The organism is SAR202 cluster bacterium (assembly GCA_016872285.1).
GTDB lineage: Bacteria > Chloroflexota > Dehalococcoidia > Lucifugimonadales.
Map to the genome: position 1 here is coordinate 1 of VGZZ01000007.1, position 55,913 is coordinate 55,913.

The 55,913-nt window shown below is 59.5% G+C and carries 56 protein-coding genes, 1 tRNA gene and 2 pseudogenes (1 of these 59 running past the window's edge); 27 read left to right on the top strand and 32 right to left on the bottom strand.

Features of this window, described 5'->3' with window-relative positions:
* The 15 genes from FJ320_03445 to FJ320_03515 all read right to left on the bottom strand — a co-directional run.
* The coding region (locus tag FJ320_03445) for a gamma-glutamyltransferase (protein MBM3925029.1) at positions 1 to 530 on the bottom strand (530 nt) is incomplete at its 3' end.
* A 96-nt stretch (positions 531 to 626) separates the two neighbouring features.
* A complete protein-coding gene (locus FJ320_03450) occupies positions 627 to 1,919 on the bottom strand; it encodes an MFS transporter (GenBank protein ID MBM3925030.1) in 1,293 nt (430 codons plus the stop codon).
* A 310-nt stretch (positions 1,920 to 2,229) separates the two neighbouring features.
* A complete protein-coding gene (locus FJ320_03455; GenBank protein ID MBM3925031.1) occupies positions 2,230 to 3,327 on the bottom strand; it encodes a DSD1 family PLP-dependent enzyme in 1,098 nt (365 codons plus the stop codon).
* 179 nt (positions 3,328 to 3,506) lie between these two features.
* Complete coding sequence (locus FJ320_03460) at positions 3,507 to 4,616, bottom strand: DSD1 family PLP-dependent enzyme (protein ID MBM3925032.1); 1,110 nt, start codon at positions 4,614 to 4,616, stop codon at positions 3,507 to 3,509.
* An 86-nt stretch (positions 4,617 to 4,702) separates the two neighbouring features.
* A complete protein-coding gene (locus FJ320_03465; protein ID MBM3925033.1) occupies positions 4,703 to 5,824 on the bottom strand; it encodes an amidohydrolase in 1,122 nt (373 codons plus the stop codon).
* Positions 5,825 to 5,910: 86 nt separating this feature from the next.
* Complete coding sequence (locus FJ320_03470; protein ID MBM3925034.1) at positions 5,911 to 6,462, bottom strand: hypothetical protein; 552 nt, start codon at positions 6,460 to 6,462, stop codon at positions 5,911 to 5,913.
* A gap of 227 nt (positions 6,463 to 6,689) precedes the next feature.
* Entirely contained in the window at positions 6,690 to 7,958 is a 1,269-nt protein-coding gene (locus FJ320_03475) for an exonuclease SbcCD subunit D (protein ID MBM3925035.1), read from the bottom strand.
* A gap of 751 nt (positions 7,959 to 8,709) precedes the next feature.
* On the bottom strand, positions 8,710 to 9,153 hold the full coding sequence (locus tag FJ320_03480; protein MBM3925036.1) for a hypothetical protein: 444 nt from the start codon (positions 9,151 to 9,153) through the stop codon (positions 8,710 to 8,712).
* A gap of 200 nt (positions 9,154 to 9,353) precedes the next feature.
* Positions 9,354 to 10,262, bottom strand: a complete 909-nt coding sequence (locus FJ320_03485) for an EVE domain-containing protein (GenBank protein MBM3925037.1) — start codon at positions 10,260 to 10,262, stop codon at positions 9,354 to 9,356.
* 593 nt (positions 10,263 to 10,855) lie between these two features.
* Positions 10,856 to 11,104, bottom strand: coding sequence for a hypothetical protein (locus FJ320_03490; GenBank protein MBM3925038.1), 249 nt, complete (start codon positions 11,102 to 11,104; stop codon positions 10,856 to 10,858).
* A gap of 175 nt (positions 11,105 to 11,279) precedes the next feature.
* Positions 11,280 to 11,486, bottom strand: coding sequence for a DUF2273 domain-containing protein (locus FJ320_03495; protein ID MBM3925039.1), 207 nt, complete (start codon positions 11,484 to 11,486; stop codon positions 11,280 to 11,282).
* A 395-nt stretch (positions 11,487 to 11,881) separates the two neighbouring features.
* Positions 11,882 to 12,496, bottom strand: a complete 615-nt coding sequence (locus FJ320_03500) for an Asp23/Gls24 family envelope stress response protein (GenBank protein MBM3925040.1) — start codon at positions 12,494 to 12,496, stop codon at positions 11,882 to 11,884.
* Positions 12,497 to 12,722: 226 nt separating this feature from the next.
* The gene (locus FJ320_03505) at positions 12,723 to 13,142 is read right to left on the bottom strand and encodes an Asp23/Gls24 family envelope stress response protein (protein ID MBM3925041.1); all 420 of its coding nucleotides are present in this window, start codon (positions 13,140 to 13,142) and stop codon (positions 12,723 to 12,725) included.
* Between the two features lie 40 nt (positions 13,143 to 13,182).
* Positions 13,183 to 13,722 carry an Asp23/Gls24 family envelope stress response protein gene (locus FJ320_03510; GenBank protein ID MBM3925042.1) on the bottom strand — a complete coding sequence of 180 codons (540 nt, stop codon included), beginning with the start codon at positions 13,720 to 13,722 and terminating at the stop codon, positions 13,183 to 13,185.
* Between the two features lie 405 nt (positions 13,723 to 14,127).
* Positions 14,128 to 14,475, bottom strand: coding sequence for a hypothetical protein (locus FJ320_03515; GenBank protein MBM3925043.1), 348 nt, complete (start codon positions 14,473 to 14,475; stop codon positions 14,128 to 14,130).
* A gap of 152 nt (positions 14,476 to 14,627) precedes the next feature.
* On the opposite strand from FJ320_03515, the gene FJ320_03520 reads away from it, so the two are divergent.
* Entirely contained in the window at positions 14,628 to 14,912 is a 285-nt protein-coding gene (locus tag FJ320_03520) for a hypothetical protein (protein MBM3925044.1), read from the top strand.
* A gap of 216 nt (positions 14,913 to 15,128) precedes the next feature.
* Here the strand turns inward: FJ320_03520 and FJ320_03525 are convergent, their stop codons facing one another.
* Complete coding sequence (locus FJ320_03525; protein ID MBM3925045.1) at positions 15,129 to 16,466, bottom strand: glycine--tRNA ligase; 1,338 nt, start codon at positions 16,464 to 16,466, stop codon at positions 15,129 to 15,131.
* A 148-nt stretch (positions 16,467 to 16,614) separates the two neighbouring features.
* Between FJ320_03525 and FJ320_03530 the strand changes: the two genes are divergently transcribed.
* Both FJ320_03530 and FJ320_03535 read left to right on the top strand, forming a co-directional pair.
* Positions 16,615 to 16,899 (top strand): type II toxin-antitoxin system Phd/YefM family antitoxin, encoded by a 285-nt coding sequence (locus FJ320_03530; GenBank protein ID MBM3925046.1) that lies wholly within the window; start codon positions 16,615 to 16,617, stop codon positions 16,897 to 16,899.
* Between the two features lies 1 nt (position 16,900).
* On the top strand, positions 16,901 to 17,320 hold the full coding sequence (locus FJ320_03535) for a PIN domain-containing protein (protein MBM3925047.1): 420 nt from the start codon (positions 16,901 to 16,903) through the stop codon (positions 17,318 to 17,320).
* Between the two features lie 7 nt (positions 17,321 to 17,327).
* Here FJ320_03535 and FJ320_03540 read toward each other — a convergent pair.
* Positions 17,328 to 17,402: transfer RNA gene (locus FJ320_03540), tRNA-Met, on the bottom strand.
* 124 nt (positions 17,403 to 17,526) lie between these two features.
* Here FJ320_03540 and FJ320_03545 point away from each other — a divergent pair.
* On the top strand, positions 17,527 to 17,769 hold the full coding sequence (locus tag FJ320_03545) for a type II toxin-antitoxin system HicB family antitoxin (GenBank protein MBM3925048.1): 243 nt from the start codon (positions 17,527 to 17,529) through the stop codon (positions 17,767 to 17,769).
* A pseudogene (locus FJ320_03550) lies at positions 17,769 to 17,924 on the top strand (type II toxin-antitoxin system HicA family toxin). The gene FJ320_03545 and the pseudogene FJ320_03550 overlap by 1 nt, the downstream one beginning before the upstream one ends.
* A 141-nt stretch (positions 17,925 to 18,065) precedes the next feature.
* On the opposite strand, the pseudogene FJ320_03555 reads toward FJ320_03550, so the two are convergent.
* The 5 genes and pseudogenes from FJ320_03555 to FJ320_03575 all read right to left on the bottom strand — a co-directional run bounded on the left by FJ320_03555 (position 18,066) and on the right by FJ320_03575 (position 23,718).
* Positions 18,066 to 18,633 (bottom strand): annotated as a pseudogene (locus FJ320_03555) (DUF4256 domain-containing protein).
* A gap of 242 nt (positions 18,634 to 18,875) precedes the next feature.
* Positions 18,876 to 20,297, bottom strand: coding sequence for an amidohydrolase family protein (locus FJ320_03560; protein ID MBM3925049.1), 1,422 nt, complete (start codon positions 20,295 to 20,297; stop codon positions 18,876 to 18,878).
* Between the two features lie 212 nt (positions 20,298 to 20,509).
* A complete protein-coding gene (locus tag FJ320_03565; protein ID MBM3925050.1) occupies positions 20,510 to 20,890 on the bottom strand; it encodes a hypothetical protein in 381 nt (126 codons plus the stop codon).
* A 630-nt stretch (positions 20,891 to 21,520) separates the two neighbouring features.
* Positions 21,521 to 22,471, bottom strand: a complete 951-nt coding sequence (locus tag FJ320_03570) for a hypothetical protein (GenBank protein MBM3925051.1) — start codon at positions 22,469 to 22,471, stop codon at positions 21,521 to 21,523.
* Between the two features lie 2 nt (positions 22,472 to 22,473).
* Positions 22,474 to 23,718 carry a hypothetical protein gene (locus tag FJ320_03575; GenBank protein ID MBM3925052.1) on the bottom strand — a complete coding sequence of 415 codons (1,245 nt, stop codon included), beginning with the start codon at positions 23,716 to 23,718 and terminating at the stop codon, positions 22,474 to 22,476.
* Here FJ320_03575 and FJ320_03580 point away from each other — a divergent pair.
* Positions 23,693 to 24,433 carry a hypothetical protein gene (locus FJ320_03580; protein ID MBM3925053.1) on the top strand — a complete coding sequence of 247 codons (741 nt, stop codon included), beginning with the start codon at positions 23,693 to 23,695 and terminating at the stop codon, positions 24,431 to 24,433. The genes FJ320_03575 and FJ320_03580 overlap by 26 nt on opposite strands.
* 197 nt (positions 24,434 to 24,630) lie before the next feature.
* Here the strand turns inward: FJ320_03580 and FJ320_03585 are convergent, their stop codons facing one another.
* Together FJ320_03585 and FJ320_03590 are read right to left on the bottom strand one after the other, a co-directional pair.
* Positions 24,631 to 25,095 (bottom strand): nuclear transport factor 2 family protein, encoded by a 465-nt coding sequence (locus tag FJ320_03585; protein MBM3925054.1) that lies wholly within the window; start codon positions 25,093 to 25,095, stop codon positions 24,631 to 24,633.
* Positions 25,096 to 25,333: 238 nt separating this feature from the next.
* Positions 25,334 to 25,708, bottom strand: a complete 375-nt coding sequence (locus FJ320_03590) for a 4a-hydroxytetrahydrobiopterin dehydratase (GenBank protein ID MBM3925055.1) — start codon at positions 25,706 to 25,708, stop codon at positions 25,334 to 25,336.
* 162 nt (positions 25,709 to 25,870) lie between these two features.
* Here FJ320_03590 and FJ320_03595 point away from each other — a divergent pair, with 162 nt between their 5' ends.
* From FJ320_03595 to FJ320_03605, 3 genes are read left to right on the top strand one after another with little or no spacing between them, the layout of a single operon-like run.
* Positions 25,871 to 26,518 carry a TetR/AcrR family transcriptional regulator gene (locus tag FJ320_03595; protein ID MBM3925056.1) on the top strand — a complete coding sequence of 216 codons (648 nt, stop codon included), beginning with the start codon at positions 25,871 to 25,873 and terminating at the stop codon, positions 26,516 to 26,518.
* A gap of 52 nt (positions 26,519 to 26,570) precedes the next feature.
* A complete protein-coding gene (locus FJ320_03600; protein ID MBM3925057.1) occupies positions 26,571 to 27,089 on the top strand; it encodes an MBL fold metallo-hydrolase in 519 nt (172 codons plus the stop codon).
* A gap of 28 nt (positions 27,090 to 27,117) precedes the next feature.
* On the top strand, positions 27,118 to 27,381 hold the full coding sequence (locus FJ320_03605; GenBank protein ID MBM3925058.1) for a hypothetical protein: 264 nt from the start codon (positions 27,118 to 27,120) through the stop codon (positions 27,379 to 27,381).
* A 415-nt stretch (positions 27,382 to 27,796) separates the two neighbouring features.
* Here FJ320_03605 and FJ320_03610 read toward each other — a convergent pair whose 3' ends face one another.
* From FJ320_03610 to FJ320_03620, 3 genes are all read right to left on the bottom strand, one after another.
* Positions 27,797 to 28,810: a hypothetical protein gene (locus tag FJ320_03610; protein MBM3925059.1), complete on the bottom strand. Its 1,014-nt coding sequence runs from the start codon at positions 28,808 to 28,810 to the stop codon at positions 27,797 to 27,799.
* A 219-nt stretch (positions 28,811 to 29,029) separates the two neighbouring features.
* On the bottom strand, positions 29,030 to 30,445 hold the full coding sequence (locus tag FJ320_03615) for a DUF1800 domain-containing protein (GenBank protein ID MBM3925060.1): 1,416 nt from the start codon (positions 30,443 to 30,445) through the stop codon (positions 29,030 to 29,032).
* A 718-nt stretch (positions 30,446 to 31,163) separates the two neighbouring features.
* Positions 31,164 to 32,054, bottom strand: coding sequence for a polysaccharide deacetylase (locus FJ320_03620; GenBank protein MBM3925061.1), 891 nt, complete (start codon positions 32,052 to 32,054; stop codon positions 31,164 to 31,166).
* 467 nt (positions 32,055 to 32,521) lie between these two features.
* On the opposite strand from FJ320_03620, the gene FJ320_03625 reads away from it, so the two are divergent.
* The 6 genes from FJ320_03625 to FJ320_03650 all read left to right on the top strand — a co-directional run bounded on the left by FJ320_03625 (position 32,522) and on the right by FJ320_03650 (position 38,666).
* Positions 32,522 to 32,743 carry a hypothetical protein gene (locus FJ320_03625; protein ID MBM3925062.1) on the top strand — a complete coding sequence of 74 codons (222 nt, stop codon included), beginning with the start codon at positions 32,522 to 32,524 and terminating at the stop codon, positions 32,741 to 32,743.
* Positions 32,744 to 32,767: 24 nt separating this feature from the next.
* Complete coding sequence (locus FJ320_03630; protein MBM3925063.1) at positions 32,768 to 33,061, top strand: hypothetical protein; 294 nt, start codon at positions 32,768 to 32,770, stop codon at positions 33,059 to 33,061.
* Positions 33,045 to 33,845, top strand: a complete 801-nt coding sequence (locus tag FJ320_03635) for an SDR family NAD(P)-dependent oxidoreductase (protein MBM3925064.1) — start codon at positions 33,045 to 33,047, stop codon at positions 33,843 to 33,845. Before FJ320_03630 ends, FJ320_03635 begins: the two co-directional genes overlap by 17 nt.
* 281 nt (positions 33,846 to 34,126) lie before the next feature.
* Positions 34,127 to 35,938 carry an ABC transporter ATP-binding protein gene (locus FJ320_03640; protein ID MBM3925065.1) on the top strand — a complete coding sequence of 604 codons (1,812 nt, stop codon included), beginning with the start codon at positions 34,127 to 34,129 and terminating at the stop codon, positions 35,936 to 35,938.
* 316 nt (positions 35,939 to 36,254) lie between these two features.
* A complete protein-coding gene (locus FJ320_03645; GenBank protein MBM3925066.1) occupies positions 36,255 to 38,081 on the top strand; it encodes an ABC transporter ATP-binding protein in 1,827 nt (608 codons plus the stop codon).
* Positions 38,082 to 38,249: 168 nt separating this feature from the next.
* On the top strand, positions 38,250 to 38,666 hold the full coding sequence (locus FJ320_03650) for an ester cyclase (protein MBM3925067.1): 417 nt from the start codon (positions 38,250 to 38,252) through the stop codon (positions 38,664 to 38,666).
* Positions 38,667 to 38,714: 48 nt separating this feature from the next.
* On the opposite strand, the gene FJ320_03655 is transcribed toward FJ320_03650, so the two are convergent.
* Positions 38,715 to 39,272: a PAS domain S-box protein gene (locus FJ320_03655; GenBank protein ID MBM3925068.1), complete on the bottom strand. Its 558-nt coding sequence runs from the start codon at positions 39,270 to 39,272 to the stop codon at positions 38,715 to 38,717.
* A gap of 258 nt (positions 39,273 to 39,530) precedes the next feature.
* Here FJ320_03655 and FJ320_03660 point away from each other — a divergent pair, with 258 nt between their 5' ends.
* On the top strand, positions 39,531 to 39,716 hold the full coding sequence (locus tag FJ320_03660; protein ID MBM3925069.1) for a Trm112 family protein: 186 nt from the start codon (positions 39,531 to 39,533) through the stop codon (positions 39,714 to 39,716).
* Here the strand turns inward: FJ320_03660 and folK are convergent.
* Together folK and folP are read right to left on the bottom strand one after the other, a co-directional pair.
* A complete protein-coding gene (gene folK / locus FJ320_03665) occupies positions 39,707 to 40,252 on the bottom strand; it encodes a 2-amino-4-hydroxy-6-hydroxymethyldihydropteridine diphosphokinase (protein ID MBM3925070.1) in 546 nt (181 codons plus the stop codon). The two genes, FJ320_03660 and folK, sit on opposite strands and share 10 nt — an antisense overlap.
* Positions 40,225 to 41,100 carry a dihydropteroate synthase gene (gene folP / locus FJ320_03670; GenBank protein MBM3925071.1) on the bottom strand — a complete coding sequence of 292 codons (876 nt, stop codon included), beginning with the start codon at positions 41,098 to 41,100 and terminating at the stop codon, positions 40,225 to 40,227. Before folP ends, folK begins: the two co-directional genes overlap by 28 nt.
* A 346-nt stretch (positions 41,101 to 41,446) precedes the next feature.
* Here folP and FJ320_03675 point away from each other — a divergent pair, with 346 nt between their 5' ends.
* From FJ320_03675 to FJ320_03710, 8 genes are all read left to right on the top strand, one after another.
* On the top strand, positions 41,447 to 43,009 hold the full coding sequence (locus tag FJ320_03675) for a methylmalonyl-CoA carboxyltransferase (GenBank protein ID MBM3925072.1): 1,563 nt from the start codon (positions 41,447 to 41,449) through the stop codon (positions 43,007 to 43,009).
* 461 nt (positions 43,010 to 43,470) lie between these two features.
* A complete protein-coding gene (locus tag FJ320_03680; protein ID MBM3925073.1) occupies positions 43,471 to 44,655 on the top strand; it encodes a thioredoxin family protein in 1,185 nt (394 codons plus the stop codon).
* 229 nt (positions 44,656 to 44,884) lie between these two features.
* Entirely contained in the window at positions 44,885 to 46,099 is a 1,215-nt protein-coding gene (locus FJ320_03685) for a hypothetical protein (protein MBM3925074.1), read from the top strand.
* Between the two features lie 195 nt (positions 46,100 to 46,294).
* Positions 46,295 to 47,314, top strand: a complete 1,020-nt coding sequence (locus FJ320_03690; protein MBM3925075.1) for a quinone-dependent dihydroorotate dehydrogenase — start codon at positions 46,295 to 46,297, stop codon at positions 47,312 to 47,314.
* An 80-nt stretch (positions 47,315 to 47,394) separates the two neighbouring features.
* Positions 47,395 to 47,763 carry a VOC family protein gene (locus FJ320_03695; GenBank protein MBM3925076.1) on the top strand — a complete coding sequence of 123 codons (369 nt, stop codon included), beginning with the start codon at positions 47,395 to 47,397 and terminating at the stop codon, positions 47,761 to 47,763.
* Positions 47,697 to 48,566: a class I SAM-dependent methyltransferase gene (locus FJ320_03700; GenBank protein MBM3925077.1), complete on the top strand. Its 870-nt coding sequence runs from the start codon at positions 47,697 to 47,699 to the stop codon at positions 48,564 to 48,566. Before FJ320_03695 ends, FJ320_03700 begins: the two co-directional genes overlap by 67 nt.
* A 63-nt stretch (positions 48,567 to 48,629) precedes the next feature.
* On the top strand, positions 48,630 to 49,145 hold the full coding sequence (locus FJ320_03705) for a VOC family protein (GenBank protein ID MBM3925078.1): 516 nt from the start codon (positions 48,630 to 48,632) through the stop codon (positions 49,143 to 49,145).
* A gap of 414 nt (positions 49,146 to 49,559) precedes the next feature.
* Positions 49,560 to 51,176, top strand: coding sequence for a glucose-6-phosphate isomerase (locus FJ320_03710; GenBank protein MBM3925079.1), 1,617 nt, complete (start codon positions 49,560 to 49,562; stop codon positions 51,174 to 51,176).
* 39 nt (positions 51,177 to 51,215) lie between these two features.
* Here the strand turns inward: FJ320_03710 and FJ320_03715 are convergent, their stop codons facing one another.
* The gene (locus FJ320_03715; protein MBM3925080.1) at positions 51,216 to 52,127 is read right to left on the bottom strand and encodes a hypothetical protein; all 912 of its coding nucleotides are present in this window, start codon (positions 52,125 to 52,127) and stop codon (positions 51,216 to 51,218) included.
* 280 nt (positions 52,128 to 52,407) lie between these two features.
* On the opposite strand from FJ320_03715, the gene FJ320_03720 reads away from it, so the two are divergent.
* From FJ320_03720 to FJ320_03730, 3 genes are all read left to right on the top strand, one after another.
* Complete coding sequence (locus tag FJ320_03720; GenBank protein MBM3925081.1) at positions 52,408 to 53,595, top strand: alanine--glyoxylate aminotransferase family protein; 1,188 nt, start codon at positions 52,408 to 52,410, stop codon at positions 53,593 to 53,595.
* A 72-nt stretch (positions 53,596 to 53,667) separates the two neighbouring features.
* On the top strand, positions 53,668 to 54,735 hold the full coding sequence (locus FJ320_03725) for a tartrate dehydrogenase (protein MBM3925082.1): 1,068 nt from the start codon (positions 53,668 to 53,670) through the stop codon (positions 54,733 to 54,735).
* 183 nt (positions 54,736 to 54,918) lie between these two features.
* Positions 54,919 to 55,668, top strand: coding sequence for a uracil-DNA glycosylase (locus tag FJ320_03730; protein MBM3925083.1), 750 nt, complete (start codon positions 54,919 to 54,921; stop codon positions 55,666 to 55,668).
* Between the two features lie 53 nt (positions 55,669 to 55,721).
* Here the strand turns inward: FJ320_03730 and FJ320_03735 are convergent, their stop codons facing one another.
* Positions 55,722 to 55,913 carry the final stretch of a hypothetical protein gene (locus FJ320_03735; GenBank protein ID MBM3925084.1) on the bottom strand. It continues 822 nt past the right edge of the window, so only the last 192 of its 1,014 coding nucleotides appear in the window; its start codon lies off the right edge, out of view; the stop codon is at positions 55,722 to 55,724.

Sequence of the window (55,913 nt, forward strand, 5' to 3'; positions counted from 1 at the left end):
TCCCTCTCGATGAATGACATGAAATATGGGCTGACCCTGTACCCCTCCTCTGCGTACCGAATCGCCGGCGCCATCACCTCCGCCAGCCCCATCGTCCCCCACCGCTTCAGCGCGGCGCACCACCCCTTCAGGTTCCCCGGCACCCCCACCGACAGGTACCCCACCTTGTTCGCCATCCCCACCGTCTCCATTGGCCCAGCCTTGTCGTCCGTCGTAAACATTCTGGACAACGCCTTCTTCGGCGACACCGCGTAATGGTCTATCGAGTACACCTGCTTCGACGATACCTGATAATAGACCGTAAATCCCGCCCCAAAAATCCCCGTCGACGACGGCTCCGTCACCGCCTGCGCAAAGGCCGTCGCCACCGCCGCATCCACCGCGTTCCCTCCCCTCGCTAGCACCTCCACCCCCGCCAGCGATGCCAGCGCGCTGTTAGACGCCACCACCCCCCGGCTCCCCACCACCTCCCTCTTCTGGCACTTGAACCCGAAGCCAGGTTTACTCCCTATCTCATCATGCTTCGCCATATTAGGTCTCCTCTATTACTTGTCCCCCGCGCCGCAAAGCCACCGACAGGGCCTATGCCGCCCCGATGTGTCGGGGCGGTAGGGTACTACATCCCATCATGTCACCGCCAAAGGATCCCTCTTGGCCTCCCCCCTCGGCGGCCTCACCGTCAAAATCAGCGCCCCGCACACCAGCACCATCACCCCCATCGCCAGGAACGGTATGGTGTACGACCCTCGCAAGTCATACATCAGTCCCGCCAAAAGCGGCATCGCGACGCTCCCCGCGTTCATCGGAATCATCGATATTCCCAAAATCGTCCCGAAGGACTTTCGCCCGAAATACTCCCCTCGAATCGTCGTCGCCGCCGGCGCCCGGCCCCCGTGCGCCGCCCCCTGCAGCACCGCAAATACCATCGCCATCATCAGGCTGTCCACCATCAGCAGGAACAGTACCGCCAGTCCCTGCATAATCATGAACCCGAATATCACGTACCGCTTATCGACTCGGTCTCCCAGCCACCCGCCCACCACCTGAAAACACGCCGCCACCGACGTCATCACCAGCACCACCATCCCCGCCAGCGGCAGCGACATCCCCTGGTCGTGCAAATGCGGCACCAGGTGCAGCGCCAGCGTCGTCACCATTATCCCCGTCCCCGCGTGCGACAGCGCGATGCCCCAGAACGCCCACGTACGCATCGCCTCCCGCGCCGTCATCTCCGGAGCTGATGACACCGCCATCACACTCGTATCCGTCTTCGGTGCCTCCGAGTCTCCATCCGGCCTCAGCCCCATCCGCTCCGGTCTGTCCCGCACCAGCATCGCCACCGGCAGCGCCAGCATCAGCACAAACACGCCGATTCCTCCCGCCACCCATCGCCACCCGTGAGTAACAATTCCCCACGCTATCAGCGGCACCAGCGCTCCTCCCACCGACCCTCCCAGCATTACTACCGCCATCGCTCTGCTTCGGTTCCTCGCGAACCAATGATTGATCATCGTGGCGATGGGCACGTACCCGCCCAGCCCCGCGCCGCTGGTAATGACAACGTAGACAAAATAAAACGGCACCGGATGGCTCACCGTCGTGAACAGCAAAAACCCGACGCCGCAAATCAGCAGCCCCGTCGTCAGCGTCCGCCGTGACCCCATCCGGTCCGCCAGCACGCCCTCGAAAGGCCCCATCAGCGCCCCTTCCGCCCGCGCTATGGAAAATGCCCCCGAAAGCAGCGTCCGGCTCCACCCAAAGTCCTCCTCCAGCGCCACCAGGAACGTCCCCGTCGACTGCCACGTCACCGCCGATATAAACGTCATGCTCAGCGCCCCGGCCGCCGCCACCCACCACCCATAAAACACCTTCCGCGACGTCTTGGCCCGTTTGCCTACCGCCGCCTCACTCCTAGCCATGTTTTCCTGTTTCGCTCATTAATACGCTCTAGTGCACTCGCAATTTGATATCGGCCAACGTGTTATATGCTGCCCATTTCGTCTAGCCGACTACATCTTACTGAAGCCTCCATATCTGGTTCCTCTCCCTTGACGGGAGAGGATTATTGAACACCTTAAGTCATATTAAATTTGAAATCCCGATGCTAATCGGGAAGGTGAGGGTGAAACCCTAGCTCCACGCTCCGTCCGCCAGGCTCAACTACACCTCTCATGGCTTCTCTTTCCTTCTCAAGCTTCCCGCGGAGAAAGCTAAATGATGGGGTCTTCCCTAACTGTGACACCCCCTCGCCGCTATATCCCACACCGCCTCCACCCTACCATCCCTCACCGCCACAAACCGATCCCATCGATTCACCATAATATCCTGCTGCCCCGGCACCAGCATAAACTTCTCCCCCACTCTCATCCTTGCACCCTCCGACAGCCTCAAAATCGTATGCTCCGCATGTAATGACTCTACCTCTACCCCTTTCCTTCCATCTACCGTCGGCAACCCGCGAGGCGTCCCCACCGCCTTTATCCCCACGTCCCCAATCGCGCGCCCCGGCCGGTTCGCGCTGATCACTGTCCCCAAAATCTTCGCCGCCGGCCTGAAGTCCGACATGTACCCGTAGTACCCCTCCATCAGCAGATACGTCCCTCCCTGCACCTCTGTCACACCTGGTATCTCCCCCGCTACGTCGTAGCTCCACGTCTCCCCCGTCGATACCACCTCCACCGGCAACCCATCCCTCTCTATCGCCGCCTTCAAATCCAAGACCTTGTGCATAATCCGACGCCCCCCCAGCACCCTCGTCTCCCGGTCAGAAGTCGGCGGTATGCTCTGATGGCTCATGATGCCCTTGAACCGAAGCCCCGGCAGCGACGCGATTTCCCTCGCCAGCCTCACTCCCTCCTCGATGCTCCTCACACCGCACCGTCCCATCTGCGTATCCACCTCCACTAGCACACCGACCTCCACCGCCTCCGACGCCATGGCCTCCGACAGCTCGCGAGCGTTCCGTTCGTCGTCGCACCCCACCGACATCTCCGCCACCCTCGCCAGCGCCGCCAGCCGCCGAATCTTGTCCTTCGACACCACCTGGTTCGCAATCAATATATCGTCGATGCCGCTGGCCACCATCACCTCCGCCTCCGACACCTTGGCGGCGCACACTCCGCCCACCGTGCCGCCCATCCTAATCTGCATGTGCGCCAGCACCGGCGTCTTATGGTTCTTCACATGCGGCCTCAGCTTCGCCTTCTTATCCGAGTAATACCGCGCCATCACCCCCATGTTATGCTCCACCGACTCCATGTCCAGCAGCAAACACGGCGTATCCAGATCCTCCACCGGCGTCCCCACCAACGGCCTCATCGCTTCCATTGCTACCTCTCCCTTACGTCATTTCGAGCGCAGTCGAGAAACCTCAGCGTCCCTGGGACTCCAACGCTACATGCAACTGGCTACGGTTCTTCGGCGTTACATGCCAACCCAACGCACTTCCAGATCTACCTCCCAACCATAACAAAGCTAGCAAAGCAAAAGGTGCAGGACACGTCCTGCTAGTCATATCGACCCCTTGCGCTCACCTCCCACACTCCCACCAACCGGCCATCCTCCACCACATTCACATAGTCATATAGATTCATACAGATCTCGCTGTCATGCGGCGTAAGCCACACCTTTCTCCCCAGGTCCAGCCTCCCGTCATCCCTGCCCTCGATTCCGATAATCCCATGCTCCGCGCTGCAACGCTTCACCGACGCCCCCTTTATTCCCTCCAGCATCGGCAGCCCCTCGTCCGCGCCGATCCCCTTCTGCCCCACATCCACCACCGACACCGACGGCTCCGGGTGGCTGATAACCGTCCCCAGCACCTTCAGCGCCATCTTCAACTGCGGTCGGTATGAGCGATAAAAATTGTCCATCAGCGCATACGATCCCGCCTGCACCTCCGTCACCCCCTCCATCGATCCCGCCACCTCATATCCATGCGTCCCTCCGACGCTCACTACCCCCACCTCCATACCCTCCCTCTCCACCATCTGCCGAGTGTCCAGAACCCGCTGTATGGCCGACCGCACCTCTTTCTCGGTATCCGCAAAGTCCTTATGCAGCACGCATCCTTCGTACCCCATCAGCCCCGCAAACCGCAGCCCCCGCGATTTAACCACCACCTTCGCCAGCGACACTGCCTCCTTCCCCGGCGGCACTCCGCACCTACCTAGACGGCAATCGATGTCCACCAGCACGTCCAGCGTCGCCCCCGCCGACACCGCCGCCTCCGACAGGTCCCTCACATTCTCTTCAGAGTCCACCGGCACGCTTATCTTTATCGTCTTCGCCAGCGCACACAGCCTCGCAATCTTCGACTTCATCACCACCTCGCTGGCGACCAAAATGTCCTTGAATCCGTGCTGGCTTAACACCTCCGCCTGTCCCACCTTCGCCACGCACACCCCTCCCATGGTGCCACCCGCCGCCAGCTGCATCAGCCCCAGCGACGGGCACAAATGCGCCTTCATGTGCGGCCTCAGCTTCGCCGGCCTCCCCATGAAAAACCCGTGTACTGTATGCAAGTTATGCCGCAGTGACGCCAGGTCTATCACCACCCCTGGCGTGTCCAGCTCCTCCGCCGCCGTCCCAATCGCCCTATATCCCGGCCTCTCCATGGACTATTCTCTCCTCGTCAGGTACTAAACGTATGGGCGAGTCACAGACCCGCCCTGTCACATCTCATTCTCTATCCCTGCCACACCTACCCCTTAACCCCGTAATATTTCGCGCAGTTGTCCCACAAAATCTTCCGCTTGCTCTTATCGCTGATGTCATTCTCCAGGAAGCTCTCCACCGCATGCGGGTACTTGGAGTCCGGGTGCGGCCAGTCCGTCGAGTACACGATGTTGTCGTCACCCATGTATTCGATGACCTGCTTCACAAACCTCTCGTCCGACTCCGCCGACACCACGCACTGCCGCTTGAAATACTCGCTGGGCTCCTCCGGCAGCTCCTCAGGCGTCACTCCAAACTGTATCTCGTAATGGTCGTCCATCCGCTCCATAATCCACGGCGCCCACCCGCAGTTGGCCTCCAAAAACGCCACCCGCAGCTTCGGGTGCCGATGCATCACACCACCGCCACACATCGACATCACCGCCAGCATCATCTCCATGGAATGACACGCGATGTGCCTCAGGAACGCGTTGTCCCCAAACCGGTCCCCCACCTGCGGCAGCAGCGACCCTATCCCCTCATGGAACCCCAGGGATACGTCCATCTCCTCCACCGCCGACCACAGCGGCTCGTAGTACGGCTCGTACCAGTTCCGACCGTGCACCGGGTTGGGCCTCAAAAACACTGCCTTGAAACCCAGTTCTTTCACGGCTCGACGCGCCTCGCTTACCGCCAGCTCCACGTCGTGGGGCGGCACCATGGCCGCCGCCAGCATCCGCTTTCTATCGACGGCGCAGTAGTCGTAAAGCCAGTTGTTGTACGCCTGGCACACCGCCAGCGCGAACTCCGGCTCCATCTCGTCCAGGGCCATGGAATACAGCCCTAGCGTCGGGTACGACACCGTCACGTCGATGCCCTCCGCGTCCATAGCCTCGATTTGCGTCTCCGGCGCCCACTTCCGCTGCGCGAAGGTCTTGTACTTCTGCGTGTACTTCTTCTGCTCCGGCGTCCTAAACTGCCGCTTGCCGATGCCGAGGGGCCACGGCATGTACTTCCCGTCCACGGAATACAGCCATCCCCCCACTCCCAGCACTCCACCCTTCGGGGCCCTGGACTTGTATTTGGGGTCGATGTAGCGCTCCCACAGGTCCAGCGGCTCCATCAGATGCATATCGCTGTCCAGTACCTTGAACCCCTGCTTAGCCATTACCGTTCACTCCTATTTCTAGCTTTTGGCGTCTTTCCAGCGAGGTCTCACTATATATCCACAGGCATGGCGACGTCACTATAGGCCTAGGGTTTGAGGGCGTCCTCGAAGAGGGCGGCGAGGATGTCCGCCAGGAAGAGGACGATGAGGCCGAGGACGACGACGGTGGTGGCGCTGGAGGCTATGGCGAGCCATCTGGATGGAGGGTTGGGGGAGTCGTGGGGGTAGGAGCGGGAGCGGAGGAATCGGACCAGGTAGAACATGTAGAGGGCGAGGGCGATTTTGACGGCGAGGACGACGGCGTAAGCGGGGCCGGCGAAGTTGGAGGTGAGCCGGTGGAAGGTGAGGATGACGCCGGTGACCAGGAGGACACCCATGGCGGTGTAGACCAAGGCGCGGAAGTCGGCGGCGATGGAGGAGGGGTTAGATTCTTCGGCTACGTCCGGGTACGGACTTCCCCGTTCGGCTTCGCTCAGGGCTAAAGGCTCACCAGGACTCGCCCCGATGGCATTGGGACTCGGCCCCCGCCTTTTAGGGCGGAGGATAAGGAGGTAGAAGAGGCCGCCGCCGACCCAGGCAACGGCGGAGATGTTGTGGAGCCATCTTATTAGGAGGAGGAGGATGTCGGTGGGGGACATTAGCCGCCGTCGTCCTGGGAATGGGAGATAACAGCACCCTCATCGAGCATAGAGATACCAGCGTCTTTTTAGTCGGGATACCATCCCCTGGCCCCTTTCCCGACTGCATCGGGACTGAGTACAGCCTGCTGGAAGGGGAAGAGAAAGTAGGATCACCTCATCATCCCCTAGCCCCTTCTTCTCCTTTGCAATAGGAGAAGAAGGGGGACCTGAGGAGAACCGCCCACCTAGCCACCGCTTCCAGGGGAGGAGGGAGCGCCAGAGGAAGCTTGGTCTTCTTCCAGGAGGCGGCGGGCGTAGGTTAACAGTTTTTCTTTGCGGGCGGGGTCTGTGTTTTTGGAGTCCAGGTAGAGGGCGAGGGCTTTGAGGGGAGGGAGGCCTTCCGCCACGTCTGGAGCGATGCGGGTGCGGCGCTCTTCTTCCACGTTTCGGTAGATGGCGGCGATGATGTGGGCGTCTTTCAGGGCGTCGCGGAGGGGAGCGTCGCGGAGGTGGAGGTTCTGGTCGGCGGTGAGGTTGACGCGGAGGCGGACGATGGCACCGGCGACATGATAGCGAGAGATGGCGTGGAGGACGTGGGTGGTGGGGTCGTCGCTGGCTTTGGGGATGTCGATTTCGATGGTGAGGAACTGGCGGGCGTTGACTTGCTTGAACTCGAAGGAGGTCATGCGCTGGCCCTGGGGGCGGGAGGGGTCGAGGTCGATGAGGCAGAAGCCCTTGGGCTGGGACTCTTCGCCGAAGTCGACGCGCTGGAGGCTGCCGGAGTAGGCCATGGTGGGGTTCTGCCGCAGCACCTGGTGCTTGTGGATGTGGCCGAGGGCGATGTAGTCAAAGCAGGGCAGGTGTAGGGCGCCGGGCATGAGCCAGTGGTCCTGGCCGAGCATCATGGCGCGCTCCGAGCCGATGGCGGCGCCCTGGACGGTGACGTGGGCAGCGAGGATGGCGGGAAGGCGCGGGTCCAGCTTGTCCGCCTGCTGCCGGATGCCCTGGGTGAACCGGTCCTGGATGAGCTGGTTGACCTGGTCGATGGTCAAGCCGGCCGTGTCATCGTGCGAAAGGAGGCGGGAGCGTCGGGGCCAGGGGAGGGCGACGATTTGGAGGGGGCCTTGGGCGGTGGTGAGTCGATAGGTAGTCAGGGTGTCCCCGACATGGACGTTGGGGACTTTGAGGGTGGGGAAGATCTCCACGGCGTTGGCGCGCCCGACGGAGTGGGGGAGGTCATGGTTGCCGACGAGGAGGAAGACGGGGATGCCGGCGGCGGAGAGCTTGGCGAGGCGGGCGGCCAGCTCTTTCTGCTGGGTCTGGGAAGGGTCTCGCGACTTGTAGGCGTCGCCGGCCAGGAGGACGAGGTGGACGCCGCTGCTCAGGGCGAAGTTTACGATTTCATCCAGGGCGGAGAGGAAGTCCTGGAGGCGGGAGGAGAGGCCGGTGGAGGGGTCGAGCCGGCCATAGTTCTCGACGCCGATGTGGAGGTCTGAGAAGTGGAGGATACGCATATGAGGTATTTTCTCATATCGTGGGGTTAGAGGGGAGGTCTGAGAAGTGGAGGATTCGAGCCGATGGGCATCGGCTTCCGCCAATCATATGAGTAGAATCAAGGTGGCGGACATGGGGATTTTCTCATATTTGGGAAGGGGGAGGGAGGGTTTTGGGTGAGGGGATTGCGGGGGAAGGTGGGAGCGGAGGGTAGTGGTGGGGGGTAGGCCCTACCGCACCTTGAAAGGTGCGGCATAGGCCTTGTTGGCGGCTGTGCAGCGCACCGCGGGCCTGGAATTTTTTTGAGATTTTGCGGCTAAGAAGTTTTTTCAAAACTACCTATGGGTTATTCGTCTCAGCTAAAAAATTTTTTGAGGGAACGAATGGGGATTTCAGGCGTGAGTCAGGCGTGGATTCGTTTCATTTGTTCTTATTCGTTTTCCGGACCTCCCGAGTAAAAGTCTTTTTTTCGAGAACGAATAAGGGCGCCAAGCGTGAATTAGGCACGGATTCGTTTTCTTTCCCAGGCGTGGAATTTGATAAATCTTAAGGAGCGGGATAGGGACTGGTGGAATAGTTGGGGGGGCAGGTCCGATTCCATCGGACTCCTCCGATTTTATGTTCAGGCTGTGCAAGGAGGTTGTTTCTCTAAAAATGGGGTGGTTTTGTGCCTAAAGTGGCTAAAAACAACCTAAACAACCTTCCCGATTGGTCCGCCAGAAGCGGAGGATTTCGCGATTGCACAGAGCTAAGGCACTGACCTGAATGCATTTAGCTTCTCATTTGGTTCTGGAGGTAGGTGAGGTAGGCGATGGCGCGGACGGTTTTGATGATGAGTTCTTCAGGGGGGTTGGGGCTGGCGAAGAGGTTATGGAGCTTGACTCGCATGAGGGTGATTTCTTCTTCCAGGTCGTTGTGGCTGATGAGCTGCATTTCGTTGAAGAGGGCCTGGTCTTTGGGAGGGAGGGACTTGGAGTAGTACCCGTGCTTCCGGGCGTTCTGGTTTCCAAGGGGCGCGCCGCCGCGGTTTTTAGGGGGGTCGGCGGAAGGGGCTTTGGCTTCTTGCGCATTTGCCCTGGCCTGGAATTCGGCGAAGGCCTGGGGTATGGAGTCGGCGTAGGCGCGGACTTCGTCCCGAAGCCTGTCGTGGTCGGAGATGTGGGAGCGGAGGGCGGGGTCCAGGGGTGGGGCGTAGCCGTTGGAGTTGGTGGACATGCTGGCTCCTTAGTCGAACATCAGTTCTTGTAAGGATAGGGGAAGGGAGGGGGTTGGGTCAAGGGGAGGATGGCAGGGGGAGGGGGGAGAAAACGAGGAGTAGGTGGTTGCCGGATGGCGAAGGCTAGGTTGCTGTCATAACAGATTCCCTTCGACCAGGCTCAGGACAGGCTTCGACTGTGTCGGACTACCGACTTCGCTCAGAATGACAAATGCACTTTCTCTATTGTCAGCATCAATCCTGAACTAGCATCGGGCGTCTTGAAGAACAGGAATAAAGCGATGCCGATCTCGGATTCGAGCGACTTTATCTGCTGTTTCAGTTCAAAGAGTTTCTCTACTTTCTTAATGTCGATAAACCGAAGTTGGTCGCGGATTTCATGGAAAGTGCCCGATAGAAGCTCCCCGGCCTTGGTGAAGTCCTTTGGGTTAGCAACCAGGAAAATACGGCTGTTCCAGAGGTCGTAGGCGTGTTTTAGTTTAGCGAGAGCCCGGTAAAGGTCACCACCTACCTGGACTTCAAAGACATAGGTTGGGACTGACCGTTCGACGCGGCGCCAGACGACGTCCAGTCGCGCGCCGTTCATTGAGTATTCTTTCTCAGTTATGAACTTCTGAAGGCTTCCTATCTGTAAGAGTTTAGAGATTAGCTGGCTATGGAGAGGAGTCATTTCTGATTCGTCTGGTCGGAGGCCAGCGTGTTCTTCGAAAGCGGCGGAAATTTCTGCTATGGATTCTTCATCAAGAGATTGAAAGCCGCCTCTCGATAGCGTGCGGATTCTCTCTGAGGAGTATTTCTGGGCTTTCCAATTTGCTGGTGGCATTAGGTAGTCAACATCGAATTCGAAGCGGAGGGGCCACAAGACTTTCTTCTCTTTAACCTCGTCCGGCCAAAGAGGCTTGTCCTGCTTAAATTTCGTTGTGACGGTGCCGAGGCCGACGATACCGCTGACGGGGATGCCTACATAAAAGACGAGCCTATCGCCTTGGGCGATGGATTCCCACATAATGGCTGGCCGTCCTTTGGCCTTGGTTCCCCAGATGTTTCCGAGTTTGAAAGTGCTTTCCCAGTTGCCTGGGGCACCGACGGCGAGCCACCATCGAGGCATTTCATCTCCCTACCAACTAAGATGGAGCATGATAGTGCCACCTTCCCAGGGGAGACTACCAATCCAATCTTGAATCTCCTTTGTGGATTCCTCTGACAATTTGTGGTTTTTGGCGTAACGCTTTGCCCGATTGATGATTCGACGCTTAGACCATTCGAATATGAAGTTGCTGTCCCAACCCCCACCCCATGTATTTGGATAAGGGTCTACAGCGAAATCTAGAAGGAAATCTTCCACAACTCCACGCGGATGGTAACCGTAATCGATCTTTACGATGCCAACGTCCATTCCCATGGCCTTGACCTCCTAAAATTTGGTCCAGGACCATATCGGACCAGGGAGGTGGAGTCAAGGGGTTGGGAAAGGAATGGGGTGAGATTAGATGTGGAGTGTGACGGTGGTCACGTCGATTAGATTCTTCGCTGGGCTCAGAATTACAAAGGGAGCGCGGCGACCTCGCCCCTACGGGCTGGGGGCGAGTATGGAGAGTTGCTGACGGACGGCGCGCTGAGATTTCTCCCGCCTGAGGCGGGTCGAAATGACGTTACACCCTTCCCTATTCCTGCCCCATCGGAGGCAGGGCGGAGCGACCTCTAATACCGCTCCCACCAGGGGGTGGGGGAGGGGTAGGCGGGGCCGATTTTGTTATGGGGCCGGGACTGGAGGGAGTCCAGGTAGGCGGTCTCCAGGGCTTTAAGGGCCTCGTTGGTGGAGAAGCCCATCCTGGCGCCGCATCGACGGCAGATGCGGGACTGCCATTCGGGTCGGAGGCCGCATTTAAGGCAGCCCCATCGGGGCAGCGGCGTGGCCGGCTTTTGAGTCCCGTCGTCAGGTTTATGCACTTGGTTGGAAGCTTAGCAGTCTTGTTGGCGGATAATACGGACGTTTGGACAGTAGTCGATAGGAATATTCGACTAGTCCCGGGCGGGACGGCAAAGGGAGGCAGGCCGCGTATGGGCGGCCTGATGGCGGGCTGACGGCGGGCCGATAAAATCGGCCCGCCGCGAATTTTGAAGCCTACCTGCCGCCGTTGTTGCGGCGGGTCTCGACGAAGCGTTCCAGGACGCCGTCCACCATACCGAACTCGCCGGCGACGTATTTGCCGATGAGCCAGCCGGTGAGGGCGAGGACGCCGACGACGATGGCTTCCCACCAGCCGAGCCAGACGAGGACTACGCCGAGGATGAGGCCGAAGACTAAGCCGGTGATTTTGGGATTGTTCATTTCAATCAACCATCCTTGTTGGGTTAATGGTTCATAGGAGAGGGACAGGCTATTAGAGCCTTCTTTAGCCTGACAGACGGGACGTAGTGCCAGTGTTTCACCCTCACCTTAATCCTCTCCCATCAAGGGAGAGGAGATTTTGCTAGGACTCAGTTAGAAAGCCGTCCTTGTTCTCAATCGGGATACCATCCCCTTTATCCCTTTCCCGACTGCATCGGGACTGAGTACAGCCTGCCGGAAGGGGAAGAAATTATTGATCACCTCATCATCCCCCTTCGACAAGCTCAGGGCAGGCTCTAACCCCTTCTTCTCCTTTGCAATAGGAGAAGAAGGGGAACCTGAGGGGAGGGAGACACTCCCAGCATACGCATGGAAAGATGGCGCACCGCGATGAATTAGTCGGGGACGAGGCGGGAGCCGTCGCCGCGCTGGTATCTGACACGGTCCACGGTGACGGAGGCCACGGTGAGGCCGGTGAGTTTTTCGACGGTATCTCGGATGCGAAACTGGAGGTCGTCGCGGACTTCCTGGAGGTTGGCGCCGAAGGCCACTTTGGGATAGCAGTCGATGGCGACCACGGTGGGGACATGGCCGCGACGGCCGTTGCCGTAGGAGCGGACGCGGCAGTCCATGAAAGAGACCTGTCGGTTGGCGGCGCCGGTCTTCTCCGCCAGGTAGCGGACGCTGTCCTCGTCGATGGTGAGGTCGCCGTCGGGGGAGTTGCTGATGGTGAGGGGGCGTCCGTGGCGCTCTTTGGGCTTGAGCTCGTTGTAAATGAGGTAGAGCATGACGGCACCCACGGCCAGGGATATCAGGAGGGTGGTGGCAAGGGCTCCGCCATCGAAATCGCGGATGCCTTGCAGCTGGGGTTGGAACCAGGCGTTGGGGAGGAAGTCAGGGTCGGCGGCCTCAATGGCGACGAGGACTATGACGACGGCGCCGGCCAGGGCCAGGAGGGCCGCCAGCACCACGATGAGGCGGTTGAGACGGTCCAAAATCGCGTCAGCCATAGTCAGTCACCTCATAAGTAGATTCGGGTCCTAAATTATTTAGTGGGGATCATCCCTACCCTGCCCAACGCCCTACCCATCCACCCCGACCCCCCTCTCTAACTCTCCCCCTCAAGGGGGGAGAGGACCAGACGGGAGGGCCAGGACGGGCGCCTTGACGTTCAGCCTATGGGGACGATCAGAGGAGGCGGAACGTCCTAGGGTAGGGCGGTGTCGGAGGGCCATCTTACTCGACGCGGCCGGGCATCTTGTCGGGGAACTCAATGCCCATGACGTTGATGTTGATCTCCTTGGTGACAAGGCCAAGGTGCTCCAGGACTCGCTGGGCCACGGCCTGCCGGACACCGATGACGACTTCCGGGATGCAGAAGCCGTACATGACCTTCATGTCCATGTCCAGGATGGCCTCGCGGGCGCCGGATTCCACCTGAACGCCCTGGGTCTTTTTGCCGCCGAAGGCGCTGCGGATGGTCTTCTTGCCGATGTCTGCGACGCCCTGGACCTCCTTGGCGGTCATGCTGGCGATGGAGGCGATGACGTCGTCATTGATGGTAGTCTTGCCGCCGACGTCGAGTTCATTCATGGATTTGACCTCCTCCATGCGGGGGGTCATTTCCTTTTCCAAAACGGTTATGTTGTTAGCCATAGTGTCCTCCTATTGATGTGCGGCGCGTTTCTAGACGGTCTTACTTAACTCTTCCGGGCATCTTGCTGGGGATGTTCAGACTTGCTACGTTCACGTTTATCTCTTTGGCATAGAGACCACATAGGTTTAGAAGCCTTTCCGCCACGTTCCGTCGAATATCCACAACGGTTTGGGGGACGGGGAAGCCGTAGGTGAGCTTCACGGTTATGTCTACAATGGCTTCTTTGCGTCCGGCTTCGACGCTGACCCCGCGGGCGCGGCGCTCTGCCCCGCGGAAGGTTTCCGCGAAGAGGCGGCGGAAGGAACTGACACCCACGTCAGCGACGCCTTCCACCTCCTTGGTGGCCTGGCAGGCGATGGCGCCGATGACCTCATCCTTGATGGCGGTGGAGCCTTCGACGACCATGGTGTCGATCCTGCTTAACTCTTCCAGCCTAGGGAGCATCTCCAACTCTCGGATGGTGAGGCCGGTCATAACGGCGGGATGGCTAAGGGCCGGCGGCTGGGCCTTGGATTCGATAACTTCGATATCGGGCTGAGACTCGACTTGAACATCAGTATCAGGCTTGAGTGTCGCCATTTCAGGACCTCCTTAGAATTCCATTGCTCTTTTATAAGGCCTGGCAAGGCTTGAAATTTTCAGGCCCGGATTGCTTATGATTTCCTGACCTGCCTATCCCCAAAACTTATTTTCCAGTCTGCGAAGGTCAGTTTGGGGCGCACCTACGGGGTGAACAATAGGCGAGGCGCCTTGCCGGATTGATAGGCTAGCGGGGAGCATTGGACCTGGGGTTAGGTTGAGCTTAGAGACCAGCCCGCCATACCTATTGTGAATATAGGCGCGGAAGATTAGGAAAAAGATGCCCTTTTGTGTAGTTGCCGGCAATCCATTTGGATAGTTCTTTGGGCAGAAGACCCCATTCTTTCAACCTTAGACTAGGCCCCAGAGGGTCTCCCTTATAACACAACGGGACAAGGCAGGGGGCTAGTCGTCCAGGGGGAGGAGGCGGCCCAGGGCGAGTTCTCGAATGGCTTTCTGGGTGACGCGGTAGAAGAGGTTGCCGGTGGCGGAGGCCCACATGTCCAGGTAGCCGGCGGAGATCTGGGAGCCTATCCAGTTGTGGGATAGCTGGAGGTCGTCCAGCATTTTGAAAAGGGCGCGCTGTTCGATGACGCCAATGCCATAGATCTGCTCCAAGAGCTGGGTGGAGGGGTCGGTGGGTTTGGCAATGGGGAGGCCGGAGGGTTCTTTGAGGATGGCCTCCAGGCGGTCCAGGTTCTGCCGGATGGTGCGAAGGAGCCGTCTGGCCTGGGAGTAGCGGGAGGTCTGCATGGGTGTGGGCCTCCGAGGAGGATGGGGAGCATTTTACTACAAGGGGGAATGATGGTGATTAGGTAATAAGGAGGTAGCTAAGCTGTCTTGCAGGACTGAAAATTTGCAGCGTAACCGTTGTGGGGTGTGAATTTGGTGGGGAGAGGTGGGGTATGGGTGTCACGCTTTTGCTGGCGGTGGGACTGGCGTATAACGTGGTGCTGCTGTTGTTCTGGCATGTGGCGCAATCGAATTCATGGCGGACGGTGGTGATTTGGGACAGGTACGGGGAACACTGGATTGAGGGCGGGATGATGTACGGGACGCTGGCGGCGCTTTTGGGGGCGGTGGTGTGGAGGATTGTGGGGGCTGGGAGAAGGGTGTGGCAGGGGAGGGTGCGAGGAGTGGGGCGGGGTAGAATTGAGGGGTTGGGGAAGAGGAGGCAGGAGGAGGGATAGATGGAGGAAGGGCCCTTCACCTTTGTCCTTACCTACAGGAAGTGGGGAAGGGATAATTCGCAGCGTGATAGGCGGCAGTGATAAAGGGTTGCGTCCATAGGATATCACCCTCACCTTAATCCTCTCCCATCAAGGGAGAGGAAATAAGAAGACCTCGTCCAAGTATGAGACCTATGGAAGGCGCATACCCTTTGATTACATCATGACAAAATCCAATTACCAGCCGTGGTCCAGCTTGTCGCGGAGGGCGGGGAGGAGGGTGGCGATGGGGAGGCGGAGCTGGGCCATGGTGTCGCGGTCACGGAGGGTGACCTGTTTGTCTTCCAGGGTGTCGAAGTCGATGGTGACGCAGAAGGGGGTGCCGACTTCATCCTGGCGGCGGTAGCGGCGGCCAATGGACTGGGCGTCGTCATAGGTGGTGGCGAAGTGGGGCCGGAGGAGGGCGTGGACCTGGCGCGCCGTGGGCGTCAGCTTCTCGTTGCGGCTGAGGGGGAGGACGGCCACTTTCGTGGGGGCGAGGATTCGATGGAGGCGGAGGAGGGCGCGGACGTCGGGGGCGCCTCCCGCTTTCGTGGGGGGAAGCTCCTGCTCCTGGTACGAGTCGATGAGGAAGGCGAGGGCGGCACGGTCCACTCCGCCGGAGGGCTCGATAACGTAGGGATGGAAGTGCTGCTGGTCCGCCGGGGCGGACTCGTCAAAATACTTTAGGTTCTGGCCTGAGGACTGCTCGTGCTGGCGGAGGTCGAAGTCGGTGCGATTGGCGATGCCCTCAAGCTCGGCCCAACCCCAGGGGAAGTTGTACTCGATATCGTAGACGTCCTTGGCGTAGTGGGCTAGCTCGCTTTTGTCGTGGCGGCGGAGGCGGAGGTTGTCGGGGCGGATGCCGTGGCGGACGTACCAGTCGAAGCGGGCGTCACGCCAGTATTGGAGCCATCGGTCGTCGTCGCCGGGCTTGACGAAGAACTCCAGCTCCATCTGCTCGAACTCGCGGGTGCGGAAGGTGGAGTTGCCGGGGGTGATCTCGTTGCGGAAGGCCTTGCCGATCTGGGCGATGCCGAAGGGGAGCTTGCGGCGGGCGGAGACCTGGACGTTCTGGAAGTTGACGAAGATGCCCTGGGCGGTTTCGGGCCGGAGGTAGATTTGGGAGGCGGTGTCCTCGGCGGCGCCCATGAAGGTCTTGAACATAAGGTTGAACTGGCGGGGGTCGGTGAGGCTGTCTTTGGCGCCGCAGTTGGGGCAATTGGCGCCTTCTAACTGGTCGGCGCGGAATCGCTGGTGACAGCTTTTGCACTCGACCAAGGGGTCGGTGAAGTTTTGAACGTGGCCGGAGGCCTCCCAGATTTTGGGGTGCATGAGGATGGCGGAGTCGAGGCCGACGATGGAGAAGTCGTCGCCCTGGTCGTAGACCATGGAGCGCCACCAGGCGTCCTTGACGTTGCGTTTGAGTTCGGCGCCGAGGGGGCCGTAGTCCCAGGTGGCGTTGAGGCCGCCGTAGATTTCGCTGCTTTGGAAGAAGAAGCCGCGGCGCTTGGCGAGGGAGAGGATTTTGTCCATGAGGGGGAGTTGGGTCTGGGTGGACACGGGGGCTCCTTGGGTTTGGGGATGGTGTAAGGGTAGCAGTGGCGCGCAAGGAGTGTAAAGGTTGTGATGTTACGAGTGAGGGAGCGGTTCTAATTTTAGGTGCTATAATGTAGTCTCATAAGTGGTCACAAAGGAGATAGATATGAGAGAAGTAGGGATAAGAGAGTTAAAGGAGAAGACAAGCAAGATTTTACGAGAGGTGAGTGACAGACGAGAGACCATAGCTATAACAAGCCGCGGAAAGTTGATCGCTAGGCTGGTACCTGTGGTAGATAAAGAGGCCGTTTTAGAGGAGAGCTTAAAGGTGCTGAAAGAGATGGATGAATTGGCTAAAGAGATAGGGAAATACTGGCCTAAAGGCGTGTCGGCGGTGGAGGCGGTAAGGGAACAGCGAAGAGATTTCTAACATGTATGTAGTAGACACTAGTGTGTGGGTAAGCAAATTTGTTATCGAAGACTCTAATCACAGCATCAGCGCCGGTTGGTTTGAGTTCGCCGTTAGGCAGGGCGAGGCGCTGGTCTGTCCATCCTTTGTTCTCGCCGAGACTGCCGGGGCTGTTGCGAGACGCACAAGAAGGCGGTCGATAGGAATTGATGCCGCTCGGTTGATGGAACAACTACCAATTTTTAGGTTGGTGTCCGTTGACTTACAACTAGCGAAATTGAGTGCTGAAGTAGCATCTCGAGGGCTTATAAGAGGCAGCGACGCAGTGTACGTAGCGCTAGCGCAAGAATTAGATGTGCCGCTGGTTACTTGGGACCAGGAACAAAAGATGAGGGGAAACCAGTTCGTAAGAACGACTACGCCTATGGAAAACTCGGTCTGATTGGAATTGGTGGGCCCGCCCGGGATCGAACCAGGGACCAATCGGTTATGAGCCGACCGCTCTACCACTGAGCTACGGGCCCGCAAAGATAGGGTAGGATAGGGCTATTGGGGTGTCAATACGAATTAGAGAAGGAGCACCTTCAGGTATAATTCTACAGGAAAAGCGTGTTGGCCGCTGATTGGAACGAAGCTGAGAGGTAGTCAATGCTAACAAAGTATTTACAAGCTGCGATGAAGCGGGCCAAGTACGAGATATTGCCCGAGGACAAGGGGTATTACGGGGAGATACCTGGTTTTCAGGGCGTTTATGCCAACTCGGATACTTTAGAAAGGTGCAGGGAGGAGTTGAGGGAGGTGCTGGAAGGTTGGGTGATGCTGAGCCTGGCGAAGGGCTTGCCGATGCCAGTGGTGGATGGGATTGACATAAACGTCAAACAAACCGCCTGATGCCTCCCCTGGGGCCGATTAGGCTAGGTGAGCTTTTGAGATTTTTAAGGACGTTGGGCTTTGAGGGGCCTTAAGCGGGCGGCAGGCATGAATACATGATACGAGGACAGGTCAGACTCTGGATTCCAAATCCACATCGCGGGGATATAAGCTGAGATTTTCTTATTCGCATCTAAGACAGGCAGGGATTACGAGGAAGGGATGGGAGGGCCTTTAGGGACTCCTAAAGGGGCATACGACCAATCGGTTATGAGCCGACCGCTCTATCACTAGGCTACGGGCCCGCAACTATTTATCTAAACCCTTAGCGAGCCACGGAACCCCCTGGCGGCATAGTAAGATTCCGCGCCGTTGTGATAGACAAAGACATGGTCGTAACGGCGATCACAAAAGAGGGCGCCGCCGAGTTTTCTAATATTAGGGGGCGTTTTCACCCAGCTCGATGTTTTCGTATCGAAATTTCCTAGTTTCTGCAACTCTCTATACTGTTCTTCCGTTAAAAGCTCAACGCCCATGGCGGCTGCCATATCGATGGCGCTGTCTTTTGGTTTATGCTCTTTTCTTGCCTCCAGTGCTTCCCGGTCGTAACAAAGGCTTCTGCGGCCATTAGGACTTTCCGCTGAACAGTCATAAAAAAACGTATTCGCCCGTCCTATTATCATGACCAACAACATCCGGCTCACCGCCAGTCCTTTCCATTTCATTGAGCGACCGCAGTTTTTCAGTATCAGCTTCCAGCTTTGCTTGCACTTTAGCCCATTCAAGGCCCTTATGGCGGTCCATGTTTTTCTCAAAGCGGGCTTTCAACGCTCTGAGCAGTTCTTCATGTTGTTCTGACGACAACTCTTTTTTGAGCTTGCGCATGGTCATAGTATTCATCCCCAGGTTATAAATACTGTCTATGCAGTGTATCCGGGTTTGCACGGAAAGTGGGGTGTTGGTCTCATTGGGGGCCACCATCCCCTTTGTCTCGCCACGGCGAGCTTGCAGCCCCTTCCTCTTCGGGAAGGGGAAAAGCAATAAAGAACCACGTCGAGATGTTACGCCTCATATACGCTTCCGGACCAGGGATACACCGAGTCTTCGTGCAAAGCTTAGGGTACCCTCTACTTTCCAGGCCCGGTGAAGGTGTCTTTGAGCACCACGCCGTCTTTCATAATTAGCTGGATGTTGTCTTTATTTTGCAGGATGCGGACGTCTTTGGAGGGGTCGCCGTTAATGATGAGGACGTCGGCGGACTTGCTGGGTTCGAGGGTGCCCCAGACGTCTTGCTTGCCGATGGCCTTGGCGGCGACCTGGGTGGCCTCGTGGAGGATGGTGATGGGCTTGATGCCGAGGTCCTGGAAGTACTCCATCTCTTTGGCGACGGTGAAGGGCGGGAAGACGTGGGCGCCGTCGGAGCCGACGGCGATGGGAGCGCCGATTTTGTGGGCAAGGAGGATGGCCTCTTTGCAGGCTTCATAGGCCTCGCGGACCTCGTTGATAAACCACTGGATTTGCTGGTCAGTAGGACGCGCCGAACGGTTATAAGCGCGGGCGTAGTCTTCCGACACGCGGTAGTGTAGCCAGGAGATGGTGGGCACAAAGACGCAGCCGGTCTCCTTCATGACCTGGAGGGCTTCCTCGTTCATAAACTCGCCGGAGTGAAGGGAGATAATGCCGGCCCTGGCGGCGGCAATGGAGCCGTTGACGTCATGGGAGTGGGCGTGGACGGTCTTGCCGAACTTCGCGGCCTCGTCAGCGGCGGCTTTGAGCTCATCGTAGGAGAGGTCTTGAAGGCGGCCACCAATCATCGGGTCGCCGGGGAGGCCGGAGGCGGAGACTTTTATCATATCGACGCCCTGGCGCATCTGCTTTCGGACGGCGACACGGACTTCGTGGGGGCCGTTGACCACGGTGCCGAAGTAGGCGGGGTCCTCGTGGTAGCCGGTGGCGTAGGAGTGGTCGACGATGCCGCCGGAGCCGCAGAGGATCTGGCCGCAGGCGACCATCTTGGGGCCAGGGATGATACCGAGGGTGATGGCGTCGCGGACGGCGACGCCGATGTAGCCCCGGGAGCCGCCGTCGCCGATGGCGGTGCAGCCGCTGTCCAGGATAGTCTTCGCGTTGGTGGCGGCCTTTATGGTGTTGAGCTCGACGCTCTCGGTCATCTCGCGGAGGTTGAGGGCGTAGTCGCTGATGTGGTAGGCGACGTGGGTGTGGGGGTCGATGAGGCCTGGCATTACAACCTGGCCGGCGGCGTCGATGACGGTGGCGTCTTTAGGCACGCGGAGGGAGTTGGTGGGCTTGACCTGCTGGATGGAGGGGCCGTAGGTGAGAAGGGCGCGGCCGTCCTGGGGGGCGCGGCCGGTGCCGTCGATGAGTCTGGCGTTGATGATGGCGTATTTGGGCATGGGGGTTCCTCCTGGGGAGGGGGTTTGGGGGTATTTTAGCGGGTGGAGGGAGGGGAGGGAACGGGAGGGGAACCCCCTACCTAACCTTCCTCCGCTTGGCGGGGGAAGGGATAAGCGCAGCGTGGCAGGTGGCATTGATAAAGTATTGTAGTGCTAGTGTTTCACCCTCACCTTAATCCTCTCCCATCAAGGGAGAGGAGGTAAAACTGACGGGCCATGCGGTAGGTTGTCAATTGGCATAGACCCTTCGACTGCGGGCCGAGCACAGCCCTTTGCCCAAGATGACAGGACCGTGTTTTTTTGCCTAGCGTCGAAATGTTCAGCCGGCGCTCTGAATAAGCGTGGGACTAGGGAGACTGATAGACGAGGCCAGGTTTAGACCAGTCGATGAGGGGTTGGAGGTGGAGGTATTGGGAGAGGAGGCCGGCGGAGGGGGCAAGCTTAGGGCCGTCGAGGCTGCCGAGGAGGAAGTGTATCTGGGCATCGTGGCGAGGCGTGTTGCTGTGGATGGCAATGATGCCGCCGGAAGCGTTCAGGATAACGGCGCGGGAGGCCTGGACACGCAGAGTGAGGGGGATCTGGACGGTCTGCCTGTTTGACGCGCAGTGGATGGAGACGGGCTGGTCCGAGGAGACGGCGAGTACCTGGCTGGCGGCGTAGGCCGCGTCGATACCATCGGTCTGAATGTTGGCTTTGACCATGGCGCCGGCGGCCAGCATCCACGCCACGACAGCGATGGTGCCGTAGGAAACGAGCCGCAGGATACGGTCGGAGACGCGGAGGTGGCTTCACAAAGTCTTGGCGCTGATGGGAGCCAGGTCTCCTTCCTTCCAGAGGCCGCGGGCAGGGCCGTCCGCGTCGACTGAATGTTATGAGACTGACTTTATCGAAGGCGCGCCGGACTTCCGACAGGGAATTACCGCAAAGGTATAGGGGAAAGGGGGTAAATGTTCTGGGCAATTTCATGCAGGGAAGGCGGGGAGAGGTGGATGTTGGGGGACGGGTTAGTGGCTTGGGAAGGAGAATAGGAATGGATAGCAGGGAGAGACGTGGGGCGTGTCAGCAGGAGACCAAGGTGGTTTGCAGTCTAATCAGATTCCTCGACCCGATTACATCGGGATTTCGCGATTGGTATACCAAGCAAAGGTGCTCAACTGCGTCCTGACGAGTACATCAGAACTCCGCTCGGAATGACAAATTGATTACATTTCATAGATTCGATGCCTAGCGGACAAGCGGCATCCCAAAGAGAGGGAAGGGCGAGGTGACCACGCTACTAGGGATGGTGGGTCGTGACAGCAGACACGTCGACTAGATTCTTCGATCCGCCTACGGCGGACTCAGAATGACATGCCTTGTTAGGAGCGGAGGAGGGGCAGGAGGGACTGGAGGCGGGCCAGGGAGGCCTGGATGGCGGCGCGGTTGGGTGAACTGGCCCAGTAGTTGTTGAGCCTGCCGTACATGTCCTCCTGGAGGTCCCGGGTCTGGGCGGCGTACAGGACTAGCTGCTTATCGGCCAGTTCCAGGGTGTCGTTGTCAACGCTGAGGTACACATCCGCCACCAATGCCCGGAGGACCACCAGCTTTTTAAGCCATCGCTCCTGGTGGGCTAGAAACTCGTTGGGGGTAGTGATCTGGGACATGAGGGTGATTTGGGCGTCGATGCCGTCCTGGCGGCGCTGGAGGCGGAAGATATTGATCTCTTTGGTGTTGGCGTTAAAGGTGCCGCCGAAGTCGGCGGCGGGACTGTAGCCCAGGAAGTCTCGCAGGATAGGTGCCATGCCTACGGAGTAGTTTAGCAGCACAACCTCGGTGAAAATGGCGTGTTCCAGGTCGCTCCACTGGCCCTGGGTGTCGGTCAGGTGTTCCCGGGCGAGGGATACCCTGGAGCCTCCCAGAATGACCGGGAAGACACCTACGCTGACGGAGTCGCCGTAGCCTTTGACCAGGAGATGGACTTGCCGGGTGGTATCCAGGGCCGCGGCCATGCGGGGGGAGCCCTGGGTGACCAGGTCCTGGAAGGCGCGGGCGTCGGCGGGGGAGAGGCCGCCTTCGCTCCTTTGATAGAAAGCGGCTTCCCTGGAGGAGATATCAATGACGCCGGGGAGGGAGGAGTTGAGGGCCTCTATGTATGGCGCGCTTTCGCGCACAATCTTGTCGGCGCGGGAACGGGGAGTGAGAACGGAGGCCCACAAAATGATTACGAGGATTAAGACAAGGAAGGCTGCCGAGGCCAGAAGAAGCATTCGCTTTCTTCGAGATAAACGCTTGGGGACGGCCTGCGCCGGCTGCTGAGTGATGTCTTCCATATCTAACTCCGCCTACCCACCCGGTTTTCCACCTGACGCTCCACGTATTTTTTAAGGCCGCGCGATAGGAACCAGGCGCCGAGGATGACGCCGCCGCCGATGAACATTAAGGAGAGGACCCATCGCCAGGGGATGACCCAAACCGTGATGGGATCGCTGGTGGCCACCTGCAGGGGGTCGCCGAAGGTGACCTGGGCGGCCAGGGTGTACCGTCCGAAAGCCTTGGAGCGGGTGACCCAGTCCAGGGTAGTGTCACGCGAGGCGCCGGGAAAGACGTTGAAGTTGGGGACAAGGATGCTCTCCTTGGGATCACCGCCCATGGAGACAATGCGGATCAGGCCGGGGCTAACCTCGTAGTCAGCGCCACCAAGGTTCTGAAATCGCAGGACAAGGGAGTTGTGGCCGGCCAGGGCTAGTTTGGGGACCTTGTGCCATTTGAGAGCGCCCTGCTGGTTCGACAGGCTGGCGGGCTTGATATCGATATCGTCGGCGGATGGGGACCGCACGTTGGTGTCGATGGCGAGAAAAGAGTTGGGGGACACGGACACCGGCGCGCCCGCCTTGTCCAGGGCGACGGTGGAGTCCGACAGGTGGACCACAGGCGACAGGAGGATGGTGAAAGACTGGGTCTGAGGACTGGGAGGGGGCGCGGAGAAGGGCAGCAGGGCAGCAGGAGGCAGGCTGGCGGACGCCAGGGGCCGGTCCAGCGCGGCCAGGCCGAAGGCGGAGAGGCCGCCGGGGGAGGCCGCCTGAAACCCCAGATAGGCGCCTGACGGGCCGTTGAACCGGGTGTCCAGTACGTGAGCGGAGCCGTCTTCAGCGTACCTGAGGATTCTAACCAGGGACGGGTCCGATGCCCCTGGCCACCCGGGGTCCACCATCAGGGTGATGACCGCGGCGCCGATCTCCTGGCGGTCCTGGAGCTTGTCTTTGTCGATCTCGATGACATAGGCGATGTCCTTGATAGAGGCGTCGCCGACGACGGCGTCGAAGGCGTCCTTCACGGCGGGGCTGGCCTGGGGCTGTATGACGGTGGTGACGCTGCCTTCCCTCAAGAGAGCTAGAAGGTCAAAGGAAAGCTTTACCTGAGCGGAGCGTGGGCCCTGGCCGGCGGAGTCGAATTCGGATTTCCAGAGAAAACTATCGACGCGAAGGCTTTCCACGTCGGCCACGGTGACGCCTTCACCCAACAGCAACGGGTGGAACAACACGTCGCTGCTTGTGAACCTGAGCGCGGTGGACGACATAGCGGGCACCGGCGTGAAGGAGATTCGTTATATTCTGAGCGGCGGGGCGGAGACCGTGGTGGAAGGCGGGTCGGTGTCGATTCCGCTGACGGCGGAGGGCATTCATTCCATCAGCTATTTCGCGGTGGACATGGTGGGGAATACGGAGGCGGGCAAGTCGGTGACGGTGCGGCTGGACACGTCGGCGCCGGAGGCCTTCGTGCAGTTCGACCAGATGACGAAGGACTTGCTGACCTACGGCATCGACCTGGTATCGGGGGTGCCGGGCGGGCCGGGGACCACGGTGTCGGCGGCGCCGGTGAAGAAGAACGGTAAGGAGGTCCGCCGCACGGTGGTGGTGGGCGACAACGCCGGGAACAGCGTGACGCTGATGGAGGATGTGGAGACGGGAAATCAGAATATTAAGGGCGCCATTGTGACTATAAAGTACAAGAACGGCGCGGCTATCGGCACGGTGAAAAACCAGATTTCCGCGCACTGGGTCTTGAACAAGGACGGGTCTATAAAGCATCTGGACCAGACGGCGGACCTGGGGCAGGGGAAGTCGCTGCAGAAGCTGAAGGCGAAGTACGATGGGAAGAAGAATCAGACGACTATTATTGTGGAGAAGGGGTTTAACGCATCGGGGAATTCGCCGCAGTCGTCGAAGAAGATAGTGATGCAGGGGCTGATATTGATACAGCTAGCGACGAATAATGGGGGGGTTGGTGATTAGGTATTAGGGGAGGGTGATAGGGGAGGGTAAAACAGGGGGTGAGACGGGTGTGAGTGATAAAATGGGGTGTGACAGCAGTCACGTTGATTAGATCCTTCGACTGCGTCCCGACGAGTACATCGTGACTGCCGCTCAGGATGACAATTCTCCTCTTGCGGCTATCTGAGACATGTTCGACCGACGAAACTACACAGAGATTAAGGCGTCGTTTGGACTGCCCAGCCTGTGTCGTAGGGGGTGCGGAAGTGGATGTCCAGCTGGACACGCTTGAAGAGCCAGCGGCCTTTGATTTTGACCATGTCATCGTGGTAGACGCCCATAATCCAGATAGCTTGTTTGCCTTCAATGGTGCCGGGTTCGAGGAGGTACCAGGTGGCGTGGGCGGTGTCGCCGCGGACTTCGATGATGGGGTTGGAGACGTAGTGGATGGCGAAGGTGAGGCGTTTGGTGATGTTGGTCCAGAAGTCGCGGAGCTGGTCGTGGCCTTTGAAGGGCCCGAAGCTGGTGGCGACCCATTCGGCGTCTGGGGTGAAGAGGGGGACGATTTTGTCGACGTTGAAGTTGTCGTCGCAGTAGAGGCAGTAGCGGGCTTTGAGGTTTTTGATGGCCTCGATGTCTTCGAGGCGCTGGAGGCGCTGGCCGAGGTCTTCTTGGGGGGTCATGGCAGATTCCTTTTTGGTGGAGATGATAACTGAGTCGCGGTATGGGATACCATCCCCTAGCCCCTTCCTGCTGGAAGGGGAAGAGAAAAATTGCACCAAATCCCCCTCTATCTCCCCCTTTTCCTCGTGAGGAAAAGGGGGAGGACCAGATGGGACATCCACGCAACACCCTAAATATCGAGAGTCGTCGGTAGCCTATGGGCACGAGATGAGTTTTCCCATGTAAGGTGAGGCAACGTCAGGTGAGGGAGGGTGCGGACTGTTGGGCGGCGAAGGCCTCATGGATCTGGTCGGTTTTGGAGGCCATGATGAAGTCGTTGCGGTGGAGTCCCTTGATTTTGTGGGTCCACCACTCGACGCTGGTACGGCCCCATTCGGTGGTGAGCTTGGGGTGATGGCCTTCGGCCTCGGCGGCGTCACCGATGGCGTTGGTGAAGGCGAGGGCGGTCTTGAAGTCTTTGAATTTGAAGGCGCGGGAGAGGCGTTTGACGCCGTCGATTTCTATTAGCTGCCAGTCTGGGATGAGGGGGAGGAGCTGGGCGGTCTCTTCGGCGGTCACCTGAGGGGAGTCTTTGCGGCAGGCTACGCATTTTTCCTGGCTTAGGGTGGTCATGGGGGCCTCCTAGGGAGGGGAGTGTGGGTTAGGGAGCATAGGAATATTTTTGCATATTGAGACACGGATTGGGAATCAGTTTTAAGAAATTCGACCGGACCCCTTGACACGAGACAAACTATATAATTTAATTAGAAAACTCTTTCAATTAATTAATTAGCCATGTCACCAAGAAAATACCGAATGGGGGCGAGGGAAGCCAGCGTGGAGGAGACGCGGCGGCGCATTCTAGAGGCGACGTGCCAACTCCACGGGGAAAGGGGCATATCCGGCACCAGCATGGTGGACGTGGCGCGTAGAGCAGAGGTGTCGATTGGGACGGTATACCGGCACTTTCCAAATCTAGACGACCTGGTGGATGCCTGCGGGCAGATTGTCTGGCAGGAGTTGAGTCCGCCCACACTGGAATCTTTAGCGGCTAAGGGTAGTATCGGGGAGCGGGTGAGGACCCTGGTAGGCGAGGTTTTCGACATGTATGGGAGGGGCGGGCAGGACATGAAGCTGGGCATGGCGGACATTCATAGAGTGAAGGCTGTGGCCGAATGGTTCAGAAGGTGGGAGGAGCATAAGGAGTCGCTGGTGAGGGCGGCGCTGGGCCGGAGGGAAGATGACGAGAAGGCGATAGCACTGCTTACGGCTATGACGGGACTTGGGGTTTGGGAGAGCCTTATGTCCAAAGAGTTGAGGAGCGACGAAGCTGCGGATTTAGTGAGCCGGGCATTTCTGGCGTGGCTAAACACTCCTTTATACAAGGCATCGAAGGATGGCAGGGCAAGCAAATCGAGAAGGCGCGCGCCTGCCGTCGGGTAGAAAGCAAGTCGAGAGGCACAAGTCTCGAAATAAAAATTAGAGGAAGGGTGTTATGGAGAAGGCATTCAAAGTATCGAAGGACATAGTAGCGCTGCCGTCAAATGTACCAATACCGGATATGGGCGTTTTGCCGGTGAACGCTTTTGTTATAAAGGCCAAGGAGCCGGTGCTGGTGGATACGGGGCTGGGCATGGAGAGCGAGGGGTTTATGAAGGCCTTGGAGTCGGTAATAGACCCGAAGGAGCTGCGGTGGGTATGGCTGACGCACGACGACCTGGACCACACCGGGAGCATTCAGCGGGTGCTAGAGGCGGCGCCGAAGGCCCGATTGGCCGCCCACCCTTTGGCGCCTTTGAGGATGAGCACAGCGTGGCAGGTGCCGATGCACAGGGTAAATTTTATAAACCCGGGCGACAGTCTATCGGTAGGGGACCGGAAGCTGACGGCGGTGAAGCCGCCGGTCTATGACAACCCGATGTCCACCGGCATTTATGACGACAAGAGCGGGGTGTTTTTCAGTGTGGAACTCCTTTGGAGCGATTCTGCCAGGGCCGGCCCAGAATGCGTCTGACTACTCGGAGGGGGAGCTGGCGCGTGGGATGACGGAGTGGGCGACGGCGGACAGTCCGTGGCTGCACATGGTGGACCAGCGGAAGTTTGAGGAGAACCTGGACCGGATACGCAAGATGAGTCCTAGCATGATACTTTCGACGCACTTGCCGCCGGCGAAGGGTAAGTTGGAGCAGATGCTGAAGATTCTAGCGGGAACGCCGTCGGCGGAGCCGTTTGTGGGGCCGAACCAGGCGTACCTGGAAAGCCTGCTGGCTCGGATGAAGGAGGGGAGCGGGGCGGCAACGCGGTAGAGGGTTAGACTACGAATAGATAAAATAAATGGGGCTGACGTGTCAGCCCCATTTATTTTTGAAATGTGGGTTACGGTAGCAACCTCGCCACCTAATCCTACCCTCAGGAAGGACCAGAAGGGAGGCCGCCTATCTAACCTTACCTGCCGAGCGAGGGAAGGGAGGAAACTACTAGGGAAGCCCATTGCTTGGGCGGTGAAGCGAGGTTGGTAGTGGGCACAGATTCTTCGGCTGCATCCCGACGAGTACATCGGGACTTCGCTCAGAATGACAAATTGTGTTGTTTATTAGCAACATGGGACGCGCTGTGACAGATGAGATGGGGGAGATTTTCTCGACTGGACTCGGAATGACAAATCTAGGGAAAGGGGCAGGCGTACACGCCCGCCCCTTGATTTTGCGAGGCCGAGGACTCTTACAGGTTGAACTGTGGGTCTACGTAGGAGTCGTCTTTTTGGTAGAACTGGATGCGGCCGCTGATGGACTCGATGACGAGGAGGCGGTTTTTGGAGTCGACGGCGACGGCGGTGGGTCGGCGGAAGGTCCACTCGAGGGAAGTGTCGGCGCGGCGGCGGGCTTTGACGAAGTCCGGGTTGGCGCTGATGAAGACGGTGGCGGACTTGGAGAGTTCGCGGGCGTCACCGTAGAAGGAGGTTAGGTATTCGCCGTCCTTGTCGTAGGCGTTGACGCGGTTGTTGCCCCAGTCGGCGACATATACGTCGCCGTCCTTATCGGTGGCGACGCCGGTGGGGTGCTTCAAGGGGCCGGGGCCGGAGGCGCCGAACTGGGCGACGAAGCGGCCATCAGGAGTGAGTTTTTGGACTCGATTGTTACCCCAGTCGGCGACGAAGAGGTGGCTTTCGGAATCGATGTGGAGGCCGGCGGGGAGGTTAAACTGCCCGGGGCCGGAGCCGGCCTGGCCGAACATGGATATGAACTTGCCGTCCTTGGAGAGCTTCTGGATGCGGTTGTTGCGGCTCTCGACGACGTGAAGATTACCGTCGTCGTCAAATCGGATGCCGGCGGGGCCGTCGAGCTGGCCGCTGGCCTTACCGGTGGCACCCCACTTTCGGGCATACTTGCCGTCTTTGGAGAAGACGGAGATGCGGTTGAGGTGCTCATCGGCGACATAGACATCGCCGTTTTTGTCGAGGGCGAGGGAGGAGGGCCAGAGGAACTGGTCGTCGCCATCGCCGGGGGAGCCGGAGTCTTTGATGAGGACGTCTTTTTCCAGGTCCCACTTGGTCAGCCGCTGGCCCGCGCCGAACTGGCTGCCGGGGTCGCCGCCGCGGCTGATGACGTAGGCGGTGTCTTTCTGGCCGATGGTTTCGCCGAGGACGATGTCGTTGGGGCCAGTCCAGGCGAAGAGGGAGCCGACGCAGTGGGAGTAGGTGTAGGTGCGGTTTGCGGCTAAGGTAGTGAGGGGCATGGGGGTTTGTCTCCTTTGCGGTGGGTTTCTTTAAAAATGCTCGCCTGTCTTTGGTCGGGATACCATCTCACCCTTTATCCCTCTCTTCCTGCTGGAAGAGAGGGAAAGAAAAAAGATTCACCACAACCCCCTCTAACTCCCCCTTCGCCTTCCAGGCCGAAGGGGGAGAACCTGAGGAGACTACCAGAGCCCCAGCCCCCTCAGGGGAAAAGGAGATTTTTAGCAGAACTGGAATTCGCGGGTGGCGGCGATGAGCTGGAGGGTCTCTGTGACCCGCTGGGTGAAGGCGCGCTTCTCTGCCTCCGTCTTGCCGCGCTTTAGGGGGCCGCCGGACTTGATGTGTTCCACCAATTCCTTTCGGGTGCCATCCTGGAGCCTCACGGCGCCTAAAAGCTCAAGGCAGCCGTCGAGAAGCTCCTCGGGGGCGAGGGTTGCCTTGGAAGCGAGCCGCTGAATAATAGAGTGGACGCCGGGATTGGAGGCGTTTCCAAGGCGGTCGGCCATGAAGTTTACCCGTCGTACCAGGGCGCTGGTGTCGATCCATTCATGGCCGGTGTGCCAGCCCTCCACCGAGGGCGGATTAATCAGCTCCTGGCCCTGGTAGGCGTTCTCCAGCGCCAGCATCATCAGGCCCGGCTTTAGCTGCTGGAAGTCGCCGATGAGGCGGGTAGTGCCCACCACAACCTCCGCGGGGTTCTTCACTTTGGCGAACCAGACCTTTTCGCTCTTGAAGAAGTCGGAGTTGAAGATGAAGCGCAGGGTGGGCTTCATCTCGAATTTACTCTTGACGAAGACGTCGGCGATGGCCTGGACAGCCTTGGCGTCGCGGGGCGCCTCATCCTTCCAGGAGGGCACCTGGACTTCGTCGGCGACGAAGAAGTTGTATAGGTGCCGTGCGATGAATTTGGCGGTGGCGGGCTGCTCCAGGACAATATTTATGATGTCCTCGCCGTTGAAGCGGCCCTTCTTGCCGAGGAAGGTCTTCTCGGAATCGTCGTGGTCTTCCGGCCTGTACTCGAACTCCCAGTAGTAGCGGCCGTAGGGAGCGCGAGGGAGCTTGGGCTTGATGGTCCAGCCGGTGAAGGCCCTAGCGGCCATCTTGACGTCGTCCTCGGAGTAGTTGCCCTGGCCCATGGAGAACAGCTCCAGCAATTCGCGGCCCCAGTTTTCGTTGGGGGCGTGCTTATGGCTCTGATTGTTGTCCAACCAGTAGATCATAGCGGGGTCTTTGGAGAGACGGACGAGGAGGTCGCGGTAGCTGCCGAGGCCGTGCTTTCGGAACATATCGATCTGGCGGACCATCTCGGTGGGGTTGTCGATCTTGGAGTTGCCGGTGGCGAAGACCATGTGCCAGAAGAGGACCATTTTCTCTTCCAGAGGGCGCTTGGTGTTAATGAGGTGGTACATCCAGGTAAGCTGGCCGAGGGGCGGGTTGCCAGGGACTTCGTTCTGGGGGTTGTATCGATAAAAGAGATCGGTGTCAGTGGGGGGGATAGCGTGGGCGTCGGGGTCCAAGAGTTCGTCAACGGTCTTTTGGTAACCCTTCTTGACACGCGTTTCGAGCTCTTGATAGTCAGCGCCGAAGCCGGCGCGGCGCATGAGGTGGGCCATGAGGGCTATATCTTGGCTAGGCATAGGCTGCTCCTTAGGAGGTGGTGGCAACCAGGGGACGAGGCAAAAGCTAGCACTATTGCTATTTGGTGTCAATGGGAGGGGTAATTAGTGGCGGTATAGCAGCAATTCGTCATAAAGATTACGCTTTTCGGTTTAGTTAGCAGAAAGTGTTACGTTGTGTGAATTGGGCGTCTATTTTGGCGCCAGGCACATTCAGAGATAAGGCGTGTCTTGCGCTATGGGATACCATTTCCCTGGCCCCTTCCTAATGACGTGTATTGATAATACATACCTGGTCATAAACGGAAGGACCTCATCACCCTTAATCCCTCTTCTCCTTTCTGAGAAGAGGGAAGGGGAAATAAGGAACCACAACCCCCTCCTTCGATCCGCCAGAGGCGGACTCAGGACGGTCCGATTGCATCGGACTCCGCGATATATGCTTTAAGGTAGCAGAGCGTCTGGCTCCCCCTTCGTCCCTCGGGGGATACTCGGGACAGGCTCTTTCAGGCCGAAGGGGGAGTACCATGCAGAGGCCCCCAATCCCTACCTGTGCAAAGGCTCGTGGTTTCCCATAATCAAGCCCATCGTAGAAGAAAAGGAGGACTCCTGACTTCCTTTAACGTGCATCACATGTCTTCTGGAATGAGAAGAGAAAGTAAAATCACCTCATCATCCCCCAGCCTCTTTCACGACTGTTATCGGGACCGATCCGCCACGGCGGACTCGAGATGACGTGTTACTTGTCGGCGGACTTGTACCAGTCCAGGATTTGGGAGCCTGTCCAAAAGAGGACGCCGTCATGGCCTTTTAGGTATTGGATAAGGCGGTCGAAGTAGGCGATGCGATGGGGGACGCCGGTGATGTAGGGATGGGTGGCGACGGCCATGACGCGGGCGCTGGCGGCGCCTTCTTTGTAGAGGGTCTCGAAGTGCTCGCGGGCGCGGTCGAAGAGTTCGGGGGAGCGGTGGTGCTGGATGAGGTAGATGGGGATGTCGTTAAGCTCCACGGTGTAGGGGATGGAGTAGAGGCTGCCCTTCTTAACTTTCATCTTGTAGGGCTGGTCGTCGTTGACCCAGTCGCAGACGTACTCGATGCCTTCCTCGGCCAGGATATCGGGGGTGTTAAAGGTCTCGGCGAGGCCGGGTCCCATCCAGCCGCGGGGGGCCTTGCCCGTCTTGCGCTTGATGACGTCGATCGTCCGTCGGATGACGGCGCGCTCGTCCTTTTCCAGGTTGATGGCGCGCTGCATGAAGCCGTGAGCAAGGATTTCCCAGCCGCTTTTAACGCTGTCGTCGACGATGCGGGGGTAAGAGTCGCAGATGCTGCCGTTGAGGCTGAGGGTGGCTTTGACGCCGTGGCGGTCCAAAACGTCCTTGATTCGCCAGAAGCCGACTCGGAGGCCATAGTCGAACCAGGAGTAGTTGGGGATGTCAGGGATGACGGAGACGCCCTGGGGGGTGGGAAGGACGGTGCGAGGCATGGGGCCGTTGATGTCCCACTCCTCCACGTTGACGATGGGGAAGATGACGATTCGCGCGCCGTCAGGGAGCTTGAGGGGAGGACGGCTGGTGATGGGGGAGTAGCGGGCGCGGGGGTTGGCGCCGGAGGGGTCTCTGGGGGCGGGCATGGGGCGGCTCCTAGGGGAGATGGTGAGGGTAGTGTAGGGAGGGGGAGGGAGGGAGGTCAAATGGAGGGCGGTGAAGGGTAGATAGCAAAGAGGGTTGGCCTTAATGCCCTTATCGTATATCCAGGGTATATCCCTCATCCCAACCTTCTCACGCAAGGACGGGGGTTGCTAGTTGTTCTAGAAGCCTAAGGAGTAAAGCTCTAGTGATAGCTGGCATTGATAAAGTATCGTAGCGCTAGGGTTTCACCCTCATCCTTCGCCTTCCCCTCCCGATTGGCATCGGGATCTCGTTTGTATGGGGCAAGCAGCTCGACATCAAGGGGGAAGGAATTTTCTCAGTGGCAGTCAGTCCTCTCAGCCCACATGGAATCTGAACTAGCAACAGGCGTCATCAAGGGAGAGAAGAGAATGAGAAAGGCTCATAGTGCGAGGATATAATAGACAGATGCCTTAATGGAGAGAAAGACATGGAAGAGGAACGAAAGAGAAAATGGAAGCCACCTAAGTTTGAGGACTTTACCTTTATCGCATCTGGGAGGAGCGAACCGTCTGACGAGGACCCAATCTCTGAAAACCACGACGAGGCGCTTGCCAAGGACCTTTACGAAGAGATGATGGAGAAAAGACAGGAGTGGGAAGAGTGGGAAAGGGAAAAACAAAATCGTAAAGATGCTGAAACCAAAAATTAAGGGTTAGGTGCTAAGGAGGAGAGCTTGTCTATTGAACTCGCGGAGGGCCTGGGGCTGGCGGCCGGGGTGATGACGACGTCAAGTTTTATACCGCAGATTATTCGTATATTTAGATTAAAGAGCGCGAATGACATCAGCCTGCATTTTTCTTTCTTGCTGATGGCGGGATTTGTAGTGTGGATTGTTTATGGAGTTATGGACGGCCTGTTTCCGATAATTTTCTGGAACTCGCTCAACATGGTATTTATATCAATCATTCTTTTCGGACAGTTCAAGTTTAAGAAAAACAAGCAGGGTCAGAATGGACCTACAGCTTAGAGGCAAGCGGGCGCTGGTGACAGGCAGCACCCGAGGCATTGGCGCGGCGATAGCGAAGGCGCTGGCGTGGGCGGGCGCGTCAGTGGTGGTGCACGGGCGGGATAGGGAGGCGGCGAAGCGGGTGGTGAGGGAGATTGGGTCTGCCAAGGGGAAGGCCTTTGTGTCGCTGGGAGACCTGTCAGTGGATGTAGAGGCGGAGCGGGTGGCGGAGGAGGCGGAGTCGTCGATGGGAGGCGTCGATATATTAGTGAACAACGCGGGGATTTATCCGAGCCGGGACTGGTGGCGTGCCAAGCCTGAGGAGTGGGCCGACATTTATAACACCAACGTAGTATCAATAGTGCGGGTGGTGCATCGGCTGGCGCCGTCGATGAAAGAGCGAGGGTGGGGACGAATCATAAATATTGGGAGCGGGGCGGCGCTGCAGCCTTCGCTGGCGATGCCGGACTTTTCGGCCACCAAGGCGGCGACGGTGAACCTGACGGTAAGCCTGAGCAGGGAGTTGGCTGGGAGCGGCGTAACGGTAAACACCATCAGCCCCGGGCCGATTTTTACGGAGGGCGTAGAGGAGTTTTACAGAGCCGTTGCGAGAGAGAGGGGATGGGCCCTAGAGTGGTCCGAGATTGAACGGAGGGTGATGGAGGAGATGCTGCCGAATTCGGTGGGGAGGTTTGGCCGGGTGGAGGAGGTGGCGGCGCTGGCGGCGTTTGTGGCCAGCCCTCTGGCGGGGTTTATCAACGGAGCGAATTTGCGGATAGACGGCGGGACGATTAGGACGATTTGAGAGTCATAAGCAAAGCCAAATTTATGCAAAAAGAAACCATTTCTCACGCGGGATACCTTCATCCCCTGGCCCCTTCTTCCCGCGGGAAGAAGGGGCCGAGAAAAAATTGCACCAATTCCCCCTCTAACTCCCCCTTTTCCGCACGAGGAAAATGGGTAGAACCAGATGGGAAGGGCGAGGTGACCTCGCCCCTACGTTACCAGGCGGGGCGGGACGGCAGATGGCGAGAGCGAGGTTGCAGACAGACAAGATTGTTCACTTCGTTCAGAATGACATAGGGTATGGGAATACTTTTTCGGATACTGGGGCAGGTGTACCGGCGGCATCGGTGGCGGGTGCTGGCGGGGTATGGAGCGGTGGTGCTGGCGTCGCTGTCGGCGCTGGCGATACCCAGCGTGCTGGGGGACGCGGTGAACCGAGTTTTGGGGGATAGCGATACGAGCACGTCTATGCTGTACCTGCTGGCGCTGGTGGTGCTGCTGGCGGGGGCGGCGCGCGGGCTGTTTTCGCTGGGGCAGATGTATATTGGCGACAGCATCGCGCAGAGGTACGCCTACGAGCTGCGGAACGAGTTCTTCGCCAAGCTGCAGGACCTGAGCTTCGGGTTCCACGACAAGCAGAAGACAGGCGTGCTCATGTCCAGGGCCACGTCGGACGTGGACGGGGTGCGGCAGTTCATCACCCAGGGCGCCATACGTCTGGGGTTCATTGTGGCGATGGTGGGGGGAATCGCGATAGCCATGCTGCTGACGGACGTGACGCTGGCGGTGGTGAGCCTGGCCTTTGTGCCGTTCCTTATCTGGCGGGCCATAGCCACCAGCCAGCATTTGCGGAAGGGATGGATGAAGGTGCAGCAGCACACGGGGCAGATGGCGGCGGTGCTGCAGGAGAACCTGACGGGAAATCGAGTGGTGAAGGCTTTTGGGGGGGAGCCGTACGAGATTGAAAAGTTCAACACCCGTTCGTCGGCGGTGGCGAGGGAGGGGTACATGGTGGACCGAGACTGGGCGAAGAACTTTTCGATTATGAACTTCGGGTTCCTGGCGTCGATGGGGGTGGTGCTGTGGGTCGGGGGGATGGAGGTCATCGAAGGCCGTCAGGTGGTGGACGGGGCGCCGAGGTACACCGGGCTGACGCCGGGAGAACTGACGGCGTTTATTTTCTACCTGGGGCTGCTGTCCATGCCGGTGAGAATGTCGGGATGGATGGTGAACAGCATATCGAGGGCGATATCGTGCGGACAGCGGCTCTTCGAGATTATCGATACCGAGACAGAGGTGAAGGAGCGGCCGGGGGCAAAGGAGGTGGGTAGGGCTGAGGGCCGGGTGAGGTTCGAGGGGGTGACCTTTGGGTACGAGGGCGGGCCGCCGGCGATAAAGGACCTGAATTTAACGGTGGAGGCGGGGCAGCGGGTGGCACTGATGGGGCAGGCGGGGAGCGGGAAGTCGACGCTGGCGCACTTGCTGCTGCGGTTTTATGACGTGGACGCCGGCAGGATAACCATTGACGGGGTGGACGTGCGTGAGGTGACACTGGGGTCGCTGCGGCGGAACGTAGGGATTGTGCAGCAGGACGTATTTGTCCACGCCATGAGCGTGAAGAACAATATCGCTTTCGGGAGGCCGGAGGCGGGGATGGAGGAGATTTTACACGCGGCCAAGGTGGCGCAGCTACATGATTTCATCGAGTCGCTGCCGCAGGGGTATGAGACGATGGTGGGGGAGCGAGGCATCACGCTGTCGGGGGGGCAGAAGCAGAGGCTGGCCATCGCGCGGACGCTGGTAGTGGACCCGCCGGTGCTGATCCTGGACGATTCGACGTCCAGCGTGGATGCGCAGACGGACTATATGCTGCATCGGGCGCTGCAGGAGGCGACACGAAATCGGACCACGTTTATTATCACGCATCGGCTGAACGCGATAAGGGACGCGGATATGATTGTGGTGTTCAGGGAGGGGCAGGTAGTGGAACGGGGGACGCATGAGGAGCTATTGGCGCGGGGAGGGGAGTACGCGGATATATATGAGTACCAGTTGAGGCCGCAGGAGGAGGCGAGGCGGGTAGAGGTAGCGGATGGAGGAGGGGAAGGATGAAGAGTTTTATTTGTTTAAAGATGGCAGTTAGGAGACTCCACCCTGCCGACACACCGACCCCCCATCTTAATCTTCCCCCCTTGAGGGGGAAGAAATTGGAGAGAGGCGGAGAGGCGGATGGTTGGTCTAATGAGTGTTTTGTATTTCCAGGGTTTACCCCTCATCCTACGCCTTCTCCCGCAAGGGGAGAAGGAATTTTCTTGGAGCTAGTCGGACCTTACATACATTACGTACCTCGATTGGCACCAGGCATTCAAAGGGGAAAAGAGCCAGAAGGAACACCCGTCAGAGTGGTGGATGGGGGAGGGCAGTCCTGATGGCGGTGCAGTCACAGAGCGCACCTCCGGCGAATGTGCTGCGTCTTGATGACGTGATGCCGGAGAAGTTTTACGACCATCGCGTAGTCATGCGGCTGATGCGGTATGTGCTGGCGTACAAAGCCTGGGCGGCGCTGGCGTTTGTGGGGATTGTGGGGAATACGGTGACCAACGTCTTGCAGCCGCTGATCATCGCGTGGGGAATAAACAGCTTCATCGCGCCGGCGGGGGGCATCGAGTCGGCGTGGGGGAGCATACACCTGGTGGGACTGGCGTTCATGGCCAACGCCGGGGGAAACCTGGTTTTCCATTTCATCCAGGACTTCGCCATGGCGCGGCTGACGGCGTCGGTGCTGGACGACATTCGAAAGGGGATGTTTTCGCACATCCAGGGGCAGAGCGTGGCGTTCCACGATCGGAACGAAGTTGGACGGGTCATGTCGAGGGTGCAGAACGACGTGGGGCAGGTGCAGGAGTTCATGGACATGGCCATTATCACGGTGGTGGACATCGCGATACTGGGGTTCATCGCGGCCACCATGCTGTGGATGGACCTGAGCCTGGGGCTGGTGACGCTGATCACGCCGCCGGTGCTGCTGGCGCTGACGATTGTGTGGAAGAAGTTCGCCAAAGTGACGTTCCTGAACGTGGCCATCACGCTGTCAAGCCTGAACGACAGCCTGCAAGAGAACATATCGGGCGTGCGGGTCAGCCAGGCGATGAACCGTCAGGAGCGGAACAAGCAGGACTTCGAGAAGCTGAATCGAGAGCATCTGGACGCGAGCTTGAAGGCGGCGAGGCTGTCGTCGCTGGTGTCGCCGTCGGTGGAGATAGCGACGGCGTTTTCGATGGCGCTGGTGCTGGTGGTGGGCGGGCAGAGGGTGCTGGACGGGTCTCTGGAGGTGGGGTTCCTGGTGGCGTTCCTGCTGTACGTGCAGAGGCTGTTCGACCCGATCAGGACGCTAAGCTGGCAGTTCACGGAGTACCAGTGGGCCATGGCGTCAGGGGCGAGGATCTTCGAGCTGCTGGACATGCAGCCGGACATGACGGACAAGGCGGACGCTAAGGAACTGGGGGAGATTCGAGGCGATATCAGATTTGAGAACGTGTCCTTTAGCTACACGCCGGAGTCGGAGGTGCTGAAGGGAATTAATTTGCATATCGAGGCAGGGCAGACGGTGGCGCTGGTGGGGCCGACGGGGGCGGGCAAGACGACGCTGGCGCTGCTATCGGCGCGGTTTTACGACGTAGGGGCTGGCCGGGTGCTGGTGGACGGGGAGGACGTGCGGGACGTGCGGCGGGCCAGCCTGGCGAGGCAGATGAGCATTGTTCTGCAAGACCCGTTCTTGTTCTCGGACACGGTGAAGGAGAACATTCGCTATTGCCGTCGAGGGGTGACGGAAGAGGAGATAGTCGAGGCGGCGAAGGCGGTGGGGGCGCACGATTTCATATCGAGGATGGAGAAGGGGTACGACACGGTGCTTCAGGAGCGGGGCGGGAACCTGAGCATCGGACAGAGGCAGCTGATAAGCTTCGCGAGGGCGGTGGCGTCGAAGCCGAGGATTCTTATTTTGGACGAGGCGACGGCGAACGTGGACTCAGCGTCGGAGCGGGTGATACAGGAGGCGCTGAGGGCGGTGCTGAAGGGGAGGACGTCGATAGTCATCGCGCACCGGCTGTCGACGATAACGGGGGCGGACAAGATTGTGGTGGTGGACGGGGGCCGGATTGTGGAGGAGGGGAGGCACAGGGAGCTGCTGGCGAGGGGAGGGCTGTATGCGAGGCTGTATTCGATGAATTTTGCGGAGGGGGAGACGAAGGTTTAAGCAAGGGGTGATACCTACCGCCCACTGAAGTGTGCGACAAAAGCTTCATCGGCATCTATGAATAGCACGCTAGACCTAGCAACTCCTCGTCTTCGTGCGCGTACTTGACTGGTTATCCCTTGCGTGTGAATATAGGCGGCAAGGCAGCTTGGAGATGGAGGTACGATTATGTTTGGGTCAGACACGAAGGGCGTGTTGAAGAAGGCGATAAATAACTACAACGAACCAGATAGGCGCAGTGGGTACCTGGATTTCCATGACGAGAAGTGTGTTGCTCATGGCCTTCCGCCCAATATCCCAGGTAATAAAGAGGGTTTGAAGATGTTCTACAACTCCCTCTGGTCGGCTTTTCCGGACTTTAAGGTCAATGCAGACGACTTGATATCAGAGGGAGACAAGGTGACGGCCAGATTCACCGCCAACGGGACGCACAAGGGTGAGTTTATGGGTGTGCCGGCCACGGGCAAGAAGGTGAATTTTCCAGTAATTACCACTTTTAGAATTCAGAAGGGGAAGTGTGTGGAGCGGTGGACGGTGGCGGATGTGATGGGGATGATGAGGCAGATGGGAGCGATTCCCGGCTAGTCTGTACCGAAAGTCAATTTTTAGGAGTCTAAGATGGCGAATTCGGTTTCAGAGAATAAGGAATTGTGCCGCAAGATGTGGCTGTCGCTGAACAAGGGGAGCATGGCGGAGTGGAAAGAGTACTGCGCGCCAGGATTTGTGAACCATGATATCTTTGCCGAAACCTTGCTTTTGAAGCAGTTTCCTCGCCTGAACCAGCTCCTCCGTTTGAACAAATAGGTCCCCCGAGAACATCCCCATCATCTCCGCCCTGTCATAGCCCCACAACTCCGAAGCCGCCGCGTTGGCGTCTATAATTATCCGGTCCGCCGTTGTGATGATAATGCTGTCCTTAGTGTCCTCAAACAGCGCGCGATATTTTCGCTCGCTCATCTCCAGGCTTCGCGCTTTCTCTTCCATGGCGCGAAGGGCCTCCTTCACGCCGGACAGTCTGACGGCTGTCCCCTTGCCGTTCTTCCCCGACGCCCTAGCCTTCGATTTTTTATCCATCGTTGCGCACCTCCTGGCGCCTTCTCGTCCTGCCGCTCGGCTCCAAGTTCCGCAGGTATTGCGCCCCTTATAGAGAAACCAGGATACTCCAAACCCGACGCTAGATCTTCTACTCATAGCGCCTCAATCGATGTATAAGTCCTTAGGATTCCCTGGTATTCCCTTTCTACTATAACTCCCGCGCGGATTGCTCCCTTTCGACATTTATTTCGTGCTACATTCTGAGACAGCCGCATCATTAGGTCAAGAATTACGGCAGGCCTATCAAATAGTATTTCGTCATTAAATCTTATAGCTAAGCCTTTTCCTACTGTGCCGGCATACAACTCGGAATCGCGATAAAATACGCTGACCTGAATCATCCCGGGAGACCCCATGCGAAAAGACCTCATCGAAATCCTGGCGTGTCCCGTCTGCCGCGGGAAGCTGGAACTCCAGGTCCAGGAGGAACGTTCCGCGCGAGTAATAACCGGCACCCTCCGCTGCCCCGCCTGCCGCCACACCTACCCCATCAAAGACGCCATCCCCAACCTCCTCCCACCTGCCCTGCGTCAGCCCTGACCCCTGCCGGTTATGTCAACTCTCCACGTCTCTGGCGACCCTAATCTTTTCACGCCTTCCCGGCCTCCCACTCGCTCCAGCATCTCCGCCGCCGTCAGCCCCAACACAGGGTGCTTCACCTCCGGCGCCACCTCCGCCAGCGGCGACAGCACAAATGCCCGCTCGTGCAGACGGGGGTGCGGCACCGTCAGACTGGGCGTGTCGATGGTCTTCTCTCCATAAAACAGCAAGTCCGCGTCAAACACTCGCGGCCCCCACTTGAAGCTCGCCTTCCTTCCAACCTCCTTCTCCGCATCCTTCATCTCCTCCAGCAGCCTGAACGCCGAAAGCCCCGTCCTCCCCACCATAACCGCGTTCAAAAACTTAGGCTGCTCCTCAAATCCCCACGGCTCCGTCTCGTACACCGACGACACCGCCTCTATCCGCACAAACTTGCCTATGGCCGCCACGCCCCGTCGCAGGTTCTCCATCCGGTCGCCCAGGTTTGACCCCAGCCCGATGTACACCCTCACCTTGGCCACTTCACTGGCCTCCATCCCCGCGCTATCGCGTCGCTCATACGCGCCACTCTCACCATCGCCTTCACGTCATGCACTCGCACAATATCCGCCCCGCCCGCAATGGACAGCGCCACCGTGGCCGCCGTGCCCTCCAGCCTCTCCTGCACCGGCAGGTCCAGCACCAGCCCAATGGTGGACTTTCGCGACGTGCCCACCAGCAGCGGGCAGCCCAGGGATTTGAACTCCGGCAGCCGTCCCAATATCTCCAGGTTGTGCTCTGCCTTCTTCCCAAATCCAATCCCAGGGTCGATGATTATGTTATCCGGCGACACCCCGGCGTCCAGCGCTATTTCCACGCTCTCCCTCAGCGACGCCAGCACGTCCGGCACCAGGTCTCCGTATCGCGTATGCGACTGGTTGTGCATCAGCACCACCGGCGCGCCGGCCTCGGCGGCCACCCCGGCCATCTTCGAGTCCTTTTTAAAACCCCACACGTCGTTGACCATGGATGCTCCCGCCGCCAGCGCCTGCCTCGCTACGTCGGATTTGTACGTGTCGACGCTCACCGGCAGCTTCACCTTCGACGCCACCGCCTCCAACGACGGCATCAGCCTCCTTAGCTCCTCCGCCGCCGATACCTCCCTATGCCCCGGCCGCGTCGACTCCGCCCCCAGGTCCAGAATATCCGCGCCTGCCTCCTCAAAGGCCAGCGCCTGCTCCACCGCCGCCTCCGGCCTCCCCCCCAGCCCATCCCCTGAAAACGAGTCCGGCGTCAGGTTAATAATCCCCATCACATACGTGCGCTGGCCCCACACAAACTCCCTTCCCCGGCACACCATAGGCTTGGGCCCTTTATCTGTGGGCTGATATGCGGAAAACGGCATAAATTACACCGATATCCAGCCACAAAAATGCCGAGATTGTGAAGCTTTGGTTGACTGACTGAATGCGCTTGAAAGTGTAGAACTTGTGAAAACAGTCCCATCTGGTTCTCCCCCTTCGGCCTGGAAGGCGAAGGGGGAGTTAGAGGGGGTTGTGGTGAATATTATTCTCTTCCCCTTCCAGCAGGAAGGGGATAAAGGGGATGGTATCCCGATTAAGAACAATGATGGCTTCCCGTGCAACGCTTCTTCTCGTCCTCTATTGACCCACTCCCAATATTACACCCCCTCCCTTGCTTGCGCTCAAAAGAGTCCCTCTGTTAGCATGTCAAATTTACCAGGAGGCTTCATGGCCACCGAGCCAAAATCAGACCAGCGGCTGCGTAAGCTGGAACACCTCCGCGCCCAGTCACGACTCGGCGGGGGCCAGGAACGCATCAACCAGCAGCACTCCAAGGGCAAGCTCACCGCCCGCGAGCGCCTGCATCTCCTCTTCGACCCCGACACCTTCGAGGAACTGGACGCCTTCGTCACCCACCGCGCCACCGACTTCGGCCTCGACAAGAAAAAGACCCCCGGCGACGCCGTCGTCACCGGCCATGGCAAGGTTAACGGACGCCTGGTCTTCGCCTTCGCCCAGGACTTCACCGTCCTCGGCGGCTCCGTGTCTGAGACCGTCGGCAAAAAGATATGCAAAATCATGGACCTGGCCATGAAGACCGGCGCACCCATCATTGGCATCAACGACTCCGGCGGCGCGCGAATCCAGGAAGGCGTCGTCAGCCTCTCCGCCTACGGCGACATCTTCCTCCGCAACACCCTAGCCTCCGGCGTGGTCCCCCAGATATCCGTCATCGTCGGCCCCAGCGCCGGCGGCGCCGTCTACTCCCCCGCCATCACCGACTTCGTGTTCATGGTCCAGGGCATCGGCCAGATGTATATAACAGGCCCTGACGTCATCAAGGCCGTCCTGGGCGAGGAAGTGACCCACCAGGACCTGGGCGGGGCCGCCGCCCACGCCGTCAAAAGCGGCGTCTGCCACTTTGTCTCCGACACCGAAGAAGCGTGCATGCATCAGATTCGGCGCCTCCTTGACTTCCTCCCCTCCAACAACATGGAGGACCCCCCGCCCCTCGATCTCGCCGACCCTCCCGACCGCACCGACCCCTCCATCAGTGACCTGGTCCCCAGAGAGACCAACAAGGCCTACGATATCCGCGATGTCATGGCCGGGGTGGTGGACCAAAGCGATCTCATGGAAGTTCACCAGAGCTACGCCCCCAACATCGTCGTCGCCTTCGCCAGATTGGCCGGACGCACCGTCGGCCTCGTCGGCAACCAGCCCGCACACCTCGCCGGCGTCCTGGACATCGACGCCTCCGTCAAAGCCGCTAGGTTCGTCCGCTTCTGCGACGCCTTCAACATACCCATCGTCACCTTCGTGGACGTCCCCGGCTTCCTTCCCGGCGTCGACCAGGAGCACGGCGGGATTATCAGACACGGCGCCAAGCTCCTCTACGCCTATGCGGAGGCCACGGTCCCCAAGGTCAGCGTTATGCTGCGCAAGGCCTACGGCGGCGCCTACATAGTCATGGGCAGCAAGCACCTGCGCGGCGACATCAACTTGGCCTGGCCCTCCGCTGAAATCGCCGTCATGGGCCCTGAAGGCGCCGTCAACATTATCTTCCGAGAGGAAATCGCCGGCTCCGAGCATCCCGATAAGGCCCGCGCCAAGCTCATCGAAGAGTACCGAGAAAACTTCGCTAACCCCTTCGTCGCCGCCAGCCACGGCTTCCTGGACGACGTCATTGACCCCGCCGAGACCCGCCCCCGCATCATCAAAGCCTTGGACATGCTCAAAGACAAGCGAGACTCCCTCCCTCCCAAAAAGCACGGCAACATCCCCTTATAATTCTCCTGTCCGTAGTGGGCGGCAAGGGCAGGGTGTGGAGCCTGCCCTGAGTCCGCCTCTGGCGGATCGAAGGGTAATTTCGGTGAGCTCCGCCACAGCCCGCTTATACAATGCGGAGGCCGTCCGCCGTAGGAGGATCGGCCCTTCAGCCCTGAGCGTAGCCGAATAGGGAAGTCGAGAAACCTCAGCGTGCCGTCCTCCAGCATTACGCTACATTTGGCTAACTTAAGTGTTTCCTAAAGCGTCGCTAAAGCATAACAAGGCTAGGTAACAAACCAAGGCATATCATCCTGAGTGAGCTAATGCTCTAATCGCCGTGACCGCTGCCATCCCCCCTCCCCGCTCATTCCTTACGCTTCCCTTACATCTCCCTTTCCCACTATCCCTCGCTATATTAATCCGTTGCATCCCTAACCTAAACTGGTAAGCATAGGAGCAAGCCCAGCCAGACTCATACCATTATGCCTAAGCCATTTCTCTTCAAATTCCCCCTCCTTCTTCTAGCCGTATCTCTTGCCCTATTCCTCGCCGCCTGCGGCTCAGAAAACCCTACCACGCCTTCAAATCTCAACGCGACTCCCTCTGTCACCAGGACACCCGCATCTGGTCTCCGCGCCGCTGAACTCACCGGCACTCAAGGCTGGGTCAACTCGGAACCCCTTACCATGGTGCAGCTTCGCGGCAAAACTGTCCTCATCGACTTCTGGACCTACACCTGCGTCAACTGCATCCGCACCTTCCCTTACCTCAAGACCTGGTGGTCCAAATATGCTGACGACGGCCTTGTTATCGTCGGCGTCCACACTCCCGAATTCGCCTTCGAGCACGACCTTGGCAACGTCCGACAGGCCGTCGCCGAGTATGGCATCGGCTGGCCCGTAGTCCAGGACAACAACTACGACACCTGGGACGCCTACAACAACCAGTACTGGCCCGCCAAGTACCTCATCGACCAGGACGGCGTTATCCGATACCAGCACTTCGGCGAGGGCGCTTACGCCGAGACCGAGGACCGCATCCGCGCGCTCCTACAAGAAGCCGGCGCTGACCTCTCAAAAATCCCCGCAGCCGGCCTGGAAGACCAGGAGCTGGACCACGCCTTCAAAAACACCATCGGCGCCGATATCACCAGCGAGCTCTATGGCGGCCACGAGCGCGGTTGCAGCTTCGCCTCCTTCTACTCCAATAGCTCCATAGACAGCCCCCTCTATTGCCAGTCTAAGGACAAAGTCGCTACCTACGCTGACCCTGGTCAGCATAAGAACCACAAGCTCTACCTCCAGGGCCCGTGGCTCGCCGAACCCGAGGCCGTCCGCCACGCCCGCGAGACCCAGAACTTTGAAGACTACTTGGTCCTGCGATTCGCCGCCAAAAGCGTCAACGTCGTCCTCTCACTTCCGCCTACGGCGGACCAGCCCTTCAAAGTCCACGTCACCCTCAACGGCAAAAACCTAGACCAATTCAACAAAGGCGCCGACGTGGTCATAGAACCCGATGGCCGCAGCTATCTGGTGGTGGACAAGCCGCGCATGTACCACGTGGTGGAAGCCCCCGAATACGGCACGTATGAACTAAAGCTGGCCTCCAACTCTGCCGACTTCGCCGTCTACGCTTTCACCTTCGGGGTCTACGAGAGCGGCATCTAGCCCCCATCCCTGCCCTTCATTCTCAACCTCTCATCTTGTCGACCACGGCTCGCCTAGCCAGTCCCCTCAGGTGCCCCCTCTTCCCCTATTGCAAAGGAGAAGAGGGGGATAGGGGGTGATGAGGGCCTCCGACTAAAACCAAGGCTTACTTCGCAGGGAAACCGCTCGTAGGGCGCCACCTGTCCCCCATCCATGCTAAAATCCCCCCAACTCTCCCTGAGGTGCCCCCATGCCCAACCTCCCATCAGAAATCAAAGGCCTCAAACTCCTGGGCCACCACACCCTCAACGGCTTCGGCAACGGCGGCGAGGGCCTCGCCATCCAGACCACCCGCGACGGCCGGCGCCTCATGTACTTCGCCCACGAGTGCGCCCCCAAGGACTTCACCGTCATTGACGTCACCAACCCCCGCAAGCTAAACGTCGTCGCTCAGACGGACCTCCCCCACGACCGCGTCCGCTCCAACTCCCTGGCCCTCGTCGACGACCTCCTCCTCGTCGCCTACCAGGCCTCCCAGCCGGGCCTCAAGCCCGCCGGCGTCGGCATCTACGATGTCAGCAAGCCGGAGTCCCCCAAAAAGCTGGCCTTCTATGACACCTCCGGCCCCCACTCCCGCGGCGCCCACTGCCTCTGGTTCATCGACGGCAAGTACGCCCACGTCAGCACCGGCGCCCCGGACTTCACCCCCCACAACCAACTCGACGACCAGTTGTATATGATTCTCGACGTCTCCAACCCATCGAAGCCCCATGAGGTCTCGCGATGGTGGCTCCCCGGCACCCGCGTCGGCGACAAGACCCCTCCCCCTGTACGGCACCTCAAGTTCGACGCCGGCTTCCGCCTCCATAACGCCAACGTTTACCCTGACCGCCCTGACCGCGCCTACATCGGCTACCTGGACGCCGGCACCATCATCCTGGATATATCAGACCTGGGCCATCCCAAAATGGTCAGCCGCGTCGACCACCATCCGCCCTTCACCGGCTTCACCCACACCGCCCTACCCCTCTTCAAGCGCAACCTCCTCATCGTCACCGACGAGTCTTGCGCCGACAACGGCAAGGACTGGCCCAAGCTCACCTGGGTGCTGGACATGAGCTACGAGGCCAACCCTGTCCCCATCAGCACTCTGCCTATCCCGCCCGTGGAGGAGTTCGGCAAACGACCGGGACGCTACGGCGCCCACAACCTCCACGAAAACCAGCCCGTCCCCACCTCATGGCTCTCCGAGAACATCATTGTCGGCTCCTACTTCAGCGGCGGCGTCCGCATCCACGACATCTCCAACCCCTACCAGCCCAAAGAGGTCGCCTACTTCATCCCCAATGTTCCAGACAGCCCCAAAGGCTGCCAGATCAACGACGTCTACGTGGACGAGCGCGGCGTCCTCTACGCCATAGACCGATTCAAGGGCGGCATCTACACCTTAGAGATGGCCTTCTAGGTTTCCCCTGAAAGTGAACGTTGCCAGACAAGGATTCACCACGGTGACAAATAGCGCGCCTTGTCATTCTGAGACGAAGTCGAAGAACCTAATCAACGTGACTGCGACTACGCCACACCTATTACTTCCACATCAACTCATGAATGTAGGGGCGAGGTCGCCTCGCCCCCCCCTCTCCTCTCCCCCCACTAACCCATGACCCTCTACCGCACCCTCCTCCGTCCCCTCCTCTTCTCGCTCCCCCCAGAAAAGTCCCACCGACTAGCCGAATTTGCCCTCAAACAACGCTTCCTCTGGCGCGCCCTCTCCCCCCTCTACCACGTCTCCGATCCCCGACTCCACACCTCTCTAGCCGGCATCCCCATCCCCAATCCCGTCGGCCTCGCCGCCGGCTTCGACAAGAACTGCGAATACTTGCCCTCCATCCTCAATCTCGGCTTCGGCTACGTCACCGGCGGCACCGTCACCCCCGGTCCAAGACCCGGCAATCCCAGACCCCGACTATTGCGCCTAAAAGCCCAGCAAGCCCTCATCAACTCCCTGGGCTTCCCCGGCAAAGGCAGCGACGCCGCCCGCCGCACCCTCGAAAAAAAACCTGCTCATCCCCTTATCCTTAGCATCGCCGGCCTCAGCGTTGACGACTTCGTGGAGTGCTGCCGCCGCCTGGAAGCCTTCGCCGACGCGCTGGAGCTGAACGTCAGTTCCCCCAACACCGCCGGCCTCCGCGTCTTCCACCAGCCCCAGGAATTCCGACGCCTCCTGGACTCCGTCAACGCCGTCCGCCGCAAGCCCCTCCTCATCAAACTCCCCCCCTTCGCCGACGACAAAAGCCGCTATGAAATCATATCCTTGGTCCAAATCGCTAAAGCCTCGGGCGTAAACGGCCTCACCGTCGCCAACACCCGCCCCGTAAAAGAGCCTCGACTCGCCGTCGGCGCGGGCGGCCTCAGCGGCAAGCCCCTCCTCCCAGACACCCTCGCCATGGTCGTCGAGGTCAGAAAAGAGGTCGGCCCCGCCATGACCATCAACGCCTGTGGCGGCATCTTCACCGCCGGCGACGCCATACAGGCCCTCCGCATTGGCGCTAACACTGTCCAGCTTTACACCGGCCTCATCTACCACGGCCCCGGCGTCGCCCGCGCGATAAACAAAGGCATCCTCCAATATCTAGACGAGCACCGCCTGCCGGACGTCAAAGCCATATCCGGCTCGTAGCTAAAATTTCGGTTGTCATATTCGCCTTTCAGAGTGATAATAAGAACGCCCTTTTCATATGCCGCCTCAGAAAGGTGCCCATGGCCATCACCCACATCAGCGCCATAACCCTGGCCGTGCGAGACATGGCCAGAGCCCTCGCCTTCTACAGGAAGCTGGACCTACCCGTCACCTACGGCGGCGAGGACTCCTTCTTCACCACCCTCAAGGCCGGCGAGACCTCTATAAACCTAATCCTGGCTCCCGCGCGGCAGCAGGACTGGTGGGGCAGAATAATCATTCGTGTCGATGACGTGGACCAGATCCACCGCCAGCTTAAAGACGCCGGCCTGGACCCCGAAGAGCCCCGCAACGCCGCCTGGGGTGAGCGCTTTTTCCATATCTGGGACCCGGACGGTCACGAGCTCAGCTTCGCCGAGCGACTTTCCAGAGATGGGTCCTCTTCTTGAGCCTCATCTCCCTCTCGGAGCAGCTCCTCGCCGCATCCTGCGGCGACTCCTCCCAGAGCGACTTCCTCAGGTCCTTTTTCCGCGACGCCTACCGCGATAGCAGCCTGGAACTGACAACCGCCCTGGGCAAGTCCCTCGATTTGAACGAGTGGAACCGCGTCCTGGAAGTCCCCTCCGACGACGGCCACGGCGCCCTCTACCTCCACCAGACCTATCGATGCCAGGTCATCGGTATCGAACCTAACGAAGACCGGGTCGGCGAGGCGCGACGCATGGCCTTCAAGAACAAGCTCTTCGACAAAATCACCTTCCGCGTCGCTACCCCAGACAGCCTCAAGGAGCGCGACGGCGACTTCGACGCCCTCGCCGGCTGCCTCGCCCTCTCCTCCGCCTCCGACAAGCCCCTCGTCGCCTCTGAGTTGCGGCGCGTCCTCCGCCCCGGCGCCCGCCTTGCCCTGGCCGAGGTGGCCGTCAATCCACCCCTGCCGCCCGGCCTCCGTCCCTTGACCTCCACCGACGCCATCGGCCAGGCCCTCCCTATCGAGTCCTACCAGTCCCTCCTCCAACACGCTGGATTCCAAGCCATCCGGCAGACGGACTCCTCAGGCATCCTCCAGAACCTGGTCAAAAAGCTTCAGACCCGCACCCTCATGGCCCGTCTGGCCGTCACCGGCGACCAGTTCAACGTCGACCTCAAAGCCAGCCGCCAAGACCTTCAAGGCGCCCAGCAGCTTTTCGCCTCCCTCTCCCAGGCCGTAGAGGCTCGACAAGTCGGCCTCGCCATCATTACCGCTTCTGCCTGACGGCTATTGTATTTTGTTGCGTAGTCAACTAAAATAGCTTTGATAACTTTTGGAGGACTACTAATGGTTAAATTTAAAGGCATCAACCACCTGGCCATGGTCACCGGCGACATGGACAAGACCGTCCGATTCTATCGCGACATCCTCGGCATGCCCCTCGTGGCTACCACCGGCAACAAGCGCGGCAGCTACCCCTACCGCCACTACTTCTTCGAGCTGGGACAAGGCAACACCATCGCCTTCTTCGAATGGCCCGGCATGGTGGACGAATTCCACAAGCCCGCCGGCCAGCCTGCCCGAGGCCGCTGGCAGTTCGACCACGTTTCCTTCAACGTTGAGGACGAAAACGCCCTCCTGGCGCTCAAAGCCCACCTGGAAGCCAGCGGCGTGGAGGTCACCGAAGTCATCGACCACAAGATCATCCACTCCATCTACTTCACCGACCCCAATGGCATCGCCCTGGAGGCCTCCTACTGGGTCAAAGACCCCACCGGCAAAGACCTGGACCTCTCCGACCCCAACTTCTTCCAGGACCCCAACCCGGTACCCTCCGCCCAACCCCCCGTAAAAGTATCTTAGTCAGATAGTTTCCCGCCTTACATCAAGCGCCCCGACTAACGTCGGGGCGCTTTCGTTTGTAGCTCTTACCTCGTCCCTCTCCCTGCATAATGACCTTTAAGGACTACCCACAAGAACTCTTTTGAGCATGTTTTCAGGGCTAACTGTCACTAAACTCTTGTCAGTGAATGCGTTCAGAGTGTCACCGTCATTAGCAATCAATGCATCACGGCTGGCATATTGAATTTCCTATCAGGTTCTCCCCCTTCGGCCTGGAAGGCGAAGGGGGAGTTAGACGCTGTCCTGAGTATGTCGAAGGAGGGGGTTGTGGTGTATTTAATTTCTTTCCCTCTTCTCAGAAAGGAGAAGAGGGACTAAGGGTGATGAGGTCCTCCCGAATGAAAACAAGGCTGGCTACCTCTACCAAACCATCGAATGTGTCCAAATCCTAGCCCCATGATCACCAAACGCGCCCCCTACAATCTCCGCCTCGGCCCCCACCGGCCCGCCGTGGACAAAGCCCTCGCCCAAATCCACCGCCAGCGCCTCATCCAGCGCATCTGGGACGAAGACCACACCGTCTGGCGCCACGACCCCACCGAAATCGCCGACCGCCTCGGCTGGCTCACCGTCACCGACGCTATGTGGCCGCAGGTCCGCAGCCTGGAAACCTTTGCCCTCGCCGTCCGTGAGGAAGGCATCCAGCACGTCGTCCTGTTGGGTATGGGCGGCAGTGCCCTAGGCCCCGACGTCCTCCAGCGCACCCTCGGCCCCACACCGGGCTTCCCCCAACTCCTCGTCCTCGACTCCACCGTCCCCGCAGCTATTAAGGCAACCCTCGATATCATAGAACCTTCCCGAACCCTCTTCCTCGTATCCTCCAAGTCGGGCACTACACTGGAAACCCTTACCATCTACAGCTTCTTCCGCGCTAAAGTCGAGGAATCCGTAGGCAAAGCTGACGCTGGCAAACACTTCGTCGCTATCACCGACCCCGGCACGCCCCTGGTCTCCCTTGCCGACGAACAAAACTTCCGCCGCGCCTTCCTCAACCCCCCAGACATCGGCGGGCGATATTCCGTCCTCTCCTACTTCGGCCTCGTCCCTGCCGCCCTCGCCGGCTACAACCTGGAACGCCTCCTGGACCAGGCCGACACCATGCGCCGCGCCACCGGCGCCGATGTCCCCGCCGACGCCAACCACGCCGCCTGGCTCGCCGCCCTCATGGCCGCCTTGTCGATGCAAGGCCGCGACAAGCTCACCCTGGTGGCCTCGCCCTCCATAGAACCCTTCGGCCTGTGGATCGAGCAGATGCTCGCGGAGAGTTCCGGCAAGGACGGGAAGGGCATTATCCCCGTCACCGGCGAGCCCCTGATGCCTCCCGCCGTCTACTCCGACGACCGCTTTTTTATTAACCTCAGGTCCGGCCCTGACGACACCGCCTCCAGCCGCGCCCTGCAATCCCTTGCCCGCGCAGGCCACCCCATAGCCACCCTAGACATCCCTGACCCCTACGCCCTGGGCGCCGAGTTCTTCTGCTGGGAGCTTGCCACCGCCATCGCCTGCGCCCTCCTCAGCGTCCACCCCTTTGACCAGCCCAACGTCCAGCAGGCCAAGGACATGGCTAACCGCCTGCTCAAAGAAGGGTCTAATCGGGATATGCCTTCAACTACGCCTGGCGCTTCCTCAGTCCAGTCGCTGCTGCAAAACGTCTCCCCCGGCGACTATCTAGCCATCCTGGCCTACCTCCCTGCCTCTCCTCCCGTCCACTCGGCCCTCACCGTCATCCGTCGCCGCATCACCGAGAAATATCGAATCGCCACCTGCCTCGGCTACGGCCCCTCCTACCTACACTCCACCGGCCAGCTTTACAAAGGCGGCCCCCCCCGAGGGCCGATTCCTCTTCATCACCGCCGGCGACGACCAGGACCTCTCCATCCCGGGCCGGGACTACACCTTCGGCGACTTAGCCAGCACCCAGGCCCTCGGCGACCTGGCCGCCCTCCAGGCCCTAGGCCGCCCCACCGCCCATATCCACCTCCCCCGCGTTAATGAGGCCTCTGTCCGGAGTCTTGCAGGCCTGTCAGGCGTCTAAGCCTCCCCCAGCGTCTTCTTAATCGCCGCCTCCATTTCCACATTCGTCGCCAGCCCTTCAATCCTGGCCGTAATAACCCCGTCTCCGCCCATCACAAACACCCACGGCTCCGTCGGCAGCTTCCACTCCCGGAACTCCTGCGTCGGCACCAACCGGCCCTCCGTCCTCGCTGTCTTTATATCCCAAGGCTCAATGTGGAGAAAATTCATCCTATCGCCGTACTTCTTGTGCATTTCAATCGCCACGTCCGTCACCGGTCCGCAAATCTGGCTTGTGCAGAACATTGGCGTGGCCCACACCACCATAAAAGGCTTCCCCGCTCCCAGCGCCTCCTGCACCGACATCTCGTGCATGGGGGGATACGGCGGGATATGAGTGTCTATCTCCGCCGGGTCGCTGACGTCCTTCAGAGTGGCGTTGCGAGTCGCCGGCGGCCTCTCCCCCACCTCCGGCGCTTCCGACCCCTCTCGCACTCGAAAACCCAGCACGCCGGCCTTTGGATTCCTTCCGTCGACGGAAACATCAAACTCGGCCTTCCACACCCCCGGGTTGTCGAACTGCACTCCGTCCACCACGTAAATCCCCCGCACGTCAAAATGCTCGTGTATCGCGCCGTCGGGGTGCAGGTGCGGCGTCACGCCTTTAAGCTCCCGGTAGTGCGCCGTTCCAGAAGCCTTCCCGCTTTTATCGCCGTCCACTTGAGTGAACGTCGCGTTGACCTGAGCGCCCGCCAGGGGCGTCCCGTCCCGCGACACCAGCGCGAAGGGAAAGCGATTGCTCCCCACCGTGAACTCCGTCGCGGCGATGAACGTATTGTATTCCGCTGAAGACGACGAGGGCGTGCCGCTGGCGGCAGGCGTCGGCGTGCCGCCGTCCGAGCCGCACGCCATTCCGGCCATTGCCAGCATGGTCCCTAGAATTGCTAACAACACTTTTAGCGTCAATTTAGCCTTCCAGTACATAAATTAGCTATTTCCAATATCCCAGTCCCGCTCCTCTAATGCAAGCAAGATGACATGCCATTGGCGTCTTTGGCGGCAGACAGGTTTGTCTTGACACCTCCCATGCCTACTGTTAGGCTACTGCAAGTCTCGAAAATCTGAGTTCCATCGATGGCGGAAACCTTCACCTGCCTCTCCTTCTACATCGTGAACTCTGCAATAAACTTCAACAATTAACGGAGAACCAATGCCTGGCAAAATCTACCCTGAGCTAAACATCCCCTCCCGCATCCTCACCAGCACCGGGCCGGTCAACGTTCACCCTCGAGTTTATAAAGCCATGATGACCCCCGTCATCGGCTACGGCGAAGCCGCCTTCCTGCCAGTTATCGACGGCATCTCCTCCATGCTCGCCGACGTCTTTCAGACCCGCGAAAACCTCACCATGGCCCTCTCCGCCACCGGCTCCGGCGGCGTCGAGGCTGGTATGCTCAACCTCCTGGAGCCCGGCGACACCGCTATCATAGGCTCCTACGGCTTCTTCTGCCAGCGCATGGCCGAGATGGCGCGGCGCCAGGGCGCCAACGTTATCGAAGTCCAGGGCGAGTGGGCCCAGCCCCTGGACCCCAACGCCATCCGGCAGGAAGTCAAGAAGCACCGCAAGGTCAAAGTTATCGGCATGGTCCACGCCGAGACCTCCACCGGCATCAAGCAGCCGCTAGAAGAGGTCTCCAAAATCGCCAAGGAGCACGACGCCCTCTTCGCCGTCGATGCCGTCACCTCCCTGGCGGGCTGTGAAGTCGCCGTGGACAAGTGGGGCATCGACTATATCTCCAGCGGCTCCCAGAAGTGCCTCGCCTGCCCCCCCGGCCTCTCCCCCTGCGCCGTCAGCAACAAGGCCTTGAGCGCCGTCAAGGCCCGGCAGAAGCCTCCCTTCTCCTGGTACCTGGACCTCTCCCTCATCGCCAACTACTGGGGCAAGGACCACGTCTATCACCACACCGTCTCCATGCCCATGCTCTACGCCCTCTACGAAGGCCTGCGAATCGTCCTCGAGGAAGGCCTGGAAGCGCGATTCGCCCGCCACCAGCGCAACGCCCTGGCCCTCCGCGCCGGCCTGGAAGCCATGGGTCTCAAGGTCATCTCCAACAAAGACCACCGGCTGCCCCAGATTACTCCCGTGGAGATACCCGCTGGCGTTGACGACGCCAAGGTCCGGGGCCGCCTGGTCAACGAGTTCAAGACAGAAATCTCTCGCGGCCTGGGCAAGTTCGGCGGCAAAATCTGGCGGATTGGCCTTATGGGCGAGACCAGCACCCCCGCCAACGTCTACCACGTCCTCTCCGCCCTGGAGAAAATTCTCCCCGAAAACGGCTACGAGGTCCCCGTCGGCGCCGCCACCTCCGCCGCCAGCAAAGTCCTCGCCAAGTCCTAGCCTTTCGAACCCATCAGACCAGCCACGACACGCCATCCAACAGGGTGTCGTGGTTTGTTTTCAGGAGGCCTTATGCCCCCCGTTAAAATCGCCGTCATTCGCGGTGACGGCATCGGCGTAGACGTCATCGAAGAAGGCCTCAAAGCCCTCCGCGCCGTCGGACGCCGACATAACATCCAGTGGCAGTTCATCGAATTCCCCTGGGGTTCCGACTACTACTTCCAGCACGGCGCCATGATGCCCCGCGACGGCCTCGACCTCCTCCGGCCCTTCGACGCCATCTACTTCGGCGCCGTCGGCCACCCCGAGATCCCTGACCACGTCACCCTGGGCAACCTCCTCCTCCCTATGCGCCGCGGCTTCGACCAGTACGTCTGCCTGCGGCCCGCCGTCCTTTACCCGGGCGTCGCCTCCCCCCTCGCGGGCAAAAAGCCCGGCGACATCAATATGGCCGTCATTCGCGAGAACACGGAAGGCGAGTACGCCAACGTCGGCGGCTTTCATTACGCCGGCCTGCCCCAGGAGATGGCCCTTCAGACCTCCGTCTTCACCCGCCATGGCTGTGAGCGCGTCATCCGGTTTGCCTTCGACCTCGCCCGCAAACGCGGCGGCAAGAAGAAGGTAACCTCCGTCACCAAGTCCAACGCCCTGAGTTATAGCATGGTCCTCTGGGACAACGTATTCAAAGAGGTCGCCCGCGGCTATCCCGACATTTCCACCCACTCCCTCCTCGTCGACGCCGCCTGCATGGACTTCATCCGACGCCCCGAGTCCTTCGACGTGGTTGTCGCCAGCAACCTCTTCGGCGACATCCTTACCGACATCGGCGCCATTATCACCGGCAGCATGGGCCTGGCCGCCAGCGCCAACATCAACCCCGAACGCAAATTCCCCTCCATGTTTGAGCCTGTCCACGGCAGCGCGCCGGACATCGCGGGCAAGGGCATCGCCAACCCCCTGGCGGCCATTCTCTCCGCCGCCATGATGCTCCGCCACCTCGGCCACGACCCCGCCGCCGACGCCATAGACGCCGCCGTCCTGGCCCTCCTCCACCGGGGCCACCCCCTCACTCCCGACCTAGGCGGCAAAGCCGCCACCAAACAGGTGGGTGACGCTGTAGTCAAAGCTCTGGAGTCCTAGATACGCTTCTCGTTGGATAAGGTTTCACTGTGGCTTCGCTCCTTTGGTGGGCATCTGGATGTCTCTTCTGGTCCCCCCTCTTCCCCTATTGCAATAGGAGAAGAGGGGGATAGGGGGTGATGAGGTGATCTAATTTTCTCTTCCCCTTCCAGCAGGAAGGGGCCAGGGGATGGTATCCCGACTATGAAAAGAATCGCTTTACATTCAAAGTCCAATAGAGGATCAGACGCCCTATCCCCGGCTGCTAGACAGCAGCTAGCCGCCCTCCAATCTCGCATCATCCGCTGCAAAAAATGCCCCCGCCTCGTCGCCCACCGGCAGGCCGCCGCCCTCCAAATACCCCCTCGATACGCAGGCTGGGACTACTGGGCAAGACCCCTGCCCTCCTTCGGCGGCCCCAACGCCCGGCTCCTCATCCTCGGCCTCGCCCCCGCGGCCCACGGCGGCAATCGCACCGGACGCATGTTCACCGGCGACCGCAGCGGCGACTGGGTCTACGGCACTCTCCACAAATTCGGCTTCGCCGCCATCCCCACCTCCGACCACAAAGACGACGGCCAGCGCCTAATCGACGCCTATATTACCGCCGCCCTCCACTGCGCCCCGCCCTTAAACAAACCCACCCCCGAAGAACTCGCTAACTGCCAGCCGTATCTCCTCAACGAACTCAAGCTGCTAAAAAACGTGCGTGTAGTAGTGACCCTGGGTAAAATCGCCTTCGACGCCTACCTGGCCGCCTGCGCCAAACTAGGCATCGAAATCCCCAAGCCCCGGCCCAAATTCGGCCACGCCGCCGCCTATACCATGCCCAACGGCGTCACCCTCATCGGCTCCTACCACCCCAGCCAGCAAAACACCTTCACCGGCAAGCTCACCCGCCCCATGTTTGAAGGCATCTTCTCTGAGGCTAGGCACTTAATTAACCAGCCCTAGCGCCGCCCAATAACGTAGGGGCGCGGTCGCCGCGCCTTTCCTCCCCCTCCCCCCTACCACCCCGCGCTAGTGTCATTCGACCCGTTGTTTGTCAGCCTCGTCTGCCCCGTCCCGTCCGGCTCCACCAAAAACAGCTGCGCGTTGCCGTGCAGGTAAGACGTGAACACAATCCACCGCCCGTTCCTGGACCACGACGGCCCCACGTCCCGCACAGCGTTCTGCGTCAGCCGAGTCAGCCCCGAGCC

Excerpts from the sequence above, each read along its gene's own strand:
- FJ320_03560 (MBM3925049.1), bottom strand. The coding sequence starts at position 20,297 with ATGCCACCTGCCACGCTGCGCTTATCCCTTCCCCCGCCAAGCGGAGGA.
- FJ320_03450 (MBM3925030.1), bottom strand. The coding sequence starts at position 1,919 with ATGGCTAGGAGTGAGGCGGCGGTAGGCAAACGGGCCAAGACGTCGCGG.
- FJ320_03650 (MBM3925067.1), top strand. The coding sequence starts at position 38,250 with ATGTTTGGGTCAGACACGAAGGGCGTGTTGAAGAAGGCGATAAATAAC.
- FJ320_03500 (MBM3925040.1), bottom strand. The coding sequence starts at position 12,496 with ATGGCTGACGCGATTTTGGACCGTCTCAACCGCCTCATCGTGGTGCTG.
- FJ320_03515 (MBM3925043.1), bottom strand. The coding sequence starts at position 14,475 with ATGCAGACCTCCCGCTACTCCCAGGCCAGACGGCTCCTTCGCACCATC.
- FJ320_03605 (MBM3925058.1), top strand. The coding sequence starts at position 27,118 with ATGACGGAGTGGGCGACGGCGGACAGTCCGTGGCTGCACATGGTGGAC.
- FJ320_03710 (MBM3925079.1), top strand. The coding sequence starts at position 49,560 with ATGTGTCCAAATCCTAGCCCCATGATCACCAAACGCGCCCCCTACAAT.
- FJ320_03590 (MBM3925055.1), bottom strand. The coding sequence starts at position 25,708 with ATGACCACCCTAAGCCAGGAAAAATGCGTAGCCTGCCGCAAAGACTCC.
- FJ320_03575 (MBM3925052.1), bottom strand. The coding sequence starts at position 23,718 with ATGTCGTCCACCGCGCTCAGGTTCACAAGCAGCGACGTGTTGTTCCAC.
- FJ320_03625 (MBM3925062.1), top strand. The coding sequence starts at position 32,522 with ATGGAAGAGGAACGAAAGAGAAAATGGAAGCCACCTAAGTTTGAGGAC.
- FJ320_03460 (MBM3925032.1), bottom strand. The coding sequence starts at position 4,616 with ATGGAGAGGCCGGGATATAGGGCGATTGGGACGGCGGCGGAGGAGCTG.
- FJ320_03730 (MBM3925083.1), top strand. The coding sequence starts at position 54,919 with ATGAAAAGAATCGCTTTACATTCAAAGTCCAATAGAGGATCAGACGCC.
- FJ320_03520 (MBM3925044.1), top strand. The coding sequence starts at position 14,628 with ATGGGTGTCACGCTTTTGCTGGCGGTGGGACTGGCGTATAACGTGGTG.
- folP (MBM3925071.1), bottom strand. The coding sequence starts at position 41,100 with ATGCCGTTTTCCGCATATCAGCCCACAGATAAAGGGCCCAAGCCTATG.
- FJ320_03655 (MBM3925068.1), bottom strand. The coding sequence starts at position 39,272 with ATGAGTAGAAGATCTAGCGTCGGGTTTGGAGTATCCTGGTTTCTCTAT.
- FJ320_03635 (MBM3925064.1), top strand. The coding sequence starts at position 33,045 with ATGGACCTACAGCTTAGAGGCAAGCGGGCGCTGGTGACAGGCAGCACC.
- FJ320_03620 (MBM3925061.1), bottom strand. The coding sequence starts at position 32,054 with ATGCCCGCCCCCAGAGACCCCTCCGGCGCCAACCCCCGCGCCCGCTAC.
- FJ320_03495 (MBM3925039.1), bottom strand. The coding sequence starts at position 11,486 with ATGAACAATCCCAAAATCACCGGCTTAGTCTTCGGCCTCATCCTCGGC.
- FJ320_03545 (MBM3925048.1), top strand. The coding sequence starts at position 17,527 with ATGCTAACAAAGTATTTACAAGCTGCGATGAAGCGGGCCAAGTACGAG.
- FJ320_03695 (MBM3925076.1), top strand. The coding sequence starts at position 47,395 with ATGGCCATCACCCACATCAGCGCCATAACCCTGGCCGTGCGAGACATG.
- FJ320_03570 (MBM3925051.1), bottom strand. The coding sequence starts at position 22,471 with ATGGAAGACATCACTCAGCAGCCGGCGCAGGCCGTCCCCAAGCGTTTA.
- FJ320_03535 (MBM3925047.1), top strand. The coding sequence starts at position 16,901 with ATGTATGTAGTAGACACTAGTGTGTGGGTAAGCAAATTTGTTATCGAA.
- folK (MBM3925070.1), bottom strand. The coding sequence starts at position 40,252 with ATGGAGGCCAGTGAAGTGGCCAAGGTGAGGGTGTACATCGGGCTGGGG.
- FJ320_03505 (MBM3925041.1), bottom strand. The coding sequence starts at position 13,142 with ATGGCTAACAACATAACCGTTTTGGAAAAGGAAATGACCCCCCGCATG.
- FJ320_03645 (MBM3925066.1), top strand. The coding sequence starts at position 36,255 with ATGGCGGTGCAGTCACAGAGCGCACCTCCGGCGAATGTGCTGCGTCTT.
- FJ320_03485 (MBM3925037.1), bottom strand. The coding sequence starts at position 10,262 with ATGCCTCGATGGTGGCTCGCCGTCGGTGCCCCAGGCAACTGGGAAAGC.
- FJ320_03475 (MBM3925035.1), bottom strand. The coding sequence starts at position 7,958 with ATGCGTATCCTCCACTTCTCAGACCTCCACATCGGCGTCGAGAACTAT.
- FJ320_03455 (MBM3925031.1), bottom strand. The coding sequence starts at position 3,327 with ATGGAAGCGATGAGGCCGTTGGTGGGGACGCCGGTGGAGGATCTGGAT.
- FJ320_03660 (MBM3925069.1), top strand. The coding sequence starts at position 39,531 with ATGCGAAAAGACCTCATCGAAATCCTGGCGTGTCCCGTCTGCCGCGGG.
- FJ320_03685 (MBM3925074.1), top strand. The coding sequence starts at position 44,885 with ATGCCCAACCTCCCATCAGAAATCAAAGGCCTCAAACTCCTGGGCCAC.
- FJ320_03690 (MBM3925075.1), top strand. The coding sequence starts at position 46,295 with ATGACCCTCTACCGCACCCTCCTCCGTCCCCTCCTCTTCTCGCTCCCC.
- FJ320_03480 (MBM3925036.1), bottom strand. The coding sequence starts at position 9,153 with ATGTCCACCAACTCCAACGGCTACGCCCCACCCCTGGACCCCGCCCTC.
- FJ320_03615 (MBM3925060.1), bottom strand. The coding sequence starts at position 30,445 with ATGCCTAGCCAAGATATAGCCCTCATGGCCCACCTCATGCGCCGCGCC.
- FJ320_03600 (MBM3925057.1), top strand. The coding sequence starts at position 26,571 with ATGGAGAAGGCATTCAAAGTATCGAAGGACATAGTAGCGCTGCCGTCA.
- FJ320_03610 (MBM3925059.1), bottom strand. The coding sequence starts at position 28,810 with ATGCCCCTCACTACCTTAGCCGCAAACCGCACCTACACCTACTCCCAC.
- FJ320_03640 (MBM3925065.1), top strand. The coding sequence starts at position 34,127 with ATGGGAATACTTTTTCGGATACTGGGGCAGGTGTACCGGCGGCATCGG.
- FJ320_03525 (MBM3925045.1), bottom strand. The coding sequence starts at position 16,466 with ATGGACAAAATCCTCTCCCTCGCCAAGCGCCGCGGCTTCTTCTTCCAA.
- FJ320_03725 (MBM3925082.1), top strand. The coding sequence starts at position 53,668 with ATGCCCCCCGTTAAAATCGCCGTCATTCGCGGTGACGGCATCGGCGTA.
- FJ320_03585 (MBM3925054.1), bottom strand. The coding sequence starts at position 25,095 with ATGACCCCCCAAGAAGACCTCGGCCAGCGCCTCCAGCGCCTCGAAGAC.
- FJ320_03715 (MBM3925080.1), bottom strand. The coding sequence starts at position 52,127 with ATGCTGGCAATGGCCGGAATGGCGTGCGGCTCGGACGGCGGCACGCCG.
- FJ320_03470 (MBM3925034.1), bottom strand. The coding sequence starts at position 6,462 with ATGTCCCCCACCGACATCCTCCTCCTCCTAATAAGATGGCTCCACAAC.
- FJ320_03705 (MBM3925078.1), top strand. The coding sequence starts at position 48,630 with ATGGTTAAATTTAAAGGCATCAACCACCTGGCCATGGTCACCGGCGAC.
- FJ320_03465 (MBM3925033.1), bottom strand. The coding sequence starts at position 5,824 with ATGGCTAAGCAGGGGTTCAAGGTACTGGACAGCGATATGCATCTGATG.
- FJ320_03720 (MBM3925081.1), top strand. The coding sequence starts at position 52,408 with ATGCCTGGCAAAATCTACCCTGAGCTAAACATCCCCTCCCGCATCCTC.
- FJ320_03510 (MBM3925042.1), bottom strand. The coding sequence starts at position 13,722 with ATGGCGACACTCAAGCCTGATACTGATGTTCAAGTCGAGTCTCAGCCC.
- FJ320_03595 (MBM3925056.1), top strand. The coding sequence starts at position 25,871 with ATGTCACCAAGAAAATACCGAATGGGGGCGAGGGAAGCCAGCGTGGAG.
- FJ320_03675 (MBM3925072.1), top strand. The coding sequence starts at position 41,447 with ATGGCCACCGAGCCAAAATCAGACCAGCGGCTGCGTAAGCTGGAACAC.
- FJ320_03680 (MBM3925073.1), top strand. The coding sequence starts at position 43,471 with ATGCCTAAGCCATTTCTCTTCAAATTCCCCCTCCTTCTTCTAGCCGTA.